57 protein-coding genes, 1 tRNA gene, 1 pseudogene and 1 riboswitch (1 of these 60 running past the window's edge) are annotated in these 55,427 nt (G+C 71.3%); of the genes and pseudogenes, 33 read left to right on the plus strand and 26 right to left on the minus strand.

What is annotated here, in order from left to right:
* The 3 genes from N4P33_RS05060 to N4P33_RS05070 all read left to right on the plus strand — a co-directional run.
* On the plus strand, window positions 1–347 hold a 347-nt coding region (locus N4P33_RS05060; RefSeq protein WP_260825008.1), incomplete at its 5' end, for a WYL domain-containing protein.
* Between the two features lie 397 nt (window positions 348–744).
* On the plus strand, window positions 745–924 hold the full coding sequence (locus N4P33_RS05065; RefSeq protein WP_260825009.1) for a hypothetical protein: 180 nt from the start codon (window positions 745–747) through the stop codon (window positions 922–924).
* Window positions 925–1,021: 97 nt separating this feature from the next.
* Window positions 1,022–2,665 (plus strand): DNA repair helicase XPB, encoded by a 1,644-nt coding sequence (locus N4P33_RS05070; RefSeq protein ID WP_260825010.1) that lies wholly within the window; start codon window positions 1,022–1,024, stop codon window positions 2,663–2,665.
* A gap of 49 nt (window positions 2,666–2,714) precedes the next feature.
* Here the strand turns inward: N4P33_RS05070 and N4P33_RS05075 are convergent, their stop codons facing one another.
* Window positions 2,715–3,044 (minus strand): hypothetical protein, encoded by a 330-nt coding sequence (locus N4P33_RS05075; RefSeq protein WP_260825011.1) that lies wholly within the window; start codon window positions 3,042–3,044, stop codon window positions 2,715–2,717.
* 69 nt (window positions 3,045–3,113) lie between these two features.
* Window positions 3,114–3,314 (minus strand): hypothetical protein, encoded by a 201-nt coding sequence (locus tag N4P33_RS05080; protein ID WP_260825012.1) that lies wholly within the window; start codon window positions 3,312–3,314, stop codon window positions 3,114–3,116.
* A 305-nt stretch (window positions 3,315–3,619) separates the two neighbouring features.
* On the opposite strand from N4P33_RS05080, the gene N4P33_RS05085 reads away from it, so the two are divergent.
* Window positions 3,620–5,653, plus strand: coding sequence for an ATP-binding domain-containing protein (locus N4P33_RS05085; RefSeq protein WP_260825014.1), 2,034 nt, complete (start codon window positions 3,620–3,622; stop codon window positions 5,651–5,653).
* 84 nt (window positions 5,654–5,737) lie between these two features.
* On the opposite strand, the gene N4P33_RS05090 is transcribed toward N4P33_RS05085, so the two are convergent.
* A complete protein-coding gene (locus tag N4P33_RS05090) occupies window positions 5,738–6,427 on the minus strand; it encodes a copper homeostasis protein CutC (RefSeq protein WP_260825015.1) in 690 nt (229 codons plus the stop codon).
* Between the two features lie 68 nt (window positions 6,428–6,495).
* Entirely contained in the window at window positions 6,496–7,176 is a 681-nt protein-coding gene (locus N4P33_RS05095) for a maleylpyruvate isomerase family mycothiol-dependent enzyme (protein ID WP_260825016.1), read from the minus strand.
* An 81-nt stretch (window positions 7,177–7,257) separates the two neighbouring features.
* On the opposite strand from N4P33_RS05095, the gene N4P33_RS05100 reads away from it, so the two are divergent.
* Together N4P33_RS05100 and N4P33_RS05105 are read left to right on the plus strand one after the other, a co-directional pair.
* A complete protein-coding gene (locus N4P33_RS05100; protein WP_260825017.1) occupies window positions 7,258–7,920 on the plus strand; it encodes a hypothetical protein in 663 nt (220 codons plus the stop codon).
* A gap of 34 nt (window positions 7,921–7,954) precedes the next feature.
* A pseudogene (locus tag N4P33_RS05105) lies at window positions 7,955–8,997 on the plus strand (GNAT family N-acetyltransferase).
* Here N4P33_RS05105 and N4P33_RS05110 read toward each other — a convergent pair.
* Window positions 8,979–9,257: a DUF4031 domain-containing protein gene (locus N4P33_RS05110; RefSeq protein ID WP_260825018.1), complete on the minus strand. Its 279-nt coding sequence runs from the start codon at window positions 9,255–9,257 to the stop codon at window positions 8,979–8,981. The pseudogene N4P33_RS05105 and the gene N4P33_RS05110 overlap by 19 nt on opposite strands.
* The gene (locus N4P33_RS05115) at window positions 9,254–9,703 is read right to left on the minus strand and encodes a hypothetical protein (RefSeq protein WP_260825019.1); all 450 of its coding nucleotides are present in this window, start codon (window positions 9,701–9,703) and stop codon (window positions 9,254–9,256) included. Before N4P33_RS05115 ends, N4P33_RS05110 begins: the two co-directional genes overlap by 4 nt.
* Window positions 9,704–9,758: 55 nt before the next feature.
* Here N4P33_RS05115 and N4P33_RS05120 point away from each other — a divergent pair, with 55 nt between their 5' ends.
* Window positions 9,759–10,691, plus strand: coding sequence for a MurR/RpiR family transcriptional regulator (locus N4P33_RS05120; RefSeq protein ID WP_260825021.1), 933 nt, complete (start codon window positions 9,759–9,761; stop codon window positions 10,689–10,691).
* Between the two features lie 146 nt (window positions 10,692–10,837).
* On the plus strand, window positions 10,838–11,773 hold the full coding sequence (gene murQ / locus N4P33_RS05125) for an N-acetylmuramic acid 6-phosphate etherase (RefSeq protein ID WP_260825023.1): 936 nt from the start codon (window positions 10,838–10,840) through the stop codon (window positions 11,771–11,773).
* Window positions 11,774–11,776: 3 nt separating this feature from the next.
* Here the strand turns inward: murQ and N4P33_RS05130 are convergent, their stop codons facing one another.
* Window positions 11,777–12,319 (minus strand): hypothetical protein, encoded by a 543-nt coding sequence (locus N4P33_RS05130; protein ID WP_260825025.1) that lies wholly within the window; start codon window positions 12,317–12,319, stop codon window positions 11,777–11,779.
* Between the two features lie 70 nt (window positions 12,320–12,389).
* Here N4P33_RS05130 and N4P33_RS05135 point away from each other — a divergent pair, with 70 nt between their 5' ends.
* Window positions 12,390–12,962: a hypothetical protein gene (locus N4P33_RS05135; RefSeq protein ID WP_260825026.1), complete on the plus strand. Its 573-nt coding sequence runs from the start codon at window positions 12,390–12,392 to the stop codon at window positions 12,960–12,962.
* Window positions 12,963–13,325: 363 nt separating this feature from the next.
* Here N4P33_RS05135 and N4P33_RS05145 read toward each other — a convergent pair whose 3' ends face one another.
* Together N4P33_RS05145 and N4P33_RS05150 are read right to left on the minus strand one after the other, a co-directional pair.
* Window positions 13,326–14,456, minus strand: a complete 1,131-nt coding sequence (locus N4P33_RS05145) for an NADH:flavin oxidoreductase (protein WP_260825028.1) — start codon at window positions 14,454–14,456, stop codon at window positions 13,326–13,328.
* Between the two features lie 123 nt (window positions 14,457–14,579).
* Complete coding sequence (locus N4P33_RS05150) at window positions 14,580–14,969, minus strand: hypothetical protein (protein ID WP_260825030.1); 390 nt, start codon at window positions 14,967–14,969, stop codon at window positions 14,580–14,582.
* A 113-nt stretch (window positions 14,970–15,082) separates the two neighbouring features.
* Here N4P33_RS05150 and N4P33_RS05155 point away from each other — a divergent pair, with 113 nt between their 5' ends.
* A complete protein-coding gene (locus N4P33_RS05155; protein ID WP_260825031.1) occupies window positions 15,083–15,922 on the plus strand; it encodes a helix-turn-helix transcriptional regulator in 840 nt (279 codons plus the stop codon).
* Window positions 15,906–16,166: a DUF397 domain-containing protein gene (locus N4P33_RS05160; protein ID WP_260825033.1), complete on the plus strand. Its 261-nt coding sequence runs from the start codon at window positions 15,906–15,908 to the stop codon at window positions 16,164–16,166. Before N4P33_RS05155 ends, N4P33_RS05160 begins: the two co-directional genes overlap by 17 nt.
* Before the next feature lie 5 nt (window positions 16,167–16,171).
* Here N4P33_RS05160 and N4P33_RS05165 read toward each other — a convergent pair whose 3' ends face one another.
* On the minus strand, window positions 16,172–17,233 hold the full coding sequence (locus N4P33_RS05165; RefSeq protein ID WP_260825035.1) for a hypothetical protein: 1,062 nt from the start codon (window positions 17,231–17,233) through the stop codon (window positions 16,172–16,174).
* A 248-nt stretch (window positions 17,234–17,481) separates the two neighbouring features.
* Between N4P33_RS05165 and N4P33_RS05170 the strand changes: the two genes are divergently transcribed.
* The 4 genes from N4P33_RS05170 to N4P33_RS05185 all read left to right on the plus strand — a co-directional run bounded on the left by N4P33_RS05170 (window position 17,482) and on the right by N4P33_RS05185 (window position 20,934).
* Window positions 17,482–18,723, plus strand: a complete 1,242-nt coding sequence (locus tag N4P33_RS05170; RefSeq protein ID WP_260825036.1) for a S8 family serine peptidase — start codon at window positions 17,482–17,484, stop codon at window positions 18,721–18,723.
* Window positions 18,724–18,810: 87 nt separating this feature from the next.
* Window positions 18,811–19,158, plus strand: coding sequence for a DUF6191 domain-containing protein (locus N4P33_RS05175; RefSeq protein WP_260825038.1), 348 nt, complete (start codon window positions 18,811–18,813; stop codon window positions 19,156–19,158).
* A gap of 175 nt (window positions 19,159–19,333) precedes the next feature.
* Complete coding sequence (locus N4P33_RS05180; RefSeq protein WP_260825039.1) at window positions 19,334–20,203, plus strand: hypothetical protein; 870 nt, start codon at window positions 19,334–19,336, stop codon at window positions 20,201–20,203.
* A gap of 59 nt (window positions 20,204–20,262) precedes the next feature.
* Entirely contained in the window at window positions 20,263–20,934 is a 672-nt protein-coding gene (locus N4P33_RS05185; protein WP_260825040.1) for a Uma2 family endonuclease, read from the plus strand.
* A 94-nt stretch (window positions 20,935–21,028) separates the two neighbouring features.
* Here the strand turns inward: N4P33_RS05185 and groL are convergent, their stop codons facing one another.
* The 4 genes from groL to thrC form a co-directional block, all read right to left on the minus strand.
* Entirely contained in the window at window positions 21,029–22,651 is a 1,623-nt protein-coding gene (gene groL, locus N4P33_RS05190) for a chaperonin GroEL (protein WP_260825041.1), read from the minus strand.
* Window positions 22,652–22,946: 295 nt separating this feature from the next.
* Window positions 22,947–23,150, minus strand: a complete 204-nt coding sequence (locus N4P33_RS05195; RefSeq protein WP_004986573.1) for a cold-shock protein — start codon at window positions 23,148–23,150, stop codon at window positions 22,947–22,949.
* 440 nt (window positions 23,151–23,590) lie between these two features.
* Window positions 23,591–23,866, minus strand: a complete 276-nt coding sequence (locus tag N4P33_RS05200) for a MoaD/ThiS family protein (protein WP_260825044.1) — start codon at window positions 23,864–23,866, stop codon at window positions 23,591–23,593.
* Window positions 23,863–25,176, minus strand: a complete 1,314-nt coding sequence (thrC, locus tag N4P33_RS05205; RefSeq protein WP_260825045.1) for a threonine synthase — start codon at window positions 25,174–25,176, stop codon at window positions 23,863–23,865. The genes N4P33_RS05200 and thrC overlap by 4 nt, the downstream gene beginning before the upstream one ends.
* 18 nt (window positions 25,177–25,194) lie before the next feature.
* Window positions 25,195–25,342, minus strand: a riboswitch (SAM riboswitch).
* A gap of 168 nt (window positions 25,343–25,510) precedes the next feature.
* Here thrC and N4P33_RS05210 point away from each other — a divergent pair.
* From N4P33_RS05210 to otsB, 3 genes are all read left to right on the plus strand, one after another.
* Complete coding sequence (locus tag N4P33_RS05210) at window positions 25,511–26,455, plus strand: glucosyl-3-phosphoglycerate synthase (RefSeq protein ID WP_260825047.1); 945 nt, start codon at window positions 25,511–25,513, stop codon at window positions 26,453–26,455.
* A 95-nt stretch (window positions 26,456–26,550) separates the two neighbouring features.
* Window positions 26,551–27,945 carry a trehalose-6-phosphate synthase gene (locus tag N4P33_RS05215; RefSeq protein ID WP_260825049.1) on the plus strand — a complete coding sequence of 465 codons (1,395 nt, stop codon included), beginning with the start codon at window positions 26,551–26,553 and terminating at the stop codon, window positions 27,943–27,945.
* Complete coding sequence (gene otsB / locus N4P33_RS05220; protein WP_260825050.1) at window positions 27,942–28,787, plus strand: trehalose-phosphatase; 846 nt, start codon at window positions 27,942–27,944, stop codon at window positions 28,785–28,787. The genes N4P33_RS05215 and otsB overlap by 4 nt, the downstream gene beginning before the upstream one ends.
* 26 nt (window positions 28,788–28,813) lie before the next feature.
* Here otsB and N4P33_RS05225 read toward each other — a convergent pair whose 3' ends face one another.
* Both N4P33_RS05225 and N4P33_RS05230 read right to left on the minus strand, forming a co-directional pair.
* Complete coding sequence (locus N4P33_RS05225) at window positions 28,814–29,059, minus strand: DUF3263 domain-containing protein (RefSeq protein WP_260825051.1); 246 nt, start codon at window positions 29,057–29,059, stop codon at window positions 28,814–28,816.
* 53 nt (window positions 29,060–29,112) lie between these two features.
* Window positions 29,113–30,345 carry an extracellular solute-binding protein gene (locus tag N4P33_RS05230; RefSeq protein WP_399028646.1) on the minus strand — a complete coding sequence of 411 codons (1,233 nt, stop codon included), beginning with the start codon at window positions 30,343–30,345 and terminating at the stop codon, window positions 29,113–29,115.
* Window positions 30,346–30,500: 155 nt separating this feature from the next.
* Between N4P33_RS05230 and N4P33_RS05235 the strand changes: the two genes are divergently transcribed.
* Window positions 30,501–31,433, plus strand: a complete 933-nt coding sequence (locus N4P33_RS05235) for an ROK family protein (RefSeq protein WP_260825054.1) — start codon at window positions 30,501–30,503, stop codon at window positions 31,431–31,433.
* On the opposite strand, the gene N4P33_RS05240 is transcribed toward N4P33_RS05235, so the two are convergent.
* On the minus strand, window positions 31,430–33,058 hold the full coding sequence (locus N4P33_RS05240; protein WP_260825084.1) for a transposase: 1,629 nt from the start codon (window positions 33,056–33,058) through the stop codon (window positions 31,430–31,432). The genes N4P33_RS05235 and N4P33_RS05240 overlap by 4 nt on opposite strands.
* A 203-nt stretch (window positions 33,059–33,261) precedes the next feature.
* Here N4P33_RS05240 and nagA point away from each other — a divergent pair, with 203 nt between their 5' ends.
* Together nagA and N4P33_RS05250 are read left to right on the plus strand one after the other, a co-directional pair.
* Window positions 33,262–34,416, plus strand: a complete 1,155-nt coding sequence (gene nagA, locus N4P33_RS05245) for an N-acetylglucosamine-6-phosphate deacetylase (RefSeq protein ID WP_260825055.1) — start codon at window positions 33,262–33,264, stop codon at window positions 34,414–34,416.
* A gap of 118 nt (window positions 34,417–34,534) precedes the next feature.
* Window positions 34,535–35,464 carry a 1-phosphofructokinase family hexose kinase gene (locus N4P33_RS05250; protein WP_260825086.1) on the plus strand — a complete coding sequence of 310 codons (930 nt, stop codon included), beginning with the start codon at window positions 34,535–34,537 and terminating at the stop codon, window positions 35,462–35,464.
* On the opposite strand, the gene N4P33_RS05255 is transcribed toward N4P33_RS05250, so the two are convergent.
* Together N4P33_RS05255 and cdgB are read right to left on the minus strand one after the other, a co-directional pair.
* Entirely contained in the window at window positions 35,461–36,396 is a 936-nt protein-coding gene (locus tag N4P33_RS05255) for a carbohydrate-binding protein (RefSeq protein ID WP_260825057.1), read from the minus strand. The genes N4P33_RS05250 and N4P33_RS05255 overlap by 4 nt on opposite strands.
* Window positions 36,397–36,515: 119 nt before the next feature.
* Window positions 36,516–38,222, minus strand: coding sequence for a diguanylate cyclase CdgB (gene cdgB, locus N4P33_RS05260; protein ID WP_260825058.1), 1,707 nt, complete (start codon window positions 38,220–38,222; stop codon window positions 36,516–36,518).
* Between the two features lie 341 nt (window positions 38,223–38,563).
* Between cdgB and N4P33_RS05265 the strand changes: the two genes are divergently transcribed.
* Window positions 38,564–39,148 (plus strand): flavin reductase family protein, encoded by a 585-nt coding sequence (locus N4P33_RS05265; protein WP_260825059.1) that lies wholly within the window; start codon window positions 38,564–38,566, stop codon window positions 39,146–39,148.
* Between the two features lie 76 nt (window positions 39,149–39,224).
* On the plus strand, window positions 39,225–39,704 hold the full coding sequence (locus N4P33_RS05270; RefSeq protein ID WP_260825061.1) for a GNAT family N-acetyltransferase: 480 nt from the start codon (window positions 39,225–39,227) through the stop codon (window positions 39,702–39,704).
* A gap of 18 nt (window positions 39,705–39,722) precedes the next feature.
* Here N4P33_RS05270 and arfB read toward each other — a convergent pair whose 3' ends face one another.
* A complete protein-coding gene (gene arfB / locus N4P33_RS05275; protein WP_260825063.1) occupies window positions 39,723–40,160 on the minus strand; it encodes an alternative ribosome rescue aminoacyl-tRNA hydrolase ArfB in 438 nt (145 codons plus the stop codon).
* Between the two features lie 154 nt (window positions 40,161–40,314).
* Between arfB and N4P33_RS05280 the strand changes: the two genes are divergently transcribed.
* Window positions 40,315–40,890: a TerD family protein gene (locus tag N4P33_RS05280; protein ID WP_260825064.1), complete on the plus strand. Its 576-nt coding sequence runs from the start codon at window positions 40,315–40,317 to the stop codon at window positions 40,888–40,890.
* A gap of 79 nt (window positions 40,891–40,969) precedes the next feature.
* On the opposite strand, the gene N4P33_RS05285 is transcribed toward N4P33_RS05280, so the two are convergent.
* Together N4P33_RS05285 and N4P33_RS05290 are read right to left on the minus strand one after the other, a co-directional pair.
* Window positions 40,970–42,364: a M1 family metallopeptidase gene (locus N4P33_RS05285; RefSeq protein WP_260825065.1), complete on the minus strand. Its 1,395-nt coding sequence runs from the start codon at window positions 42,362–42,364 to the stop codon at window positions 40,970–40,972.
* 114 nt (window positions 42,365–42,478) lie between these two features.
* On the minus strand, window positions 42,479–43,069 hold the full coding sequence (locus N4P33_RS05290; protein ID WP_260825067.1) for a heme-binding protein: 591 nt from the start codon (window positions 43,067–43,069) through the stop codon (window positions 42,479–42,481).
* A gap of 237 nt (window positions 43,070–43,306) precedes the next feature.
* On the opposite strand from N4P33_RS05290, the gene N4P33_RS05295 reads away from it, so the two are divergent.
* Genes N4P33_RS05295 through N4P33_RS05305 form a run of 3 tightly spaced genes read left to right on the plus strand, consistent with a single transcriptional unit; the run spans window position 43,307 to window position 45,743 of the window.
* Window positions 43,307–44,512, plus strand: a complete 1,206-nt coding sequence (locus N4P33_RS05295) for a sensor histidine kinase (RefSeq protein WP_260825068.1) — start codon at window positions 43,307–43,309, stop codon at window positions 44,510–44,512.
* Window positions 44,509–45,183, plus strand: coding sequence for a response regulator transcription factor (locus N4P33_RS05300; RefSeq protein ID WP_260825070.1), 675 nt, complete (start codon window positions 44,509–44,511; stop codon window positions 45,181–45,183). The genes N4P33_RS05295 and N4P33_RS05300 overlap by 4 nt, the downstream gene beginning before the upstream one ends.
* Window positions 45,184–45,242: 59 nt before the next feature.
* Window positions 45,243–45,743 carry a hypothetical protein gene (locus N4P33_RS05305; RefSeq protein WP_260825072.1) on the plus strand — a complete coding sequence of 167 codons (501 nt, stop codon included), beginning with the start codon at window positions 45,243–45,245 and terminating at the stop codon, window positions 45,741–45,743.
* 12 nt (window positions 45,744–45,755) lie between these two features.
* Here N4P33_RS05305 and N4P33_RS05310 read toward each other — a convergent pair whose 3' ends face one another.
* Window positions 45,756–46,433: a pentapeptide repeat-containing protein gene (locus N4P33_RS05310; RefSeq protein WP_260825074.1), complete on the minus strand. Its 678-nt coding sequence runs from the start codon at window positions 46,431–46,433 to the stop codon at window positions 45,756–45,758.
* Window positions 46,434–46,651: 218 nt separating this feature from the next.
* On the opposite strand from N4P33_RS05310, the gene N4P33_RS05315 reads away from it, so the two are divergent.
* Both N4P33_RS05315 and N4P33_RS05320 read left to right on the plus strand, forming a co-directional pair.
* Entirely contained in the window at window positions 46,652–47,812 is a 1,161-nt protein-coding gene (locus N4P33_RS05315; RefSeq protein WP_260825075.1) for an FAD-dependent oxidoreductase, read from the plus strand.
* Window positions 47,813–47,875: 63 nt separating this feature from the next.
* Window positions 47,876–48,850, plus strand: coding sequence for a zinc-binding dehydrogenase (locus N4P33_RS05320; protein ID WP_260825076.1), 975 nt, complete (start codon window positions 47,876–47,878; stop codon window positions 48,848–48,850).
* Window positions 48,851–48,898: 48 nt separating this feature from the next.
* Here N4P33_RS05320 and N4P33_RS05325 read toward each other — a convergent pair whose 3' ends face one another.
* On the minus strand, window positions 48,899–50,302 hold the full coding sequence (locus tag N4P33_RS05325; protein ID WP_260825077.1) for an FAD-binding oxidoreductase: 1,404 nt from the start codon (window positions 50,300–50,302) through the stop codon (window positions 48,899–48,901).
* A gap of 67 nt (window positions 50,303–50,369) precedes the next feature.
* On the opposite strand from N4P33_RS05325, the gene N4P33_RS05330 reads away from it, so the two are divergent.
* A complete protein-coding gene (locus N4P33_RS05330; protein WP_399028649.1) occupies window positions 50,370–51,293 on the plus strand; it encodes an aminoglycoside phosphotransferase family protein in 924 nt (307 codons plus the stop codon).
* Between the two features lie 40 nt (window positions 51,294–51,333).
* Here N4P33_RS05330 and N4P33_RS05335 read toward each other — a convergent pair.
* A tRNA-Thr gene (locus N4P33_RS05335) sits at window positions 51,334–51,407 on the minus strand.
* 280 nt (window positions 51,408–51,687) lie between these two features.
* Between N4P33_RS05335 and N4P33_RS05340 the strand changes: the two genes are divergently transcribed.
* The 3 genes from N4P33_RS05340 (at window position 51,688) to N4P33_RS05350 (ending at window position 54,428) form a co-directional block, all read left to right on the plus strand.
* Window positions 51,688–52,776 carry an ABC transporter ATP-binding protein gene (locus N4P33_RS05340; RefSeq protein ID WP_260825079.1) on the plus strand — a complete coding sequence of 363 codons (1,089 nt, stop codon included), beginning with the start codon at window positions 51,688–51,690 and terminating at the stop codon, window positions 52,774–52,776.
* Between the two features lie 192 nt (window positions 52,777–52,968).
* Entirely contained in the window at window positions 52,969–53,424 is a 456-nt protein-coding gene (locus tag N4P33_RS05345; protein ID WP_260825080.1) for a hypothetical protein, read from the plus strand.
* A gap of 272 nt (window positions 53,425–53,696) precedes the next feature.
* Window positions 53,697–54,428, plus strand: coding sequence for a nucleotidyltransferase family protein (locus N4P33_RS05350; RefSeq protein WP_260825082.1), 732 nt, complete (start codon window positions 53,697–53,699; stop codon window positions 54,426–54,428).
* A gap of 84 nt (window positions 54,429–54,512) precedes the next feature.
* Here N4P33_RS05350 and N4P33_RS05355 read toward each other — a convergent pair.
* The coding region annotated (locus tag N4P33_RS05355; protein ID WP_260825083.1) for a DoxX family protein crosses the window boundary (this coding region is incomplete at its 5' end): on the minus strand, window positions 54,513–55,427 show 915 of its 1,458 nt. Its footprint extends 543 nt past the window's final position.

Consider the following 55,427-nt stretch of genomic DNA (forward strand, 5'->3'; position numbering starts at 1 on the left):
TGCCCGACGACACCCTCCTCACGGCCGCCATCCGCGCCATCCGCGCCGGTGACCTGGCCTCCACCGCGCCGCGCAAGCAGGCGCCCGGCGACAGCTCCGGCGGCAGCGGCGACCTGCCGCGCACCGCCGCCGCCGAGACCCTCGCCACCATGCAGGCCGCGGTCCTGACCGGCGAGGCCCTGTGGATCGGGTACGTCAACGCCGAGGGCGCCGCCAGCCAGCGCGTCATCGCCCCGATCCGCGTCGAGGGCGGCTTCGTCACGGCGTACGACCACACCGCCGACGAGGTACGGACGTACCCGCTGCACCGGATCACGGGCGTCGCGGAGCTCGCCGAGGGCGACTGAACCGCCGGGGAAGAACCCCTTCGGGTGTACGGCGGACTTCATGCACGCCACGCCGGGGATGTCCAACGGTCGGGCGAGCCTGCGGGCGTGTCCGCATCGCGGCGCGGGCCCCGGGGCAGCCACCGGGTGTCCCTGAACGGGCCGGAGATCACCGGATCCGTTCGCGTGCAACAGAAAGGAAGTCCCCATGCGACGTGCCGTTCGTCGGGTCGCCGCCGTGATGACCTCGACCATCGCCCTGCTCGGTGTCTTCGCCGCCGAGGCAGCCGCGGTCGGTATCGATCTCGGCGGTGGCGTGACCCTCTGACACGTTCCGCTCGTCAGCTTCTCCGTTCTCGCGGGCCGGTCCCTGTCCCCGGGGCCGGCCCGTTTCCGTCGGCCGCAAGAAAGGTCTTCCGTGCGTTCCAAGCTCGCCCTGTCCGTCTGCACCGCCGCACTCGCCCTCCTCACCGGACTCGCCCCGGCCGCGGCCGCCCTGCCCCTGCCGCTGCCCGCCGCCGGGGAGCCCCTGGTCACCGAGGGCGTCACCGTCGAGGGCCCGCTGGTGAACAACCTCACGCTGCCCGCACTGAAGTAGCCGGTCCGCTCCGGGTCCCGTCGGGCGGGCGATCAGGCAAACTGGACGTTTGGCCGTGTGTGCCCGTGCCGAGCCCGTCGCAGAAAGGCAGCCGCGCGTGAATGGTCCGCTGATCGTCCAGTCCGACAAGACCCTGCTCCTCGAGGTCGACCACGAGCAGGCCGACGACTGCCGTCGCGCCATCGCGCCGTTCGCCGAGCTGGAGCGGGCCCCGGAGCACATCCACACCTACCGGGTGACCCCGCTGGGCCTGTGGAACGCGCGTGCGGCGGGCCATGACGCCGAGCAGGTCGTCGACGCGCTGGTGCAGTACAGCCGCTACCCGGTGCCGCACGCGCTGCTCGTCGACATCGCCGACACGATGGACCGCTACGGCCGCCTCAGCCTGGTCAAGCACCCGGCGCACGGACTCGTCCTCACCAGCACCGACCGCCCGGTCCTGGAGGAGGTGCTGCGCTCCAAGCGCATCGCGCCGCTCGTCGGCGCCCGCATCGACCCGGACACCGTCGCCGTGCACCCCTCGGAGCGCGGGCAGATCAAGCAGGTGCTGCTGAAGCTGGGCTGGCCCGCCGAGGACCTCGCCGGGTACGTGGACGGCGAGGCGCACCCGATCGAGCTGGTCGAGGACGGGTGGGCGCTCAGGCCGTACCAGAAGCAGGCGGTGGAGAACTTCTGGCACGGCGGCAGCGGTGTCGTCGTGCTGCCCTGCGGCGCGGGCAAGACCCTCGTCGGCGCTGGATCGATGGCCCAGGCGAAGTCGACCACGCTGATCCTGGTCACCAACACCGTCTCCGCCCGCCAGTGGAAGCACGAGCTGGTCAAGCGCACCTCGCTCACCGAGGAGGAGATCGGCGAGTACAGCGGGACGAAGAAGGAGATCCGGCCCGTCACCATCGCCACGTACCAGGTGCTGACGACGAAGCGGAAGGGCGTCTATCCGCACCTGGAGCTGTTCGACTCCCGCGACTGGGGCCTGATCCTCTACGACGAGGTGCATCTGCTGCCCGCGCCCGTCTTCAAGTTCACCGCCGACCTCCAGGCCCGCCGCCGCCTCGGCCTCACCGCCACGCTGGTGCGCGAGGACGGCCGCGAGTCCGACGTGTTCTCCCTCATCGGCCCGAAGCGGTTCGACGCGCCGTGGAAGGAGATCGAGGCGCAGGGCTACATCGCGCCCGCCGACTGCGTGGAGGTCCGCGTCAACCTCACCGACTCCGAGCGGCTCGCGTACGCGACCGCCGAGCAGGAGGAGAAGTACCGCTTCTGCGCCACGACGGAGACCAAGCGGAAGGTCACCGAGGCGATCGTGCGGCGTTTCGCCGGGCAGCAGATCCTCGTCATCGGCCAGTACATCGACCAGCTCGACGAACTCGGCGAGCACCTGGGCGCGCCGGTGATCAAGGGCGAGACGTCCAACGCGCAGCGGGAGAAGCTGTTCGACGCGTTCCGGGAGGGCGAGATCAGCGTCCTGGTCGTCTCCAAGGTCGCGAACTTCTCGATCGACCTGCCGGAGGCCACGGTCGCCATCCAGGTGTCGGGCACCTTCGGCTCCCGCCAGGAGGAGGCCCAGCGGCTCGGCCGGGTGCTGCGGCCCAAGGCGGACGGCCACCAGGCGCACTTCTACTCCGTGGTCGCCCGCGACACCATCGACCAGGACTTCGCGGCGCACCGCCAGCGGTTCCTGGCCGAGCAGGGGTACGCGTACCGGATCATGGACGCGGACGAGCTGCTTGCGGAGAGCTGAGCAGCCGCGCGGGCCGGTCGGCCTTCGGCCAGGTCAGCCTTCGGGCAGATCACCCTTCGGGCAGTGTGAACACGAGCGTCAGCACGAACAGCGGCGGCAGCAGCGACACGGCCGCCGCCCACGCCCGCCACACCGACCAGCGGGGCGTCCAGGGCAGCAGCCACGCGGTCAGCCACGCCCCGAAGGTGAGGAAGCTGCCGAAGAAGAGCGTCCCGTAGATCAGCGTCAGCGAGGTCGTCAGCGCCTGCGAGCAGTTGTCCGGGCCGCAGGAGTCGGTCGCCATGGCGGACAGCCCGCCGAAGAGCAGCGCCGCCGGTCCGAGGACCATCAGCAGCGCACTCGCGACGGCCGGCGCCACCCAGGCACGAGAATCCCTCATACGGCCAGTGAAGCCGGGGGCCGGTGCCCGCGCACCGGCGGACGTACTCAAGCGGAGGGGCCGGGATACTCAGTCGTGGGGGTACCGCTTGCGCAGGACGCCCGCCTCCTCGCCGTACTCGCCGAGGATGACGACGTCGAACGCGGCGCCCAGGAACACCTTCACGGCGCGCAGGGCGTCGCCGAGGAGATGACGGTGGTCGCCTTGCAGAGGGGTTGCGCCGGGCGGCAGGCCCGGCGGCGACGTGGGGTGGATGGCTGCTGCACTCATGCCTCCATGGTGACTCCGAGGCCCCTCGCCGGGCATCGGCCCGAGGGACCGATCCTCAGAGCCGTCGCGTACGTCTCGGGGCCTACGGGCGGGGCCCGGCTCCCTCCGCCAGGACGTACACCGCCCCCTAGGGGGCGCCGAGACGACAGACCGCGCGACGCCGATAAATCGTTTGGCTCCCCAGCCGCCCCCGTCCTAAAATCTCCGCTCTTGCCCGCCTCCCCTTCACGGAGCGCCGCCGACCGGACGGCAACCGGTCGGCATCTCGCACGCCCACATCCCGCAGGTCCTCCGGAGGCACCCCCTTGTCCACCGCCGACCCCCTGTCCCGCGAACGCGCGCACCTCGCGGCGTCCCGTTCCGCCCTGCGCGCCATGCGGGAGGACGTCGAGGCCCTCGACATCAGCGACGTCACCGCGAACTGGGTCAACGCCCAGGTGCTCCAGCACCAGATCGAACAGCGCATCAAGGCCCTCGCCGACCTCAGCGACACCCCGCTGTTCTTCGGCCGCCTCGACTACCTGCACGCCCCCGGCGCCGAGCAGGCGGAGGGCGCACAGGGCGAGAGCTTCTACATCGGGCGCCGCCATGTGCACGACGCGGACGGCGACCCCATGGTGATCGACTGGCGTGCGCCGGTGTCGCAGCCGTTCTACCGGGCGTCCAAGAAGAACCCGATGGACATCGCGCTGCGCCGCCGCTTCGGCTACACCGGCGGCGACCTCACCGCGTACGAGGACGAGCACCTGTCGGACCCCGCGGAGGCGGCGAAGACCAGCAAGCTGCTCCAGCAGGAGATCGAGCGCCCGCGTGTGGGCCCGATGCGGGACATCGTGGCGACGATCCAGCCCGAGCAGGACGAGATCGTACGGTCGGGCCTCGCGGGCAGCGTCTGTGTGCAGGGTGGCCCCGGCACCGGAAAGACGGCGGTCGGCCTGCACCGCGTCGCCTACCTCCTCTACGCCCACCGCGAGCGCCTCGCCCGCACCGGCACGCTGGTCGTCGGCCCCAACCGCTCCTTCCTGCACTACATCGAGCAGGTGCTGCCCGCGCTGGGCGAGCTGACGGTCGGGCAGGCCACGGTGGACGACCTGGTGGCCCATGTCGAGGTGCGCGGCACGGACGACGCGAGGGCGGCGACGATCAAGGGCGACGCGCGCATGGCGGAGGTCCTGCGCCGGGCCCTGTACTCCCACGTGACGATGCCCACGGACCCCGTGATCGTGGTCCGCGGCTCCCGCCGCTGGCGCGTCCCGGCGTACGAACTCGAAGAGCTGGTCCAGCAGTTGCTGGACCGCGACATCCGCTACGGCGCCGCCCGCGAGGCCCTGCCGCAGCGCATCGCCCACGCCGTGCTGGTGCAGATGGAACGGTCCGGGGAGGCCCCGGACGACCGCGTGCAGGACGCGGTGGCGCGCAACAGCGCGGTGAAGGCGGCGGTGAAGACGATCTGGCCGGCCGTGGACCCCGCGAAGCTGGTGCTCCGCCTGCTGAGCGACGCGGACTTCCTCGCCGAGCACGCGGAGGGTCTGCTCGACGAGGACGAGCAGAAGGCGATCCTGTGGGCGAAGCCGGCCCGCTCGGTGAAGTCGGCGAAGTGGTCGGCGGCGGACGCGGTCCTGATCGACGAGGCGACCGACCTGATCCAGCGCACCCCGTCCCTCGGCCACGTGGTCCTCGACGAGGCGCAGGACCTCTCCCCCATGCAGTACAGGGCGGTGGGCCGCCGCTGCACCACCGGTTCCGCCACGATCCTCGGCGACCTGGCCCAGGGCACGACCCCCTGGGCGACCCGGAGCTGGCAGGAGGCCCTGACCCACCTGGGCAAGCAGAACGCGGTGATCGAGGAACTGACGGCCGGTTTCCGCGTCCCGACGGACGTCATCACGTACGCCTCCCGCCTCCTCCCGCACATCGCGCCCGGGCTGACCCCGGTGGCGTCGATCCGCGAGAACCCCGGCTTCTTCGAGGTCAGGAAGGTCACGGAGGCGAGCGAAGTGGTCGCCGCCTGCAAGGAGTTGCTGACGAACGAGGGCTCGGTGGGCCTGATCGCGGCGGACACCCGCATCCCCCGCCTGACCGAGGAACTGACCGCAGCGGGCCTCGCCTGGGTCACCCCGGGCGAGGAGACCACGCAGACCACCCGCCTCACCCTGGTCCCGGCCTCGTTGGCGAAGGGCCTGGAGTACGACTACGTGGTCCTGGACGAACCGTCGGCGGTGGTCAACGCAGAACCAGACGAACGCACGGGCCTACGCCGCCTGTACGTTGCCCTGACGAGGGCGGTATCGGGCCTGATCGTCACGCACGCGGCTCCGTTGCCGAATCAACTGGGGTAACTGCAACACCTTTAGGGGCGCGGGGAACTGCGCGACCAGCCACACCGAACCGGCACCCGGCACCGCGCAGAACCCCCCACCCCCTCAGCCGCCCAGAGCCCCCCGCCACCGAGCAACCGCCTCAGCGGAAACAGCCCCGTCCCACCCCTCAGGCCGAGCAGCCCCACCGATGTGAAACCCGTCGACCCCCGCGTCCAACAAAACCGGCACATGATCGAGCCGAAGCCCACCCCCCACCAACAGCTGCTGCTCATACCCCGGCTCCCCCCGCAGCCGAGCCTCCCGCAGCAGCGTCGGCAGCCCGGCATCAACCCCTGCCACAGCCCCGGCCGTCAGATACGTGTCCAACCCCGGCAGCCCGTCCAACTGCTTACGCAGCGCATCCCGATCCGCCGCCCGGTCGATCGCCCGGTGGAACGTCCACGGGCACCCCTCCAGCGCCCCGACCACCCGCTCGACGGCATCAAGGTCCACACCCCCGCCGGCGTCGAGAAAGCCCAGCACGAACTCCGAGGCCCCGGCCGCCCGCATCTCCCCCGCAACGCCCACCAGCCGATCGACATCCCCCGCGGCGAACCCGTCCGCCAACCGCAGCATCACCCGCAGCGAGATGTCGACGGCCCCACGAATCGCCCGCACGGTCCCGGCCGAGGGCGTGAGCCCGTCCGCCGCCATGTCGGTGACCAGCTCGAGGCGGTCCGCACCTCCGGCCTGGGCGGCGACCGCGTCCTCCACGTCGAGGGCGATCACCTCCAGGACTGCACGCTTGCTCATGGGACCCCATTCCTCGGGCATCAAAGACGGCGACAGGTCTAGTCCAATCTAGACTACGCCCCGCCCGCTCAGTCCCCGAAGATGTTCAGCTCCTCCACCTCCACCCCGGCCAGCTCATACCCGGCCCCGTCCACCGGCCGCCCCGCATACAGCCGCACCAGCGTCGGCCCGTCCCCGATGAACCGGGCCGGAGGCCGCTCCCCCGACACATCACCCAGCCGCAGCGGCTCATCGGCGTCGTCGAGATCGGCGTGCAGCGGCAGATGCCCCTTCTCCGCGGTCACCTGGGCCAGCAGCGCCAGCGCGTAGGGCAGCCCCGCGCCCGCGTACGCGCCGGGCTCACCGAACGCCACGCGCACATCACCGGCGTGCACCCACTCCCCCAGCGCGACCCCGTCCAGCAACCCACCGGCCTTGGCGATCACGGGCCCCGCCTCGGTCATCCCGCGCTCCAGCTCGTCGACGACCTGGGCGTTGCTCCACCCGGCCCGTTCGGCGATGTCCCGGTCGTTGGACTCGGGCGAGAAGACCCCGGGCTCGAACCGGCTCTCCACCACCCGGGTGAGCGCGGCCGAGCAGTGCGCCAGCACATCCCGCACCGTCCACCCGGGACACGCCTCCACCGGCAACCCGAAGTCCTCCTCCGCCCTCCCCCGCAACAAGGGGATCAGCACATCCCGCTCGACGGCCAGCAGCCGCCCGGGCAGCTCGGGGTCACGTTCGTTCTGCACATCCGCAGGAGTCGTCATGCCTTCCACGCTAGGGCCTGTCCCAGCGGATCAACCCGAGTTCGGCGCCCCTGATCCGCCCGAGCTCGCGAGAATGACCTCATGGCCGACACCGAAGCCCTGCGCGCCCGTTTCGCCCGAGCCCTCGAAGGCGCCCGCGGCGGAACCCAGGGCCCCGACCCCACGCCCTACGCCGACAACCTGCTCGCCCGCTGGCAGGAACCCCAGCGGCACTACCACACGCTCACTCATCTCACCGCGGTCCTGGATCACATCGATGAGCTGGAGGCGTACGCCGACGACCCCGATGTCGTACGGCTCGCCGCCTGGTTCCACGACGCGGTGTACCAGCCCGAGCGGTCGGAGAACGAGGAGCGGTCGGCGCGGCTCGCCGAGCGGGCGCTCGTCGAGGCCGGGGTGCCCGACGACAAGGTCGCCGAGGTGGCCCGGCTGGTCCGCCTCACCGTCGCGCACGACCCCGCCGACGACGACCGCGACGGCCAGGTGCTGTGCGACGCCGACCTGGCGATCCTCGGCTCGCCGCCGTGGGCGTACGCCCACTACACCGCCGCCGTCCGCGAGGAGTACCACTTCGTGCCGGCCGACGCCTTCCGCGAGGGTCGGGCAGCCGTGCTGCGCCAACTCCTCGACCTGCCCCGCCTGTTCCGCACCCCTTACGGCCAGGAGCGCTGGGAGGCCACCGCCCGCTACAACATCCGCGGCGAGCTGGAAATGCTGTCGCTGCCGGTGCCGCCACCCGCGTAGCGTGCCCGGCATGCGTGCTGTGGGAGCGGAACAGGTGGAGGAAGCCGTCGCGGACTGCGTGGCGGCGCTGGGGGCGGTCGGCGACCGGGACTGGGAGGGGACCACGGCCGGGCGGCTGGAGTGGAGCTGCCGGGAGACGGCGGTGCACATCGCGAGCGATCTCATCGCCTACGCCGGACAGCTCACGGGCCGGGCGCGGGACGCGTACGTGCCCTTCGAGATCGCGCTCGACCCGGGCACCGACAACACCGGCGCCCTCCACGTGATCACCACGACCGGCGCCCTGCTCGCCGCCGCCGTCCGCACCACCCCGCGCGCGGTCCGCGCCTTCCACCCGTACCCGTTCCGGCACGCGAACCGCGAGGGCTTCGCCGCGATGGGCGTCGCCGAGGTGCTGCTGCACACGCACGACATGTGCGAGGGCCTGGGCGTGGCCTACGAGCCGCCTGCCGACCTCGCCTCCTTCGTGCTGACCCGGATCTTCCCGCACGTCCGCCCCGGCCCCACGCCCTGGGAGACCCTCCTGTGGGCGAGGGCCGCGGCGAGCTGCCGGGCCGCGAGCCGGTCACCGGCTGGCGCTGGAGCAACAACCCGGTCCTTCAGACCGAGCGGCTCACCCTCGAAGGCGTCACCCCGGCCACCGCCGCCGATCTGGCCCTGGGCGGCGACGGCGGATTCGCGTGGGTCCCCTCTGGGCCGTTCGAGGGAACGCGCGAGGGTGCGGGGATGGCGTTCAAGCAGTACGAGGAGGGCGTCTTCCGGCCCGAGTGGACCATGTACGTGCTGGTCCGCCGCGAGGACGACCGTGCGGTGGGCGCGATGGGCTTCCACAGTGCGCCGGACGACACCGGCCGCGTGGAGATCGGCTACGACCTGTCCGAGGGCGCCCGGGGACAGGGCTACGCCACGGAGGCGCTGCGCGCGCTGGCGGCGTGGGCGCTGGAGCAGGACGGCGTGACGAAGGTGGCGGCGGTCGTCGAGCGGGGCAACGTGCCCTCGCAGAAGGTCGTCGCTCGGGCCGGGTTCACGCAGGTCGCCGAGGACGACGCGCACCGCACCTACGAACTCCGCGGCTGAACCCCGCCCTTGCGGCGCCGCAGCCCCGCCGCGTGCAGCAGCCGCACCACCTCGCGGCTGCTGACCTCCCGCGCCCCGGCGCGCACCGCGTCGGCGTAGCGCTGGCGGGGGATGTCGTAGTGGTCGCGCTCGAAGGCGCGGCGCGGGACGCCGAGGCGGTCGGCGAAGGCGTGCAGTTCGTCGTAGGAGTGGTCGCTGACGAGGTGGGACCACATGCGGCCGTGCCCCGGCCAGGTGGGCGGGTCGATGTAGACCGTCACGAGTCGGCCGCCCGGCCGGTACCGCCGCCCGCCACGCCCAGCGCGCCCACCGCCGCGACCTTCACGCCCGCCTTGTGGCACACCCAGTGCGGGTCGGGCCCGAGTTCGGGCTCCACGTCCAGGGCGTGCGGGTCGCCGGAGCCGCACACCGGGCACAGCGGCCAGCGGCCGTACCGCTCCAGCAGGGCGTCCTGCACGTCCTGGGCCACCAGTCCGGCGAGGTAGGCGGCACCCTCCGGCCACTGCTCGACCCACCAGCGGCGCTGGGCGACGGACTCCTCGACGAGGGAGACGACGTCCGCCTCGGCGACCTCCCGCGCGACGAGGTCGGCGAGCACCAGGGCGCGGGCCGCGTGCAGCGCCTGTTCCAGGGGGCTGACGGGGGCGGCGTGAGAGGTGTCGCGCGAGGCGTCGCGAGAAGTACCGTGCGGGTCGGAGGGGTTCATGTCCCTATTGTGCGCACTCTTGACCGCCCCGCCGAGCCGAAAATATCTTTCATACGTGACCCATGACGTGAAGGAAATTTTCGCGAGCGAGCGCGGCCCCGGCGGCTCCGCCACCGCCCCGCCCGCACCCGCCGCCCTCGCGGCCAAGGTGCGCACGCTGGCGCCGTCGATGACCCGTTCCATGCAGCGGGTCGCCGAGGCCGTCGCGAGCGACCCGGCCGGCTGCGCGGCCCTCACGGTCACCGGCCTCGCGGAGCTCACCGGCACCAGCGAGGCCACCGTCGTGCGCACCGCCCGCCTGCTCGGCTACCCCGGCTACCGCGACCTGCGCCTGGCCCTGGCCGGGCTCGCCGCCCAGCAGCAGTCGGGCCGCGCGCCCGCCATCACCACGGACATCGCGGTGGACGACCCGATCGCCGACGTGGTGGCGAAGCTGGCGTACGACGAGCAGCAGACCCTCGCGGACACGGCGGCCGGTCTGGACACCGTGCAGCTCGGCGCCGCCGTCACCGCGCTCGCCGGGGCGGGGCGTACGGATGTGTACGGCGTCGGGGCGTCCGGGCTCGTCGCCCAGGACCTCACGCAGAAGCTGCTGCGCATAGGGCTGATAGCCCACGCCCACAGCGATCCGCACCTCGCCGTGACCAACGCGGTCCAGCTGCGCGCGGGGGACGTGGCCATCGCGATCACCCACTCCGGTTCGACCGGGGACGTCATCGAACCGCTCCGGGTCGCCTTCGAGCGCGGGGCGACGACGGTGGCGATCACCGGGCGGCCGGACAGCGCGGTCACGCAGTACGCCGATCATGTGCTGACGACGTCCACGGCGCGGGAGAGCGAGCTGCGGCCGGCGGCGATGTCCTCGCGGACGGGGCAGTTGCTGGTGGTGGACTGTCTGTTCGTGGGGGTGGCGCAGCGGACGTATGAGGCTGCGGCGCCGGCATTGTCCGCGTCGTACGAGGCGTTGGCTCATCGGCATCGTCGGTAGGCCGTGGTCCGACTGTTGTGGTGAGCTGCGGGTTGGTGGGGGCCGGTCGCGCCCACGCGGCGGAGCCGCATATCGATACAGCCCCGCGCCCCTAGGTAGTTGCACCTGCCCTCGTCGAAAAAGAAACCCGGAGAGCCGACCCGCCCATGACCTCTGCACACGACCCTCGTGATGTCCGTACGGAGTTGGAGTCCCTGACCACCGAAGCCTTCCGGCCGGAACTCGCCGACATCGACCGGCTGCCCACCCTCGACATCGCGCGGCTGATGAACGGCGAGGACGCCACCGTGCCCGCCGCCGTGGCCGAAAAGCTCCCCGAGATCGCCGCCGCGATCGACGCCATCGCCGAGCGGATGGCGCGCGGCGGCCGGCTGATCTACGCCGGTGCCGGCACCGCCGGCCGTCTGGGCATCCTGGACGCCTCCGAGTGCCCGCCCACCTTCAACACGGCCCCCACCCAGGTCGTCGGACTCATCGCCGGCGGCCCCGACGCCATGGTCACGTCCGTCGAAGGCGCCGAGGACTCGCGGGAGTTGGCCGAGTCGGATCTGGCCGCGCTGGAGGTGACCGGCGACGACACGGTGGTCGGCATCTCCGCCTCCGGGCGCACCCCGTACGCCATCGGCGCCGTCGCGTACGCCCGCGCGCGGGGTGCGCTGACCGTGGGGCTCGCCTGCAACGCGGGCAGTGCGCTGGCGGCGGCGGCCGAGCACGGCATCGAGGTGGTCGTGGGCCCGGAACTGCTCACCGGCTCCACGCGCCTGAAGGCGGGCACGGCCCAGAAGCTCGTCCTCAACATGCTGTCGACGATCACGATGATCCGCCTGGGCAAGACCTACGGGAACCTGATGGTCGACGTCCGCGCCTCCAACGCCAAGCTCCGCGCCCGCTCCCACCGCATCGTCGCCCTCGCCACGGGCGCGGAGGACGCCGCGATCGAACGGGCCCTCGCCGCCACGGACGGCGAGGTCAAGCCCGCGATCCTCACCCTCCTCGCCGACCTCGACGCCCCGACGGCCACCCGCCTCCTCAAGGAGACGGACGGCCACTTGCGGGCGGCGCTGGAGGCGGCGAAGGGCTGAGCGTCAGCCGCGCAGCGACCTGCCCTGCAGCTCCAGTGCCTCGGAGAGGATCCGCACCGCCTTCGGGCCGACACCGTGCAGGGCCAGCAGCTCGGCCTTCGTGTGCCGGGCCACGTCGTCCAGCGTGGTCAGTCCCGCGCCGAGCAGCGCCTGCGTCGCCGGGCGGCCGATACCGGCGGGCAGGTCACCACCGCCGGGTTCGTCGGCGGCGGCCTCCGCGGCGGCCAGTGACGCCGCGAGCCGCTTCGGGGCCCGGCTGAACCAGGCGGCGCGCACCAGGGCGTTCAGATCCTTGCCGTTGACGTCGGCCAGCGGCACGCGGAAACCGATCGTCCGGCCCGACCGGACGAGGCGTTCACCGGTCGGATGCGCGGCCACGGCGGCCTCGGTCTCGTCCACCGGCAGATTCAGCTGCACCTGGCCGTCCTTCGTCACCGAGACAAAGCCCTTGCCCCGCACGGAGAAGGCGACCATGCCGAAATGCGTGCCCTCCTCGGCCTCCGGGAGGGCCAGGGCGTACGTACGCAAGTGAGCCAGAGTGGTCATCCACGCAGTGTTCCGCATCGGTCGAACCGGGGCGGGATACTGGAGCGAAACCGACCACGGAGACCTCACCATGAACCACGCGCAGCTCACCGCCCTGGGCCGCGCCCTGCGTGTGCTCGGGGAGCACGGGGAGGCGCTGTCCGCCGACACGCCCGACGCCAAGCTGCACGAGGTGAAGGCCGACCTCCGGCGCGCCCTGGAGCTGCTGGACGAGACCGTCACCACCGACGTGCCCCGCACCCGCTGCCCCGAGCACCCCACAGGACCGGTCGACGAGAGCGCCCCCGACCTGTGCCTGCTGTGCGAGACCCGGCGCCGCGCCGCCCGCCGCGCCGAGTACAACGGCCCCGCCCCCCAGTACCAGTCGCCCGAACCGGCCCCCTCCCGCTACGGCGTCCGGGGTGACCGCCCCCAGCCCCAGCAGCGGTGGCTGCCGGAGCTGTGGAACGGCCAGGCGTGGCAGCTGTGCGGCACCCCGCGCCGCGACCGCCGCGAGGCCGAGCTGTACCTCGCGGCCCAGCGCCGCGGCCCCCGCCCCGCCATGGCGTACCGGCTGGTGCACGAGTTCACCGACTACGAGGTGCTGCGCGTGTGGGGCACGCCGGTCAAGGTCGACATCGAGCCGATGGGCGGCGGCCTTTAGCCAAGCTTGGGAACAGCCGGCCGCGCCGTGCTGAGGCACTTCGGCAATGGGTTCTGCAGGGATCCCACCCGCCCCATGCCATGCGCGGGCGGGTGCCACCAGCCATCGTCACAGTTCGGCCTGTCCGGGAACACGGACCGGACCACCTCCCCGACGGGCGGTTCGGCGAACGGTATGCCGCGGAACACCGCCGGCTCCCCCGCGTACCGCCCCCGCACGGAACCGGCGGCGGTCCGTACGACGGGCTCGGGGCGGGCGGGATCGTCGGCCGGGGGGCGGGACGCGGGGGGCGTCACCGGTGCTCCTCACGAGTGCGGGACGGGACGGAGCGAGACGTCAACTGCCTTTCAAAATAGGGGCAATTCAGCTGAGCGTCTGCAGCGACGCCGCGTCGTACGGCGCCAGTTCCTCGAAGCGTCCGCCCAGCACCTTGGCCGCCCATTCCGGGTCCTGGAGCAGCGCCCGCCCGACGGCGACGAGGTCGAACTCGTCCCGCTCCATGCGGTCGAGGAGGTTGTCGATGCTGCCGACAGCCGCGCCCTCTCCCTGGAACGCCTTGATGAAGTCCCCGCCGTCGAGGCCCACCGACCCGACGGTGATCGCCGGCTTGCCGGTCAGCTTCTTCGTCCACCCGGCGAGATTGAGGTCGGAGCCCTCGAACTCCGGGAGCCAGTAGCGGCGCTGAGAGGCGTGGAAGGCGTCGACCCCGGCTGCCGAGATCGGCGCGAGGATGGCCTCCAGCTCCTCCGGCGTCTCGGCGAGGCGGGCGTCGTACGCCTCCTGCTTCCACTGCGAGTAGCGGAAGATGACGGGGAACTCCGGCGACACCGCCGCCCGGACGGCGGCCACGATCTCCTCCGCGAACTTGGCACGGGCGACCGGGTCACCGCCGTAGGCGTCGGTACGGCGGTTGGTACCGGCCCACAGGAACTGGTCGATCAGATAGCCGTGGGCCCCGTGCAGCTCGACCCCGTCGAACCCGATCCGCTCGGCGGCGGCAGCGGCCTCGGCGAAGGCCCCGATGACGTCATCGAGATCCTTCCGGGTCATCGCCTTGCCGCCCTCAGTCCCGTCGATCCGCAGCCCGGAGGGCCCCACGGCCGGGGCCTCGGAGTACGGCGACTGACCTTCCTTCCGCACCATGCCGATGTGCCACAGCTGCGGCACGATCGTCCCGCCGGCCGCGTGCACCGCCTCGGCGACCTTCGCCCACCCCGCGAGCTGCTCCTCCCCGTGGAACCGGGGCACCCGGCTGCTCCCCCCGGCCGACGGATGCCCGACGTACGTCCCCTCGGTGACGATCAGCCCGACCCCGGCGGCGGCACGGCGGGCGTAGTACGACACGACGTCCTCACCCGGGACACCGCCCGGGGAGAACATGCGGGTCATCGGCGCCATGGCGATCCGGTTCGGCACGGTGACGCCGTTGATGGACACCGGCCGGGACAGCACGTCGGCGGCTCGGGAGACGGCGGTGGAGGTGGTGACGGTCACGTGGGAGCTCCTCGGAGGACGGAGGTACCGCTTGGTATGTGCGCATGCATTAAACGCACGCCAAGGACAACCGGGAAAGAGCGGAAGCCATTCCGCCCACGGATTGTGATCCGAACCACGCCCTCACCCCGGGAACCGCACCCCCCGATTGACCTGCCGCACCCGCTCCCGCAACACATCACCAGCCGCCGCCTCCCTCACCTCCTCGACGGGACAGTCCCACTCCCGCCCGCCCCCAACAGGCCGCAACTGCACCCGTCCCCCGACCCGCCCCATGACCTCCCCGATCCGCCCGTCCCGCAGATCGACGGCGTACGCATCCACACGGGGCGAGACCTCAAGCGCGGCGGCGAGCAGAGAAGCGACCCTGACATTGCACCGCCCGAGATCGACGAGGGCATAGGGCTCACCGTGAATCCGCGAGACGGGGTCGACCCGCAGGGAGGGCAGGATGACGCCAACCCCACCAAGCGCCTCCCGCAGCCGCTCCATGGCTTCCTCGACATCAGTCACGCTCGCTCCCCTTCACGCTGAGTATTGCGATTCCACACACAGCGTGTCCGACCCCCTCTACCCTGGCCAGACACGGCATCCCAACAACCCCACCTGTACGACAGGGAGTTGCCATGCCTGGACCAAAGGACCTGGACCCGTCCTCCTCCCCTCGCGCCCTGCTGGGCGCGGAACTCCGCCACGCGAGAGAGAAGGCGGGACTCAGCCAGGAGGAGCTGGGCCAACGGCTGTTCGTGAGCGGGTCGTTCATCGGGCAGCTGGAGGCGGGGACGCGGCGGATGCAGCCGGAGTACGCGAAGATGCTGGATGAGGTGTTGGGGACGGGGGGCTTTTTCGAGCGGAACTGCGGGGCAGCGGCCAAGTCGAAGTACGAGGAGCACTTCGCCGAGGCGATGGAAGCCGAGGCGCAGGCCACAGCGATCAGGCAGTACGCGCCACTCCTGATCCCCGGACTGCTCCAGACCTCCACGTACGCACGCGCCGTGAACCGCGCGTACGACCCCACGACCCCGGAGGAGACCGTCGAGAAGTGGACACAAGGCCGGATGGAGCGGACCCGTCTGCTGGACAACCCAACAAAGCCAATGTTGTGGGTGGTGCTTGACGAGGCGGCGCTGCGTCGTGAGACCGGAGGCAGGGCGGTGATGGCGGAGGCTCTGCACCACGTCGCAGGTATGGCCCGCCGGAACCGGGTCATCGTTCAGGTACTGCCGCTGAGCGCGGGAGCGCACCCAGCGATGCAGGGCGGCCTGAAGCTGATGGAATTCGAGGACGCCCCTCCGCTGGTCTATTACGAGGGAGTCGCCAACGGACGACTGGAGGACGACCCGGCCACGGTCACCCAACAGAGGTTCAGGTTTGAACTCCTCGCGGCCACGGCGTTCTCGCGGGAGCAATCCCTGGCCCTCATCGAGGCGCTGGCGCAGGATTACGCCCATGAGGAACACCCCTGATTACGACCTGACCACGGCCACCTGGCACAAGTCGAGCTACAGCCAGGGCGGCAGCGATTGCCTGGAAGCCGGCCGCTGGCACAAGTCGACGTACAGCGGAGGGGGAGGCGGCAACTGCCTAGAAGCCACTCACCGCCTCCCCGACCTCGTCCCCGTCCGCGACTCCAAGAACCCAACGGGCCCGAAGCTCGTGTTCCGAGCCCCGGCCTGGTCCGCGTTCCTCACCAGCCTGAAGCAGCCGTAGCGCGGCTATCCCGCACAACCGCGGACGGGTGACGGGCTGCCGGAGCAGTTCGTGGGGGTGTTTCCCGAGACGACGGTGTCGGGAAGCGATACAACGCCTCCGGAGTTGTAGATCCCGCCAGGAGCGACCCCCGCCGTGTTGAAGCGCACGAAACTGCGCCGGAGGGTGGCCCGCGCGGTGTCCCCGGTCACGGGCGCGGTCAGGTTGTAGATGCCGCCGCCGGTGCCGGCGACGGCGTTGTTCTCGATACGGCTGCGGTCCACGTCCAGCGTGCCGGCGGTGAGGACTCCGCCGCCGTTGCCGACCGTGACCTGGTTGTCCGTGATGGCGGTGTCCCGCAGAAAGGCCACCCCCGGGGGCGCGAGGGCGATTCCCCCGCCTCCGTTCCGCGCGGTGTTCCCGGTGATAGTGACTCCGTCGAACGTGACGCGGCCCGTGTTGCCGTAGACGGCGGCGCCCGACACGGTGGCGGTGTTGTCGGACAACTGGCTGTCGTGGAAGTCCGCGTGGCCGTCCTGGAAAATGCCGCCGCCGCGCATGGAGGTGTTACCCGTGAATGTGCTGTCGTAGAAGGAGACCGAGCCGCCGAAATTGTCGATGGCTCCGCCCCGCTCGTCGGCCGTGTTACCGGCGAGGGTGACGTGGCGGGCCACGAGACTGCTGTGCGGGCGTACGGAAATGCCGCCCCCGCTGTCCGTACTGTGTCCGTCGCGGAGCGTCAGATGGTCTAGGCGCAATGCGCCTTCGGGGCTGTCGACAAGGAAGATCCGTACGTTCGCGGCGGAGGTGCGGCGAATGACGCTCTCGTTGCCGTGGATGACGATGTCGCTGATCACGGCGGGCAGGGCGTTCGTCGGACTGTCCGGCCTGCTGATCTCGTAGACACAGCCGGGGCTCAGCCGCAGGGTGCCGCCCCCGGCGTCGTTCGCCTCCCGGATGGCCTGCTTGAGGGGTTCCTCGCCACAGGGAACCTGGGTGTCGGACGCCGGCCGGGCGACGGCGGTGGACAGGGCGGTGGCGGCCAGAGCCATGGCCACGACGCCGGGGAGGGAGCGAATTCCAGGCACGGCGACAGCCTTTCGAAAGGGAACGGGCCGAGAATATGACTCGCGAAGGTTTCGGTGAGTCCGCGACTTCTCGGGGCGACCCGAAGGTGTGATTTTCAGCCTTCTCCTGGAGCAGCGGCCATTAGGCATCCGGAGAGCCCGGCTATAGGTGCTCCACGCGCCGAACCCTGAGAAGTGGAGCAGAAGTGAAGCACCGAATGGCATTCCGGTCGCACCTGCGGCGGAGATCCGTTGCCCTGGCGGGTGGCTTGCTCCTGGTCTCCGCTCTGGTGGGCGCCGGTGGTGCGGGATCCGCCAGCGCAACCGACGAGCCCACCGGCTGGGTGGTCGTTCTCAAGGACGGGCGGGAGGACCCGGAAAAGCTCAGCGAGGAGCAGGCCGGCCCGCTCTCCGTTCGCGTGCGGCACATCTACCGTTCGGCGCTCCGGGGCTACTCGGTCACCGCGACAGCACAGCAGGCCGCGCGGATTCGTGCCGATCCGCGGGTGGCGTCGGTGACGCCCGACCGGGTGGTGCACGGCGCGGACGGCGAGAACGCGCGGCAGCGACCACGCCAGCCCGTGGCCTTCGGCGAGGACCTGCACCGCGAATGGCACCTGTTCCGCACGGACGCCGTACGGAAGGCGCCGGGTGGTGGACTGACGGCGCATCGGCCCGCGACGGTGGGCGTCGCCGTACTGGACTCCGGTGTCGACCTGGACAGTCCCGAACTGAACTCCGAGTTCGGCATCAACTGCACGGAAAGCCCGCACCCGGCCGACGTCTACGGTCACGGCACCGCGGTCGCCGGACTCATCGCGGCCCGGAACAACGGCGGTGAGGTGCTGGGTGTCGCCCCCGGCACCAAGATCTGGTCGGTCAAGGTCCTCGGCGAGGACAACAGCGGAACACTCTCGTCGATCATCTGCGGGATCGACTGGGTGACCGCCAATGCGCGGGCGAAGAACATCAGAGTCGCCAACATGAGCCTGCTGGGACCCGTCGCGGAGGAGCCCGAACACCAGGCCATCCGCGCGATGACCAGGGCTGGAGTCGTCACCACGGCCTCCGCGGGCAACGGCCCGTTCGACTTCGGCCCGGCGCAGCCGGCCGGCTTCCCCGAGGTCCTCACGGTCACGGCCAAGGACGTGCACAGCCGCCCGTGGCGCAACTCCGGCTTCGCCGTACGAGAGCGGGAGATCAGGCACACGATCTCTGCACCCGGAGTCGACATCTATGTGAAGACCCTGCCCACCAACGGCTTCGGCTGCGACAACCTCGGCCCCGGCCTGTGCACGACGTCCGGCACCAGTTACTCCGCCCCCATCGCCGCGGGAGTGGTCGCCCTCTGCATCAGCTCCGGCCAATGCACGGGCAGCCCGGCCGAGATCATCCAGACGGTCCGCCGACACGCTCGCGAGCACCACCTCGAAACCGACCGCAGATACGGCGGCAGCCCCGCCCTGGGCGACAAGTACTACGGCCACCTGGTGTGGGCGGGCCGGTACTGACGCGGCGCCCTCACCTCCGCCGCACGGGGGAAGCGGATCCTCCTTCGGCCTGATCACCGCGCCCCGGGGATTCAGCACAGTGATCCCATGGAAATCAGCGCGGCGAGCTGGCTCATGTCCTTCCCGGCGTTCGCGTGTCTGCTGGCCCTGTTCGCCCTGGTGGAGAGCGTGTGGCGGTGGTTCACGGGGCTGGGCCTGATCCCGTGGCTGCGCAGGCGCACGGGCCGGACGTTGTCGAGCATCGCCTTCGACGAATTCACGGCGGTCGTGAACGGAAACAAGACGGTGGAGCTGGAGCAGCGGCGCGTGGAGCTGCTGCTGCGGGACGACGAGAGCGACGGCGCACCGCCCCGCTCCAGCGTCGACCTGACCAAGGGCACGGCGTTCATCGTGATCCCCGAGGCTCAAGTCCCGCGCTCCGAGCGCTTTTTCTGAGGAATGGGTGGTGGGCCTCAACCCACCCTCCCACCCGGCGAGTTGACTTGACGCGTTCGGCTTGCGACGCACAGTGACGAGAGGCTAGCGTGCCCGCATAACGAACAGCCCCCGTCAGGTGCGGGAACACCTGCGGGGGCTTAACCAGCGAGATCGAAGACAGAGGTTCGATCCCATGGCTGACGCCCAGCTTAGTCCTGCCTTCCTGCCCGCGCACGCCTCCCCGCACCCGATGGCCAATCCGGGGTACGGCAAGCGCAGCGCGTCGGACCGATCTCCGCGCACCGCACACGACTTCGCGCACCTCCGGCCGCGGGAAGCAGCCATCGCCGCCTTCATCGACCGCCTTCCCGACGGCGCCGACATCTCCGTGAAGACGCTGGCCAGAACCACTCCGTACGGCCAGTGCGCCCTGCGCACCTCCCTCAACCGGCTGCAAGAAGCAGGGCACTTGCGTCGCGGACGGGAGATGGTGACGTCCGAGTCCGGGAGCACCCACTGGATCACCCGAACGTGGTGGTCCCGTACCGCCCGCGACGACCACTGGTGGGCGGCGTTCACCCGTGGCGACGTACCGGAGCAGCGCAAACCGTCACCCACGCGATCCCGTGCCCACATCCTCCTCGCCGCCCTCAGCCGCGAGACGCCCGCGCTGTCGCTCTCCCGAGCTGACTGCGCGTCCCTCGCTCCGCTGGTGGAGGAGTGGTTCGCGCGCGGCGCCACCGACGATGCCGTGCGCGCTGCCCTGACCGCCGGCCTGCCGACCCCCGTCCACCACCCGGCCGCCCTCCTCCGCCGCCGCCTCACCGACAAGCTCCCGCCGGAGCAGCCCACGGCCCCCCGGCCCGTCCGGCTGCTGGAGTGCTCGGAGTGCCGTACCCCCGGCCCGCCGGAAGCCCTGCCCGGCGGCATCTGCCGCGCGTGCCGGGGCGAACGCGCCCCCGCTCGACCCAACACGCCCCTGGCCGCTCCCGCAGTCCACAGCCGCGCAGCCGAGATCCGCGCTGCGATGTCCATGAAGCGAGAAGAGAGGACACCCGTATGACAGCGCCTACGGTCCGACGGCACCATCCCCGGGCACGATGGAGGGGAGGAGGCGACGCCATGACCGCCAATGCCGCTGACCACCCGCAGATGCCCATCGAGGACTTCGAGGACCTCGCCGCCGCAGCCCCCGAGAACGTGCACCTCGAGTTCGTCGACGGCCGCGTACGCACCAAGGAACCGCTCAGCGTCGAGGACTTCGAGGAACTGGAGCGCAGGGCGCCGGAGACCGTCCGGCTTGAGTACGTCAACGGAAAACTCGAGGTCAAGGCCATGCCGGACGGCAACCACCGTTCCATTTACATGTGGCTGGTGCGCCAGTTCCTGCTCCACCGCCCCGACCTCGACCTCACTCCCGAGTCCGGCCTCAAGGCTGAGGCGTACCGCAAGGGGCGGGCCCGCACCGACGCCGCACTCGCCCCCACGGATCACTTCGTCGGGCACGGCGAATGGTCCGAGACCGACGGCATCCTGCTGGCCCTGGAAATCACCTCTCACGACCGCGATACCAACCAGCGTGACCGCATCGACAAGCCCATCGGTTACGCGGAGGCCGACATCCCCGTGTACCTGCTGGTCGACCGTGACAACTGCACCGTCGTCGTGTACAGCGAACCGAAGGACGGCCGCTACCAGCAGATCGACACCCACCCTTGGGGCGCGACCGTCGAGCTTCCCGCGCCGGTGAACATCACCCTCGACACCGAACCGCTCAAGAAGTACGCCGACTGACCCCACACGCCCAAGGGCGGCACCCCCAGCCGAAGCTGTTGGTGCCGCCCTCGGTAAGGACGTTGATCAACCGGAGCCGAGACCCCGAGGTCGATCAGAAGTCCATGTCACCGCCCGGCATGCCGCCGCCGGCCGGGGCCGCGGCCTTCTCCGGCTTGTCGGCGATGACGGCCTCGGTGGTGAGGAACAGCGCGGCGATGGACGCGGCGTTCTGCAGGGCAGAGCGGGTGACCTTCGCCGGGTCGATGATGCCTTCCTTGACCAGGTCGACGTACTCGCCGGTCGCGGCGTTCAGGCCGTGGCCCGGGGTCAGGTTGCGCACCTTCTCCACCACGACACCGCCCTCGAGGCCGGCGTTCACGGCGATCTGCTTCAGCGGGGCCTCCAGGGCCAGCTTCACCGCCTGCGCACCGGTCGCCTCGTCGCCCTCGAGCTCCAGCTTCTCGAAGACCTGGGAGGCCTGCAGCAGGGCCACGCCACCACCGGCGACGATGCCCTCCTCGACGGCCGCCTTGGCGTTGCGGACGGCGTCCTCGATGCGGTGCTTGCGCTCCTTGAGCTCCACCTCGGTGGCGGCACCGGCCTTGATGACGGCCACGCCGCCGGCGAGCTTCGCCAGGCGCTCCTGCAGCTTCTCGCGGTCGTAGTCGGAGTCGCTGTTCTCGATCTCGGCGCGGATCTGGTTCACGCGGCCCGCGACCTGGTCGGCGGAGCCGGCACCGTCGACGATGGTGGTCTCGTCCTTGGTGATGACCACCTTGCGCGCCTTGCCCAGCAGGTCGAGCGTGGCGTTCTCCAGCTTGAGGCCGACCTCCTCGGAGATGACCTCGCCGCCCGTGAGGATGGCGATGTCGCCGAGCATGGCCTTGCGGCGGTCGCCGAAGCCCGGGGCCTTGACGGCGACGGACTTGAAGGTGCCGCGGATCTTGTTGACGACCAGGGTCGACAGGGCCTCGCCCTCGACGTCCTCGGCGATGATCAGCAGCGGCTTGCCCGACTGCATGACCTTCTCCAGGAGCGGGAGCAGGTCCTTGACGTTGGAGATCTTGGAGTTCGCGATCAGGATGTACGGGTCGTCGAGGACGGCCTCCATACGCTCCATGTCGGTCGCGAAGTACGCCGAGATGTAGCCCTTGTCGAAGCGCATACCCTCGGTGAGCTCCAGCTCCAGACCGAAGGTCTGGGACTCCTCGACGGTGATGACGCCTTCCTTGCCGACCTTGTCCATCGCCTCGGCGATGAGCTCACCGATCTGGGTGTCGGCGGCGGAGATGGACGCGGTGGAGGCGATCTGCTCCTTGGTCTCGACGTCCTTCGCCTGCTCCAGCAGGGCGGCGGAGACGGCCTCGACGGCCTTCTCGATACCGCGCTTCAGCGCCATCGGGTTGGCACCGGCGGCCACGTTGCGCAGACCCTCGCGCACCAGGGCCTGGGCGAGAACGGTCGCGGTGGTCGTACCGTCACCGGCGACGTCGTCCGTCTTCTTGGCGACTTCCTTGACCAGCTCGGCGCCGATCTTCTCGTACGGGTCCTCGAGCTCGATCTCCTTGGCGATGGAGACACCGTCGTTGGTGATCGTGGGGGCGCCCCACTTCTTCTCGAGGACGACGTTGCGGCCCTTGGGGCCGAGGGTCACCTTGACGGCGTCCGCGAGCTGGTTCATGCCGCGCTCGAGGCCGCGCCGCGCCTCCTCGTCGAACGCGATGATCTTGGCCATGTGAAGTGGTCCCTCCAGGACTGGGGGTGATTCCTTCGGACCGCGCCCGCGCCCGCGACGGACGGCTCGCGCGCCGTGTGGTTCCTTGCCCCACCCGGCCCGCGGGCCTCACCGACCCGGTCCTTCGCTGTCACTCTCACCTTCAGAGTGCTAACGCCAATGATTAGCACTCGACCCTGCCGAGTGCAAGGCGCGCCCGCGAAGCGGGCCCGTTGCGGCGCACGGCGAAGGGCCCGTACCCCGGGAGGTACGGGCCCTTCGTCAGCAGTGAATGCTTAGGTTGCTGGTAGCGCGTTCAGGCGGTGACGCGAACCATGTCGGCCTGCGGGCCCTTCTGACCCTGCGAGATCTCGAACTCTACCCGCTGGCCCTCTTCCAGGGTGCGGTACCCGTCCATCTGGATCGCGCTGTAGTGGACGAAAACATCCGCACCACCGTCGACCGCGATGAAGCCGTACCCCTTCTCCGCGTTGAACCACTTGACGGTGCCCTGAGCCATGCCTAACTCCCCTATTACTGGCCCTTGCACAGATCCACACTTCGCGGATCCGGGTCAGACCTCACCCCCCAACGGTTGGGGGCGTGCGCCGGAACGCGTCGACCGCGGCTGAATGTATCTGTCCAACTGCCGTCTGCAACAGGTCAATCGGACGAGAATTCTGGACGCCATCGGTCCGGAATGTGGTGAGAATTCACCAGAATTCAGGGCAAGTCGGACCGGACGAAAGCCGCAAAAGCCGCGAAAAAGGCGCACACTTTGGCCGTATCCATTCGGGCGTACGGCAGGAATTCAGGGTTTCCGATCAGCGGATCAGGAGCGCGTTCCCCAACTCTACCGCGCTCAATCCCATGGAATTGCCCCCTCCGCATCTCTCACGGAGGGGGCAATGGGGTGAACACTCGGTAACCGGCGTTACCGACGGTAATGATCAGGCTCGGTCAGCCGCCGGCGACGGCCGGGATGATGGAGACTCCGGCACCGTCCGGGGTGGCCGTCTGAAGCCCCTGCTCGAAGCGCACGTCGTCGTCGTTGACGTAGACGTTCACGAACCGGCGCAGCTTGCCCTGATCGTCGAGCACACGGGCGGCGATCCCGGTGTGGTTCTTCTCCAGGTCCTCGATGACCTCGGCGAGGGTGGCCCCCTCAGCACTCACCTCGGCCTGGCCGCCGGTGTAGGTACGCAGGATGGTGGGGATGCGGACGGTGACGCTCATGCAAGGCCAGCCTCTCGGAAAGAGTCCAGGTTGGGTCGGATGGTGGCGGTGAGCCCGGTGCCGGCCACCGCGTCGAGGGTCTTGAGGCCGTCGCCGGTGTTGAGGACGACGGTGGACTTGGACGGGTCGAGGATGCCGTTCTCGATCAGCTTCCTGGTCACCCCCACGGTCACCCCGCCCGCCGTCTCCGCGAAGATCCCCTCGGTCCGCGCCAGCAGCTTGATCGCGTCCACGATCTGCTCGTCCGTCACGTCCTCCACCGCACCGCCGGTACGACGCGCGATGTCCAGGACATACGGACCGTCCGCCGGGTTCCCGATCGCCAGCGACTTGGCGATCGTGTCCGGCTTCTGCGGGCGTACGACGTCGTGCCCCGCCTTGTACGCGGCCGACACCGGCGAGCAGCCCTCCGCCTGCGCACCGAAGATCTTGTACGGCTTGTCCTCGACGAGCCCCAGCTTGATCAACTCCTGGAGACCCTTGTCGATCTTCGTGAGCTGCGAGCCGGAGGCGATCGGCACGACGATCTGGTCCGGCAACTGCCAGCCCAGCTGCTCGCAGATCTCGTACGCGAGGGTCTTGGAGCCCTCGGCGTAGTACGGCCGCAGGTTGACGTTGACGAAGCCCCAGCCCTCGCCGGCCGGGTCGCCGATCAGCTCGGAGCAGAAGCGGTTCACGTCGTCGTAGTTGCCCTCGATGCCGACCAGCTCACCGCCGTAGACGGCGGCCATGACGACCTTGCCCTGCTCCAGGTCGTGCGGGATGAACACACAGGAGCGGAACCCGGCGCGGGCCGCGGCGGCGCCCACCGCGCCTGCGAGGTTGCCGGTGGAGGAGCAGGACAGGGTGGTGAAGCCGAAGGCGCGGGCGGCCTCGAGGGCCTGGGCGACCACGCGGTCCTTGAAGGAGTGCGTGGGGTTGCCGGAGTCGTCCTTGATGAACAGCTTGCCGGGCTCGACGCCCAGCTCGCGGGCGAGGTTGTCGGCCTCGACGAGCTTGGTCCAGCCCGGGTTGAGGTTCGGCTTGGTCGCCACGTCCGCGGGGACGGGCAGCAGCGGCGCGTAACGCCAGATGTTCGCGGGGCCCGCCTCGATGCGCTTGCGGAGTTCCTCGGTGTCGTACGCCGAGAAGTCGTAGGCGATCTCCAGCGGGCCGAAACACTCCTCGCACGCGAAGACCGGGCCGAGGGGCACGCGGTGGCCGCACTCGCGACAGCTCAGCGCGGCGGCGGGGCCGAGATCGACGGAGGCCGAAGAAGCCGAAGAAGAAGCGGTGGTGTCGGTGGTGCTTGCAACAGTCTGCACAGCCATGTGAGGCGAGGCCCTTTCTCCTCATCTTCCTCACGACGCATCTCGCCGTGAGACGGATTTGGCACCTTCCCTAGCCGGGAGCCTCGCCACGTCTGTGTGACAAGAACCGACTGGAGGGTTGCCGGGGCTTCATCGGGCCGTATCCCTCTGCCCCTCTGGATGAGCGGTGTTCAGTTGTGGTTTTCGGTTGTGGTCCTGCTCGTCCGCGCGGTGACCCCGGCATGCGATGGTCACGCGCGTTGTTCAAGACTGTAACCGACAGCCAGGACACTTGAGATAGCCGTCCGTACCGCGAGATGGATCACAGACACAGACCAGTGAGGAGCCACCGACCGTGCTGGAAGAAGTCGAGCGCTGGCTGATCGACCGCTCCTGGTCCGTGGCCGACCGCCCCCTGCACCGGATCCTGGCCGCCAAACGGGCCACCGGCCAGTCGGTGAGCGTGGTGCTGCCCGCGCTGAACGAGGAGGAGACGGTCGGCGACATCGTGTCCGTCATCCGCCACGACCTGCTGCTGCAGACGCCGCTGGTGGACGAGATCGTGGTCGTGGACTCCGGCTCGACGGACCGTACGGCTGAGGTGGCGGCCGCGGCGGGGGCGAGAGTGGTGCACCGGGACGAGATCCTGCCCCGGCTGCCCGCCGTGCCCGGCAAGGGCGAGGTGCTGTGGCGTTCGCTGCTGGTCACGCGCGGCGACATCGTGTGCTTCGTCGACGCCGACCTGAGGGACTTCTCCTCCGACTTCGTCTCCGGCATCGTCGGCCCGCTGCTCACCGAGCCGGACGTGCAGCTGGTCAAGGCCATGTACGACCGGCCGCTGGGTGCCGCCGCCGGTGAGGGCGGGCGGGTGACGGAGCTGATGGCGCGGCCGCTGCTGAACATGCACTGGCCGCAGCTGGCCGGCTTCGTGCAGCCGCTGGGCGGCGAGTACGCGGCCCGGCGCTCCCTGCTGGAGCAGCTGCCGTTCCCCGTCGGGTACGGCGTCGAGCTGGGCATGCTGATCGACGCCCTGCACCTGGTGGGTCTGGACGCGCTCGCGCAGGTGGACGTGGGGGTGCGCAAGCACCGGCACCAGGACGGTCAGGCGCTGGGCCGGATGTCCGCCGCGATCTACCGCACCGCCCAGCTGCGGCTGGCCCGCGGCCATCTGATCCGCCCGGCGCTGACACAGTTCGAACGCTCCGGGGAGAACTTCGAGCCGCGTACGTACTCGGTGGACACGGAGGAGCGGCCGCCGATGGCGGAGATCGCGGAGTACCAGGCGCGCAGGGTGGCCTGAGGTCGGTCATGGGCTCGGCATGGGGTCGCTCTTGGGGTTCGTATACGGCCGATGCGTACGTTTGAGCGGTTCGGGGCCGGGCTAGGTTGAGGCTTATGGCTTCGACGTTCGGTGCAGCTCAGGTACTGGTGGCCTCGAATCGGGGGCCCGTTTCGTACGTGGTGGACGACGACGGTTCGTTGCGGGCCAAGCGGGGCGGCGGCGGGCTGGTGTCCGGGCTGTCGGCGATCGGGCCGGACGCGGGGGCGCTGTGGGTGTGCTCGGCGCTGTCCGACGGCGACCGGGAGGCCGTGCGGCGCGGTGTCGGCGAGGACGGCGTGCGGATGCTGGACATCCCGGCCGACGTGCACGCGGACGCGTACAACGGGATCGCGAACTCGGTGCTGTGGTTCGTGCACCACATGCTGTACCAGACGCCGCTGGAGCCGGTGTTCGACGCGGAGTTCCGGCGGCAGTGGGCGTCGTACGAGACGTACAACCGGGCGTTCGCGGAGGCACTGGCCGAGGAGGCGGCCGAGGGCGCGGCGGTCGTGGTGCAGGACTACCACCTGACCCTCGTCCCCGGGATGCTGCGCGAGCTGCGCCCCGACCTGCGGATCGGGCACTTCTCGCACACGCCGTGGGCGCCGCCGGAGTACTTCCGGATGCTGCCGGACGACATCGCGGGCCAGGTGCTGCGCGGCATGCTGGGCGCGGACCGGCTGGGCTTTCTCACCCGGCGCTGGGCGGACGCGTTCACGGCGTGCTGCGAGCGCTTCGTGGGCGGCCTCGGGGACACCCGGATCGGCGTGCACGGCCTCGGCGCCGACGCCGACTTCCTGCGGGCCCGCGCCCACGAGGCGGACGTCGAGGAACGTATGGAGGGCCTGCGACGCGAGATCGGCGAGGGCCGCCGCACGATCGTCCGGGTGGACCGCACCGAGCTGTCCAAGAACATCGTGCGCGGACTGCTGGCCTACCGGCAGCTCCTCGCGGACCACCCCGAGTGGCGCGAGCGCGTCGTGCACGTCGCGTTCGCCTACCCCTCCCGGCAGGATCTCGCCGTGTACCGCGACTACACCGCCGAGGTGCGGCGGCTGGCCGAGGAGATCAACGAGCAGTACGGCACGGAGGGCTGGCGCCCGGTCGTCCTGCACGTCAAGGACGACTTCGCCCGCTCCCTGGCCGCGTACCGCATGGCGGACGTGGCGCTGGTCAACCCCATCCGCGACGGCATGAACCTGGTCGCCAAGGAGATCCCGGTCGTCTCGGACCACGGCTGCGCCCTGGTCCTGTCCCGCGAGGCGGGCGCCCACGAGGAACTGGGCGAGGACGCCCTCACGGTCAACCCGTACGACATCACGGCCACGGCCCAGGCCCTCCACGAGGCCCTGACCATGTCCCCGGCCGAGCGCACGGACCGCACCAAACGCCTCGCCGCCTCCGCGACCGCCCTCCCTCCGGCCCAGTGGTTCCTGGACCAGCTGAACGCGCTGCGGGGGGAGTCGTGAGCCTGCCGGCGCCCGGCACGCGGGCCGGGCGGGAAGGGCTGGAGGCGTTGCTTGCCCTGCCGGGGAAGGCGTTGGTCGGGCTGGACTTCGATGGGACTCTGGCGCCGATCGTGGCCGATCCTGAGCAGGCTCGGGCGCATCCCGGGGCCGTGCCCGCGTTGGCTGCGCTCGCGCCGAAGGTGGCTTCCGTGGCCGTCGTCACCGGGCGGGCGCCCGGGGTGGCGGTGCGGTACGGGGGGTTTGCCGGGGTGAGCGGGCTGGAGCGTCTTGTCGTGCTCGGGCATTACGGGGCCGAGCGGTGGGACGCGCGCACCGGGGAGGTCACCGCGCCCGCGCCGCATCCCGGAGTGGCCGCCGTCCGGGAGGAGCTGCCGGGGCTGCTGGAGCGGGCGGCTGCCGGGCAGGGGACTTGGGTCGAGCACAAGGGGCGGGCGGTGGCCGTGCACACGCGGCGGGCCGCCGATCCGCAGGGCGCCTTCGAGACGCTGCGGGAGCCGCTCAGCGACCTGGCCGGGCGGCACGGGCTGATCGTCGAGCCCGGCCGCATGGTGCTGGAGCTGCGCCCGCCGGGCATGGACAAGGGCGTCGCCCTGCTGGAGTACGCCCGCGAGATCGGCGCCGGGTCCGTCCTCTACGCCGGCGACGACCTGGGCGACCTGTCCGCCTTCGCCGCCGTAGACAAACTCCGCTCCGACGGCGTCCCCGGCCTGCTGGTGTGCAGCGGCAGCGACGAGGTGACCGAGCTGCGGGAGCGGGCGGACGTCGTGGTCGACGGTCCGGAGGGGGTCGTCGGGCTGTTGCGAGGGCTGGCGGAGCGGATCGGCGATCGGCTGATGGGTTGATCGGTTGATCGGCCGAGCCCGCCCGCTCAGCGTTCCGTGCGCCGCTTCTCCCGTATGCGGCGCAGGCGGTTGACCGTCACCGGGTCGTGGGCCAGGGCCCGGGGGTCGTCGAGGAGGGCGTTGAGGAGCTGGTAGTAGCGCACGGGCGACAGGCCCAGCTCCTCACGGATCGCGCGTTCCTTCACGCCGGGGCCGGGGAAGCCACGGCGCTCCAGCGCGAGGATGCTCTGCTCGCGGCTGCCCAGCCCGCGCACCGGCGTTTCCTCGTCCATGCTCCGCACCGTAGCCCCTGCCACTGACAACGGCCCGCGCCCCCGCGCAAGCGCTACTGCGCGCCCTCCGCCCGGGTCGCCGCCGCCTGGAGCCCGGTGAGGACGGCCTGCGGGTCGCCGTTCGGGGTGACCGCCTTGCCGATCTGCTTCTTGACGGCCGCGTTGACCGCCGCCCAGGAGGTGTTGCCGACCGGGTAGTGCTCGGCGGTGACCAGCTCGTCGAGGAACGGCTTGAGGTGCTTGTCCTGCTCCGCCGTCGCCATCGTCCGGGACGCGGAGGTGGTCACGGGCAGCAGGTTGTAGTCGCGGGAGAAGCCCAGCACCTGCTCCTCGCCGTAGACGAAGTCGAGGAAGTCACCGATCTCGTCGCGGTGGCCGTGCTTCTTGAAGGCCATCATCCAGTCGGCGACACCGAGCGTGGCGCGGCTCTCGCCGTCCACTCCCGGCGTCGGCACCATGCCGTACTCCACGCCCTTCTTCTCGGCCATCGCCATCAGGGAGGGGTGGCCGTTGAGCATGCCGACGTCACCGGCGGCGAACGCCTCGAAGGCGTCGGCCCGGTTCAGCTTCCCCGGGGCGACCGGACCGGTCAGGCCCTTGCCGACCAGCTCGTCCTTCAGCCAGGTGAAGGTCCGCACGTTCTCCGGGGAGTCGATGGAGTACGTGCCCACGCTGTCGGTGTAGCCGCCCTTGCCGGCGAGCAGCCACTGCATGGTCTCGGCCTGCGCCTCCTCGGGGCCCAGCGGCAGCGCGTACGGGTACTTCACGCCCTCGGCCTTCAGCGCCCGGGCGCCCGCGGCGAGCTCGTCCCAGGTCTTCGGCGGGGTGATGCCCGCGTCCGCGAAGAGCTCCTTGTTGTAGAAGAGCACGCGCGTGGAGGAGGCGAACGGCATGCCGTACTGCACGCCGTTGACCTGGCCCGCCTCGGCCAGCTGGGAGACGAAGTCGGCCTGGACGGGGATGGAGAGCAGGTCGCCGGCCTGGTAGAGGAGGTCGTCGGCGGCGTAGTCGGCGTACGCGCCGATCTGCGCCATGTCCGGCGGGTCGCCCGCGTCGACCATCTCCTTGACCTTGCGGTCGACGTCGTTCCAGGAGTAGACACTGACGTCGATCTGCACGCCGGGGTGGTCGGCCTCGTACTGCTCGACCAGCTCGGCCCAGTACTTCCTGGAGCTGTTGGCGGCCGACGTCCCGTAGTCGGCGGCGACCAGCCGCAGGGTGACGTCGGAGGAGCCGTCACCGGCGCCGCATCCGCCGAGGACCCCCGTCAGTCCCAGTGCGGACACCACCGCGATCGCCCTTGTCCTGACCCGCCGCTGCACTGCTGTCGCCCCAAACCTGGCGCCCCTGCGCCATCCGAAACTTTTCGATAGTCGGATTATGGTCTACACCACGTGAGTGGACTAGACCTCTCCCGGGTCCGGGGGTCACACTGTTTCCCGTGAAACATGTCATCGCCCTCGACGTGGGCGGCACCGGGATGAAGGCCGCACTGGTCGGGGCGGGCGGCGCGCTGCTGCACCAGGCCCGCCGGGCCACCGGGCGCGAACGCGGCCCGGACGCGGTCGTCGCGGACATCCTCGACTTCGCCGCCGACCTGCGCGCCCACGGCATCGACCACTACGGCGAGCCCGCCTCCGCCGCCGGCGTCGCCGTGCCCGGCATCGTCGACGACACCGGGGGGATCGCGGTCTTCGCCGCCAACCTCGGCTGGCGCGACGTGCCGCTGCGCGCGCTGCTCGCCGAACGGCTCGGCGGCGTACCCGTCGCCCTCGGCCACGACGTGCGGGCCGGCGGGCTCGCCGAGGGCCGGGTCGGCGCCGGGCAGGGCGCGGACCGGTATCTGTTCGTGCCGCTGGGCACCGGCATCGCCGGCGCCATCGGCATCGACGGCCGGGTCGAGGCGGGCGCACACGGGTTCGCGGGCGAGATCGGCCACATCGTCGTACGGCCCGGCGGGGTCGACTGCCCCTGCGGGCAGCGCGGCTGCCTGGAGCGGTACGCCTCCGCCTCGGCCGTGAGCGAGGCATGGGCAGCGGCCTGCGGGGACCCGGACGCGGACGCGGCCGACTGCGCCAAGGCCGTCGAGTCCGGCGACGCACGGGCCCTCCAGGTGTGGCAGGAGGCGGTCGACGCGCTCGCCGACGGGCTGGTCACCGCGCTCACCCTGCTGGACCCGCGCACCCTGATCGTCGGTGGCGGGCTCGCCGAAGCAGGAGAAACCTTGTTCACACCGCTGCGGGAGGCCGTCCGGCAGCGGGTCACCTTCCAGAAGCTGCCGTCCCTGGTCCCCGCGGCACTCGGGGACACCGCCGGATGCCTGGGCGCGGGACTCCTCGCCTGGGATCTCCTCGCATCCACCGACCGTTCCTAATCAGTGAGCAGGAGTGAATCTTGGATCCAAACCTGCGCAGCTGGCGCATCCCGAACGGTGTTGGATGCCCTGGTCGCCCGCGTACGCGCCGCGTCCGGTGGCACGCATCTGGTGCGTGGACCGGGGATGCGGGGGCGGGGTCCCTCACGCCCCAGGGCCACCGGCCCGGCCTGGACGATCCGATGCCCGTACCCATCGCTCTGGTGGATACGGGGCGGTGCCGTCCGTCGCCGGATCGGGTGCCCTTGGGCGCGTCGTCCGATCGCGATGCTCGCCGCATCGTGACGGGTCGTCTTGCGTGTTGTCGAGGTGAGGGGCTGCTGCCAGTGCTGAGCGCCCCACTTCGAGGTGTAGGCCGGGTCCACTGCAATGACCGTGATGCCCATCTGGTCGGCCATCGAGGTCAGCCGGACACGCAGCATGCCGGTGGGCATGCCGGAGATGACCTGCCGGAACCGTTTGCGGCGGCCGTGCTTCTCCCTGGTCTTCTCCGCCGCGAAATCCAGATCCTCGACCGCGATCGCCTTGACACCGCACGTTCTGGCCCAGTGCAGCAGCCGGGTCAGGGCATGCCTCACCTGGGCGTCGCGGTGGTCGGCGGTGCCAAACAGGTCGTAGTAGAGGCGGCGCGGTGCTCCGATGGGGTTGCCGCAGGTGTCGAGGCGCCAGGCGGCGAGGTGGTCGGCGTTCATGTCGACGCCGATCACGCCGTCGGCGAGGGCGGCTTCGATGGGGATGACCGGGGTGGGCGGGGTCTGCCAGGAGGCGGTCAGGTACCAGCGGTCCCGCTGCACGTCGAAATGGATGCGGTAGGCGACGGCACGGTTGGCCGCCACACGGTCGGCCCACTCCTGCCCGCGATGCGCGAACGCTACCCGGCCGGTGAGGACGTACCGGCCGTGCACCGTGTTAGCCAGACCGGCGAGCGGGGCGGGGAGCTTGACCGACACCTCGCCGTCCGGGCTGACGCGGATGGTTTCGTTGCCGAACCTCTTGCCCGATTCGCCGTCGGCCTGGAGGAACCAGCGCTCGGCTTCCCACCGCCGGCGCCATGCAGTCTCGGTGAGCTGCGCGGCTTCGAGATGGTGACGGCTGCGGGCGAGGGACTTGCCGCCCCGCACCACGTGCACGACCCCGCTCGCACGGTCGGTCCGCTCGCGGGCCAACCGGTCTTCCAGGACGTGCAGGCGTCGCGTCTTGGCGAACCACTCCCGCCGGGACCGGTAGCCGCCCGGCGCCCGCTTGTCGCCCTTCGCGCCGATCGGAAGCGACAGCCGGTGCCTGATCGTGTCGATAGCGGCCTCGAGGGACTGGATGTGGGCGAGTTGGCAGCGGCGGGCCAGCGCCCACTGGTCATGCGACGCCTTCGTGATCGACCCGGCCCACCGCGCCGACGACACCGGCGTCAGATCCCGTTTCCGGGCCGCCCACGCCTCGGCGTCGTGCTCGAGACCGTCCGCGCACCGGGCCTTGAGGTCCTTCGACGCGAGCGAGCCGAGATGAGCACCCACCAGGGTGAGGACCTTCTCGTCCTCGGGCGTGAGGTGTTTGAGCCGGGTCCGCACCGCCATACCGGTGGGGCCGGGCACGACGAAGGGTGCCGCAAGCCTGCGCAGACCACCCACCCCGCACCCCTCGGCCGTGACGGACACGTACACCCCACTCAACGACCACCCGCACACAAGGTCACGCATTCGACCGGCGGACGCCCGTTCCCACCCGAGCGACGTGCCCTCCGGCTCACCCCCGAACTCGCTCATTCACGCCAGAGCGCACCCACACACAGTCAAAGGTCAGCAGTTCCCGACCCCTCGGAGGTAACCACCTGATGGCCCCCACCAAGGTTCTCACCGGTGCCCGGGTGGTCCTGCCCACCGGGACCGTGGACGACGGCCGCGTGATCGTCGAGGGCACGCGGATCGCGGACACGGCCCCCGACGCCCCGGGGAGCGTCGAGACGATCGACGTGTCCGGTCACTGGCTCGTGCCCGGCTTCGTCGACCTCCACAACCACGGGGGCGGCGGGGCGTCCTTCGCCGGCGGCACCGCCGAGGAGGTGCTCCAGGGCGTGCACACCCACCGCCTGCACGGCACCACCACCGTCGTCGCCTCCGCCGTCACCGGTGACCTGGACTTCCTCGCCCGGCACGCCGGGATGCTCGCGGAGCTGGCCCAGCAGGGCGACATCGCCGGCATCCACTTCGAGGGGCCGTTCATCTCGCCGTGCCGCAAGGGCGCGCACGACGAGGAACTGCTGCGCGACCCGGACCCGGCCGAGGTCCGCAAGCTGATCGACGCGGCGCACGGACACGCGCGGATGATGACGCTGGCGACCGAACTGCCGGGCGGCCTGGACTCCGTACGGCTGCTCGTCGAGCACGGGGTGATCGCGGCCGTGGGGCACACGGACGCGACGTACGAGCAGACCGTGGCGGCGATCGACGCGGGCGCGACGGTCGCCACGCACCTGTTCAACGCCATGCCGGTGCTCGGTCACCGGGCGCCCGGCCCGATCGCGGCGCTGCTGGAGGACGAGCGGGTCACGGTCGAGCTGATCAACGACGGCACGCACCTGCACCCGGCCGCGCTCCAGTTGGCGTTCCATCACGCGGGCCCGCGGCGGGTCGCGTTCATCACGGACGCGATGGACGCCGCCGGTTTCGGCGACGGCCGCTACATGCTGGGCCCGATGGAGGTCGAGGTCGCCGAGGGTGTGGCCCGGCTGGTGGAGGGCGGCTCCATCGCGGGCTCCACGCTCACCCTGGACCGTGCCTTCCAGCGGGCGGTGACGGTGGACGGGCTGCCCGTCGAGGACGTCGTCCAGGCGATCTCCGCCACCCCGGCCCGCCTGCTCGGCCTGGACGACCGCATCGGCTCCCTGGAGCCCGGCAAGGACGCCGACCTGGTGCTGCTGGACGCGGACTTCGCCCTGAAGGGCGTGATGCGCCGGGGCGAATGGGTGGTCGCTCCCCAACTGGGCTGATCTCTCCCGTGGTCGGGGGGACGGTGGCCGGTCCGAGGGGTGGGCCGGTCGTCGTCTCTTTGGCATGATCGTGTCTCCGGGGCCATGGCAGGCGCAGCAACAGGGGGAGGTCGTCCCGGTGATCCTCACGGTCACGCTGAACACGGCGCTCGACATCACCTATCGCGTGCCGTCGCTTCGGCCGCACGACTCCCACCGGGTCTCCGAGGTGACGGAGCGTCCGGGCGGCAAGGGCGTCAATGTGGCGCGGGTGCTGGCGGCACTCGGGCACGAGGTGACGGTGACGGGTTTCGTGGGCGGTACGACGGGAGAGATCCTGCGCGACCACCTGATGCGGGTGCCGGCCCTGACGGACGCGCTGATCCCGATCTCCGGCACGACGCGCCGCACGATAGCCGTGGTCGACGAGACCTCGGGCGGCACGACCCAGCTGAACGAACCGGGTCCGACGATCACGGTCGCCGAGTGGTCCGCCTTCCAGGAGGCGTACGAGGACCTGCTGCGTGACGCCGACGCGGTCGCCCTGTGCGGCAGCCTGCCGCCGGGTGTCCCGGTGGGTGCGTACGCGGGCCTGATCCGCACGGCGAGGGCGGCGGGCGTCCCGACCCTGCTGGACACCAGCGGAGCGGCCCTGCGCCGGGGCGTCGCGGGCCGCCCTGACATCCTGAAGCCCAACGCCGAGGAACTGGCCGAACTCACCGGCTCCCACGAGCCGTTGCGCGCGACGCAGGACGCCCGCAGGAGGGGGGCGGGCACGGTGGTCGCGTCCCTGGGCCCCGAGGGCCTCCTCGCGGTGACCCCGGACGGCCACTGGCGCGCAACGCCTCCCGCCCACCTCCACGGCAACCCGACGGGCGCCGGCGACTCGGCGGTCGCAGGCATCCTGTCGGGCCTGGTCGAGAACCTCCCCTGGCCGACCCGTCTGGCCCGAGCGGTCGCCCTGTCGGCGGCGACGGTCGTGTCACCGGTGGCGGGAGAGTTCGACCGCGGGGTGTACGAGGAACTGCTGGACCAGGTGGCGGTGAGGTCCGAGGCGAGCGCGGCTTAGGAGCCGTCCTCCTCCGTCAACCAGAACTGGTCGAGGTTCGCGTTGCACTGGTTGCCCTGGTTGCAGACGAGCTCAATGGTGTTCGTGCCCTTGGTCAGGTTCACGTTGGCCCACGTGGTCTGCCAGCCCTTTTCCCAGTCGCCTTCGGGTTGCTTGCCGAAGTTCTCCATGTTCAGCGGCCGGGTCTGCGCCTCGCCATTGACCACCACGGTCGCGTTGGCGTCCACGCCGGGGATGCCGTAGCGGACGTAGAAGCGGTAGGTGTCGGCCTTCTCGATGCCGCTGACGGTCCAGACGACCTTGGCGCCCACCTTGTTGAAGCCCGCGACGTAGACACCACCGTCGGACTTCGCGCCCTTGATGTCCGAGGCCGTGACGGGGCCGCCCTCCAGGCGGAGGGCCTTCGCCTCGATCTCGGGGAGGTCGGCCTCGGTCTTGCCGCTCTCGCTCGCCGAAGGGCTCGGCTCGCTGGTCTGGCCCTGGGTCGGGGAGGCGTCCGCCTGGTTGCCGTCGCCCTTGTCCTCGTCGCCGCCGATCATGGCGACGCCGATGCCGATGACGACCGCGGCGACCACCGCGATCGCGCCGATCAGGAGGCCCTTGGTGTTGGGCCCACGCCCTCGGCCGCCGCCGCCGTGGGACGGCTGCGGGGAGTGGGTCGTGGCGGCGCCGCCACCCGGCAGCGTCTCCGGGGCGGCGTAGTGCGGGTTGGGCTGACCGTACGTGCCCTGCTGCTGCGGTATCTGCGCGGCGGGACCGCCGCCCTGCTGGCCGTACTGACGTGTACCGACCGCCCGCACGCGGTTGACCGAGTTCGGGTAGCCGTAGCCACCGGACGGCGGCTGGGCCCCGTTGGCCTGGCCGTCGGCGTAGAGGTAGCCGAACGGGTCGTCGTCCTCGGGCGTGCTCGCGCCGTTGTTGCCGGGCGTCATCCCTTGGTGCTCCTAGCTGCGGATCGGGTGCGATTGCGGGGTGGTGAGATGGGCGAGCCTACCCGCTTCCCCGCCCCCAAACGGGTGACTCAGACCGCATCAACCCGCTGACCTGCGGTTCATCCCGCACGCCGATGCTGTTTGGGACGAGATCGTTTCTCGACGTACATCCGTTCGTCAGCGGACTTCAGGACTTCGTCGGCCGTCATGCCGCAGTGCGCCCAGCCGATGCCGAAGCTGGCGCCCACCCGCACGGCCCGCCCCTCGGCCCGGATGGGCTGGATGATCTCGTTGCGCAGCCGTACGGCGAGGTCCTGGGCGTCGGCCCGGCCGAGACCGTCGGCGAGGATCACGAACTCGTCGCCGCCCAGCCGGGCCACCGTGTCGCCGTCCCGGACGCCGTTGCTGAGCCGGCGGGCGACCTCGATGAGCACCGCGTCACCCGCGTTGTGGCCGAACCGGTCGTTGATCGACTTGAAGCCGTCGAGGTCGCAGAAGAGCACCGCGAGCCCCTTGGTGCCGTCGTCGCGGTCCCCGGCGGGGGCGACGGTGTGCACATGATGGTCGTAGCCGTCGTACTCGTCCGCGCCGGGCGGGAAGTCGAAGTCGTGCCCCCGGTCGAACGCGGGCGGGCCGTAGGCGGCGTCCAGCGAGGGTTCCAGCGCGTCGAAGGACTCGTAGGGGTCCAGGGCGGCGGAGCCGATCGCGGCGGGCAGCGTCGGCTGCGGGCGCTGGCGGCACAGGCGGGCGGAGAGCCGGGCGCGCAGCTCGGCGGAGTTCGGCAGGCCGGTGAGGGAGTCGTGGGAGGCGCGGTGGGCGAGCTGGAGCTCGCGGCGCTTGCGTTCCTCGATGTCCTCGACGTGGGTGAGCAGGAAGCGGGGCCCGTCGGCGGCGTCGGCGACGACCGAGTTCCGCAGGGACACCCAGACGTAGGTGCCGTCGCGGCGGCCGAGGCGCAGCTCGGCGCGCCCGCCCTCGGCGGACGTACGGAGCAGGGTGCCTATGTCCTCGGGGTGGACGAGGTCGGAGAAGGAGTAGCGGCGCATCGCGGAGGCGGGGCGGCCGAGGAGGCGGCACAGCGCGTCGTTGGTGCGCAGGATCCGGCCGTGCTGATCGCCACCCATCTCGGCGATGGCCATGCCGGACGGGGCGTACTCGAAGGCCTGGCGGAAGCTCTCCTCGCTGGCCCTGAGCGCCTGCTGCTCGCGCTCCAGACGGACCAGGGCGCGCTGCATGTTCGCACGTAGACGCGCGTTGCTGATCGCGATGGCGGCCTGGAAGGCATACATCTGCAGGGCCTCGCGGCCCCAGGCGCCGGGCCGGCGGCCGTTGCGCGGGCGGTCCACGGAGAGCACGCCGACCAGCTCACCGGAGGCGCCGGCACCCTGCGGGCCGGGCGCGTACATCGGGGCGAAGAGACGGTCGGAGGGGTGCCACTCGTCCTCGAAGCGGGGCGCGGGACCGTCGGTGTACCACTGGGGGACGTCGTCGTCGTCGAGGACCCAGCCCTCGGTGTGCGGTATGAAGATCAGGTCGCCCCAGCGTTCGCCCATGGACAGGCGGCGCTCCCAGGACTCGCGCGAGCCGACCCGGCCGGTGATGAGCGCCTCGGCCGCCGGGTTGCCGGAGAAGGCGGCGACCACGAGATCGCCGTCGGGACGTACGAGATTCACGCAGGCCAGCTCGTACCCGAGGGCGTTCACGACGCCGTCGGCGACGGACTGCAACGTGTCCGCCAGGCTGCGGGCCGTGTTCATGTCGGCCATGACCTGGTGCAGTTGTCGCAGGGACGCAAGGCGGACGTAGGGCTCCGACTCGGTCTCCATGCTCGCCCTCCCCCCGAGACCTCGTGGCGAATCAAGGGTGCTCATCGGCGTATCGTCCTGGCAGCTTCCCCGCCACTGAATCACAGCGCGCTGCCCACTCGGTACACAGGGTCAACAATTCCTGCCCCTTGTGACTCAAGTCACAGCTAAACGTGAACAATTGCGGGGTCTTTCCGCGGTTTCCCCGGGGGTTTACCGAGGGCGGAATTTGTGACGCTTGTGCGGGTCCGGTGCCGGGCCCGCGGGGTGGGGCGCCCCTTCCGCTCGGCCGCTGGTCCTAGGTCTCCGCTCGGGCCGGGGTCCGATGCGGGGGCCATGGAGCGGAGACTAGCGTTTCCGGCGTGCCCGACACTCCCTCCACGCAGTCCACGATCACCGCTCCGCCCGCCGCCCGGCATGCTGAGGGGGTGAGCAACGACGCGTTCCGTGCCGCCATGTCCCGGCTGGCCTCCGGTGTGGTCCTGGTGACCGCGAAGGAGCCGCCGCTGGACCCGGACGACCCGCGGGCACCGGCCGGCGAGGACGTCGGCATGACGGCGACCGCGTTCATGTCGGTGTCGCTGGACCCGCCGCTGGTGCTGGTCAGCCTGCGTGAGGGCTCCCGCATGGACGAACTGCTCGACGAACAGCCGCTGTGGGCGGTCTCCGTCCTCTCCGAGAGCCAGCGGCACATCGCGGGCCGCTTCGCGATGAAGGGCCGCATCAGCGACCGTCTGCTCTTCGAGGACATCTCCTACGTCCGGGGCCAGTACAGCGGGGCGCCTCTGGTCGGCGGTGCGCTGGCCACCCTGGAGTGCCGCACCGAGCAGCGGGTGACCGCCGGGGACCACACCCTCGTGATCGGCCGGGTGCTGGCGGCCGACGTACCGAGCGCGGAGGGCGGACCGCTGACGTATTTCCGGGGCCGTTACCGGCAGTTGGGCTGAACACGGCGCGGGCTTCGCCTTTCCTTTCGCGAAATCCCTTTTCCCGAACGGGTTTTACGCGCTTACGCTGCCCGGCGTGACGACGACAACGACGGTGCCGACGCCCCGCCTCGAAGAGATCACCCCGAAGAACCTGGACGCCGCGCTCGGGATACGCGTCCGGCCCGAGCAGGAATTCGCGGTGGCCCCGGTGGTGAAGTCCCTCGCGGAGGCGTACGTCCACCCGGACGCCGCCTGGCCCCGCCTGATCATGGACGGCGACCGCGCGGTCGGGTTCCTGATGGCCTTCTTCGACATCGACTGGTACGACGACGGCCGCAGCATCCGCTCGGGCCTGTGGCGGCTGAACATCGCGGCCGGGGAGCAGGGCAAGGGCTACGGCCGTTTCGCCGTGGAATCGGTCGCCGCGGAACTCCGCCGCCGCGGCACCAAGGAGTTCTACGTCACCTGGCATCCCGGGGAGCACGGGCCCGAGGGCTTCTACCTGGGACTCGGCTTCCGGCCGAACGGGGAGGACGCGGAGGGGGAGACGGTGGGGGTGCTGGAGCTGAGCTGAAGGGCTCGGCTCACGGCGTCAGCTCCAGTCGCGCGCGGAGCGGCCCCGCTTGGTCTCCGCGCGCTGCTTCTTCTCCCGCAGCCGGCGTTCATTGATGCCGCGCGGGATGCGGGTCGGCTTGCGGGGCTTGGGCGGGGGCGCGGTGGCCTCGGCGAGCAGCGCCGCGAGGCGCACGGCGGCGGTCTCGCGATTGCGCCACTGGGAGCGGTGCTCGGAGGCCCGGACGGTGAGGACCCCGCCGGTCAGCCGGCCGGCCAGCCGCTCCAGGGCGCGCTGCTTCCACACCTCGGGCAGGGCCTCGGTGCGGGCGAGGTCGAAACGGAGCTCGACCTGCGAGTCGCTGGTGTTCACATGCTGTCCCCCGGGTCCGGACGACCGCGAGAAACGCCACATGAGCTCCGCCTCGGGCAGGGCTACGGAACCGCGGATGACATAGGGACCGGACATGCCGTCCATGGTCCCGCCCCTGACCGGTCCACGTCACCCGAATATCCGAGGTAAAGAAAGTAAAGGAGCGGGAACCTCGCGTACGTCTCTCCGCGTTCAACGAGGTAGCTGTAGCTTCTAGCCGTACGTAGCCGTACGCAAACGAGGGAAGGGACTCCCAACAATGGCTGTAAGCCTGTCCAAGGGTGGCAACGTCTCGCTCACCAAGGAGGCACCGGGCCTGACGGCCGTCACCGTGGGCCTCGGCTGGGACGTCCGCACCACCACCGGCACGGACTTCGACCTCGACGCGTCGGCGATCGCGGTCAACCCGCAGGGGAAGGTCTACTCGGACGCCCACTTCGTCTTCTTCAACAACAAGCAGACCCCGGACAACACCATCGTCCACACCGGTGACAACCGCACGGGTGAGGGCGCCGGCGATGACGAGGCGATCAACGTCAACCTCGCCGCCCTCCCGGCCGACGTCGAGAAGGTCGTCTTCCCGGTCTCGATCTACGACGCCGAGAACCGCAACCAGAACTTCGGCCAGGTGCGCAACGCCTACATCCGCATCATCAACCAGGCCGGCGGCACCGAGATCGCCCGCTACGACCTCTCCGAGGACGCGGCGACCGAGACCGCCATGGTCTTCGGCGAGCTCTACCGCAACGGCGCCGAGTGGAAGTTCCGCGCCGTCGGCCAGGGCTACGCCTCGGGCCTGGTCGGCATCGCCCAGGACTTCGGCGTGAACGTCTGACCTACCCGGCACGCAGCACGCCCGACTGGAGCCCCGCGCCTTGTGTGGCCGGGGCTCCGGTGCGTCCGCGACGCGATGGTCAGCGGTGCGATGGCTTTCCGTCGCCGTACAGCCAGTCCGACCAGACGGCGGTGAAGTCCTCGTCCGGGGCCTGCTCCTCCACGTACGCGGTGAAGTCGGCGGTGTCGGCGTTGCCATGACGGTGGGTGGTGGCCCAGCCTCGGAGCAGACCGAAGAAGGCGGGGTCGTCGGCCAGCGTCTGGCGGACCTTGTGGAGGACCATCGCGCCGCGCCAGTAGACGGGGGTCGCGGAGATGTGTGCCGCGTCGGGCGGGTCGGCGGGCGGGAAGGACCACAGGGCCTCGTTCGTCGCCGCGTCGGGGAAGTACCCGCCCGCGTACAGGGCGTCGAAGGTCTGCTCGGCGGTCTCGCCGCCGTGATCCTCCCGCCACAGCCACTCCGCGTACGTGGCGAAGCCCTCGTTCAGCCACATGTCCCGCCAGGACTTCGGGGTGACGGAGTTGCCGTACCACTGGTGCGCGAGCTCATGGACGAGGAGACCGGTGTCAGGGGCGCCGGGGAAGACGGGGCGGGTCTGGGTCTCCAGGGCGTACCCGGAGTCCTCCGGCCGCTCGACGATCACACCCACCGACGAGAACGGATACCGCCCGAACCTCCGCTTCGCCCAGTCCAGCACGCGGGGCAACTCGGCCAGGGTGCCCCGGCTCGCCTCCCGCTGCTCCGGGTCGACGGCCGTGAGCACGGGCAGCCCGTCGGCGGTCTCGGTGCGGGCGACGTCGTACCGGCCGATCGCGAGGGTGGCGAGATAGCTCGCCATCGGCTCCGCACTGCGCCAGCTCCAGGTCGTACGGCCACCCTTGGTGTCCTTCCTCACCGGCTCCCCGTTGGACACCGCCCCCAGCCCCTTCGGCACGGTCACCGAGACGGCGTACGTCGCCTTGTCGGAGGGGTGGTGATTGCCGGGGAACCAGGTCATGGACCCGACCGGTTGCCCCAGTGCCAGTGCCCCGTCCGCCGTACGCAGCCAGCCCTCCTCCGATCCGTCCGGGTCGGTGAGGGTGAGGGGGGTGCCGGAGTAGCGCACGGCCAGCCGAAAGGCCCGGTCCCGCTCCAGCTCGTCACGGGGCCGGACCGTCAGCTCCTGCCCGGCCCGGTTCCACCGCGCCTCCGCCCCGCCGACGGTGACGCGCTCGACGTCCATGCCGTCGAGATCGAGGTTCAGCGCGGAGAGATCCTGCGTGGCACGAGCGGTGAGGGTCGCCGTGCCGGAGAGCCGCCGGGTACGGGGCTCGTAGGCCAGGTCGAGGTCGTAGTGCGTGACGTCGTACCCACCGTTGCCGGCTTTGGGGAAGTACGGGTCGCGTACGCCTGCCGCACCCGGCGTGCCGTCCACACCACCACCGCACCCGGCGAGCAGGACAAGTACGGCGGTCAGGGACACGTGAGGGCGCACTCCGTGATCCTAAGAGCCGACGGCAGGACAACGCGCCCCAAAGGGGCGCGGGGAACTGCGCGCCCAGCCCCCACGCACCCGCAGCCTTGAACCCGTCCTTACTCCACGGCTCAGCTAGCGCCGCGCCACCGCATCCGCCCCGGCCTTCGCGAACTTCTCATCCAGCGCTCCCGACGGCGCCCCCGCCACCCCGACCCCGGCGATCGGCGCGTCCCCGGCGGTCACCGGCACCCCACCGCCCAGGAACAACGTCCCCGGAATGTCCTTCAGGTTCGGCGCCTGCTCCAGCCGCTTCGCCAGCTCGGACGTCGGCGCGTTCCAGGACACCGCCGTGTACGCCTTACGCTCCGCGGACTCGTACGACTGCGGCCCCGCACCGTCACCGCGCAGGGTGACGACGGTGTTGCCGTTGCGGTCGACCACGGCGACCGTCACCCGCTGGTTCTCCTTCTCGGCGGCGTCGAACGCGGCCTGCGCGGCACGCGTGGCGGCGTCGATGGTGAGGTGGGTGGAGGTGGTGGTGGCCCGCTCCGGCACGGAGGCGGCAGCGGCGGACTTCGCGGGGGCGTCCTGCCCGGACGCGTTCGCGGACACCGCGCCGAAACCGCCGAGCGCGACGGCGGCGAGCACGGCGCCGCCGGTGGCGATGCGGGCGCGGCGGGAGAACTTCCTGTGGGCCTTGTGGGCGGGCTTCTCGGCGCTCATGCGGGGCTCCTCGAGTGATCGGCGGGCGGCCCGGTGCCGTCCCGTTCGTTCCGCTCCACCCTCCGCCCGGAACCCGCCCCACTCCGTCAGCGTCCCGGCTGCACCCGCGCCGCCCGGCGGACGACACGAGGGTCGTCCGATCGGTTGACCCTCTCGACCCGCCCCACGGCGACAATGGAGGTGTTTGCCCAGTTCAGCGCCCGACGCAGGGCCCCGCCCGGAAGGAGGCGCACCCGTATGCGAGAGCGGTCGTACGAGCCGGACGCGGTCGACACCCGGTGGCTCGGCGTCGTGATGCACGCGGCGTTCTTCCTGCTGCTCGGCGGGGCGCTCGCCCGTTTCCTGCTGCGCCACCCCGGTGAGCCCCGCACCCCGTGGATCATCGCGCTGTGCGTCGTCCTCGCGGCGCTGCATCTGCTGGGCCCGGGGACGGCCGGCGCCGGTCCGCGGCCCACCCCGCGGCGTGCGGCCTGGCTCGCGCTGGTCGTCGTGGTGTGGATGGTGCTGGTCGTGCTGGCGCCCAGCTTCGCCTGGTGCGCGGTGCCTCTCTTCTACACCGGTCTGCGGACGCTGCCCGCCCGGGCCGCCCTCGTCCTGGTGGCGGTGCTGACGGCGTTCGTCGTGGCGGCGCAGGTGCAGCTCGCCGGGCGTTTCGACCCGAACCTGGCGCTGGCGCCGCCCGCCGTCGCCGCACTCGCGACGGCCGTGTTTCTGCAGATGGAACGGCACACAGCCCGCCAGCGCGTCCTGATCGACGACCTGATCCGCACCCGCCGGGAACTCGCCGCCTCCGAGCGCCGTGAGGGCACTCTCGCGGAGCGTCAGCGGCTGTCCATGGAGATCCACGACAGCCTCGCCCAGGGCCTGTCGAGCCAGCGGATGCTGTTGCAGGCGGCGGACCGGGTGTGGGACACCGAGCCGGACAAGGCCCGCGCCCATGTGCGCACCGCCGCCTCGGTCGCCGAGCACAATCTCGCCGAGGCCCGGCGCTTCGTGCACGACCTGGCGCCCGCCGATCTCGCCCGCGGGGGCGGCCTGGAGGACGCGCTGCGGGCGCTGGCCGAGCGGGAGTCCGGCGCGGATCTGACCGTACGGGTCCATGTGGACGGCGAGGAACGCCTGCCCCGGCTGCCGGACCGCGTCCAGTCCGCGCTGCTGCGTATCGCCCAGGGCGCCCTGGCCAACGTCCGTGAGCACGCCGGCGCGAGCAGCGCCGCCCTCACGCTCACCGTCCTGGACGACGAGGTCGTCCTGGACATCGCCGACGACGGTCACGGCTTCGACCCCGCCGCCCTGCCCGACACCCCGGCCGGCACACGCGGTCACGGGCTGCCCGCCATGCGGGCGCGGCTGCGCGCGCTCGGTGGCACCCTGACCGTCGAGTCCACGCCCGGCGAGGGCACCGTCCTGTCCGCGGCCGTCCCCCTGGAGGCGCACCGATGACTCCCGACCGTACGGCCCCCGACCACCGCACGACCCCGGTACGCATCCTCGTCTGCGACGACCACGTCGTCGTACGCGCCGGGCTGCTCGCCCTCCTCGACAGCGCGCCCGGCATCGAGGTGGTCGGCGAGGCCGGCACCGGCGAGGAGGCGCTCGCGCTCGCCGCGAAACTCGCGCCGGACGTCGTGCTGATGGATCTCCAGCTGGGCGAGGGCATCGACGGCGTGGAGACCACCCGCCGCCTCACCTCGGCCGAATCAGGGCCCTCGGGCACCTCCCCGCACGTCCTGGTGCTGACCACCTACGACACCGATGCCGACATCACCCGCGCCATCGAGGCGGGCGCCACCGGCTATCTCCTCAAGGCCGAGCGGCCCGACGAGCTCTTCGCCGCCATCCACGCCGCCGCCGAGGGCCGTACCGCCCTGTCCGCGCCGGTCGCCGGACGTGTCATGGCCAGCCTGCGCCGCCCGCAGCCGACCCTGACGGACCGCGAGCGCGACATCCTGGCCCAGCTCGCCCGTGGCCTCGGCAACCGGGACATCGCCCGTGCCCTGTTCATCAGCGAGGCCACGGTGAAGACCCACCTGCGTCGCATCTACGACAAGCTCGGTGTGGACACCCGGGCGGGCGCGGTGGCGGTCGCGAAGGAGCGCCGTCTGCTGCCGTGACGCGGACCCTCTCACCACTGCGACGCGGACCGTCTCACCGCCGTGACACCATCACCTCCGTGCTCGACATCGGCTACGCCCTCTCCAACCGTTTCCCCGACCCCCCGCAGACCGACTACCGCCGCGCGGACGTCCACGCCCTGCGCCACGATCTGTTCTGCGGTGACGTCTACCTCGCCGACACGAAATCGGACCGGGAGATCTCCACAGCCTGGGGATGGGTGCCGGTGCTCGACTTCGCGTGGGCGCTGTGCGACATCGTCGAGCGCGTCGACCGCGACCCGGCGGGCTCCCGCGCCTCCCGCCCCCAGCACGCGGAGCTGGACTTCACCGAGTCGACCGACCGCCTGCTGTTCGAGCGCCGCTTCGGCTGGGTGGACATCGAGGCGGAGTGGCTGCCCGCCGCCGAGCCCCCGCTGACCTTCTCTCACGCCGAACTCCGCCGCGAGGCCCGGGACTTCCTGCACGACCTCATCGCGGACCTGGTCGACCTGCACGACGACCTCGGCGAGAACCCGGCGATCTGGACCCTCCAGGCCCGCTATCCCCGCGTCAAATAACTGCCCTCACCTTTATCCCTCCACTCTGATCCCCAGCTCCCCCGCCAGCACCGGTGCCAGATCCAGCAGTTGCCCTGTGCTGATCACGGCCCCCGCCAGCCGGTCCACACCCCGGGCGATCTCCAGCACCGCCGCCCCGCGCAGATCGACGTCCGCCAGCGTGGCCCCGGTGAGGTCCACGCCCTTCATCGTGCAGTCCACGAACTCCACGCGCTCCAGCCGGGCCCCGCCGAAGTCCGGCTCGACCAGCACGCAGCCCTCGAAGACGACGTCTCTGAGCCGGGCCCCGCGCAGATTCAGGAAGTCGATCTTCCCGCCCCGGATCAGCACCCGCTCCAGCACCGCCCCGTGCAGCTGCGTCCCGCCGAGCCGCGCGTCGGTCAGCTCGACGTCACGCAGGGTCGCCTCCGCGAGATTGGTCCCCACGCCGCGCACACCGGTGAGCACGGAGTCCAGCACGCGCACCCGGGACAGCCCGGTCTCGTCCAGCGCGCACCCCGTCAGCGCACAGTCCATGAACCGGGCACCGCCCCCGTCCTGCCCGGCGAGATCCGCCTCCCGGAACTCCAGCCCGTCATAGTCCCCGTCCGGCTCCAGCTCACCCCCCTCGAACCGCTCCAGCGCGGGCAGCCGCGCCTCGGGGCGCCGCGCCCCCTTCACTCCCGTACCGCCCGCCGCTCTCCTCGCCATGCCCCCATCCTGCACCCCACCACTGACAACGGCCCTGACCTGCGCAAACCCCGCCGATGTCACATTCCGGGGTGGTCGAGTGGTCCTAGCGGGAGGAGAACGCACGAGACACGAGCCGGCCCGGCCCGACCCGACCCGACCCGACACGACCCGACCCGACCCGACGCGACACGTCACGTCACGTCATCAGGCGACCCGAGCAAGGGAGACCACCAGCCATGCACCGCATCACCGTCATCGGTGGCGGCTTCGCCGGACTGACCGCGGCCATCACCGCCGCCGAGGCGGGCGCCAAGGTCACCATCCACGAGGCCCATCACACCCTCGGCGGCCGGGCCCGCACCGCCGACGGCCCCTACCGGACCAACGAGGGACCGCACGCCCTCTACAACGGCGGCCCGCACTGGGCCTGGCTGCGACAGCGCGACCTCATCGGCCCGCTCGCCCCGATCCCGCCCCTGGAGGCGGCCCGGCTGCGGCTGCGCCACCGGGGCGTGCTGCGCCGCACCCCGCCCTTCGCGATGCTGAAGCTGCTGCGCCGCAGCGGCGCCGACGCCCCCGTCGACAGCGACTTCCTCACCTGGGCCACCGGTGTCGCCGGCGAGGAGGCCGCACGCGCCGCCGCCCACTACTCCGCGGTCGCCCTCTTCCACCACGACCCGGGCTCCCTGTCCGCCGCCTTCGTGCAGGAACGCCTGCGCCGGGCCACCAAGCTGCCGCCCGAGGCGCACTACCCGCGCGGCGGCTGGGGGTCGCTCATCGACCGCATGGCCGCCCGCGCCTGGAACCTTGGCGTCCGTATGGAGACGCTGTCCCGGGTCGACACCCTCCCGACCGACACCCCGGTGGTCGTCGCCACCTCCCTGGACTCCGCTCGCCGGCTCCTCGGCGACCCCTCCCTGACCTGGCCGAGCGGCCGTACCGTCCTCGTCGACCTCGCCGTACGCACCCGTCGCGGGGACGCGTTCGCCGTGTCCGACCTGGACGCGCCGGGCTGGCTGGAGCGCTTCACCGCCCAGGACCGCACCCTCGCCCCGGCCGGCGAGCAGCTGATCCAGGGCCAGATCCCCATCGGCCCGAAGGAGACGAAGGCCGACGGCGTCCGGCGTGCCGAGGAGCTGCTGGACCTGGGCTTCGGGGGCTGGCGCGAGCGGGTCACCTGGCGGCAGGAGGCGGTGGCGAACGGCCGTACCGGAGCCGTCGACCCGCCCGGCACCAGCTGGCGCGACCGGCCCGCCGTCGACCGCGGCGACGGTGTCTATCTCGCCGGTGACCAGGTCGCCGCGCCCGGTGTGCTGTCCGAGGTGTCCTTCAACAGCGCCCTCACCGCGGTCTCCCTCGCCCTCGGCCGGCGGGAGCTTGACCTCAAGCATGCTTGAGGTTGAACAGTGGGGTCGTCACGGCGACACACGCCACAGCAGCGACCCGCTGGGGGGACCACCATGCACGCCATCCGTCTGCACGCCTTCGGTCCGGCCGAGAACCTCACCTACGAAGAGGTCGAGGACCCGACGCCGGGCCCCGGACAGGTCCGTATCGCCGTACGAGCCGCCGGTGTCCACCTCCTGGACACCGCACTCCGGGAGGGACAGCGGGGCCCCGCCCCCGCACCGGCCACCCTGCCGACCATCCCAGGCCGCGAGGTCGCCGGCACCGTCGACGCGCTCGGCGACGGCACGCCCGGGCACTGGCTCGGCAAGCGCGTCGTCGCCCACCTCGGCTTCGCCCCCGGCGGCTACGCGGAACTCGCCGTCACCGACGCCGACCGCCTGCACGAGATCCCCGAGCGCCTCGACTTCGCCCAGGCCGTCGCCATGATCGGCACGGGGCGTACGGCCATGGGCATCGTGCAGTTCGCGGAACCCGGCCCCGGTGACGTGGTCCTCGTGCCCGCCGCGGCCGGCGGCATCGGCACGCTCCTCGTCCAGTACGCCAAGAACGCCGGTGCCACCGTCATCGGCCTCGCCGGCGGTCCGGAGAAGACCGCCCGCGTCACCGCCAACGGCGCCGACCTCGCCGTCGACTACCGCGCGCCCGGCTGGGAGGACCGACTCGCCGCCCACGAAGGCAAGGTGACGATCGTGTACGACGGTGTCGGCGGCGACGTCGCCCGCACCGCCGTGGGACTGCTCGCACCCGGCGGCAAGCACGTCGTCTTCGGCTGGTCCGCCGAGGGCATCGACGCGGACAGCCCCTACCTGGTCGACGGCGTCTCCGTGAACGTCCTCGGCCCGGAGATGCTGCGCAGGGCAGGCGGCCCCAACCCCGTCCGCACCCTCGAACTCCGCGCCCTCGACCAGGCCGCCGCCGGCCACCTCACCCCGGCCGTCCACCGCTTCCCCCTCACCGACGCGGCGAAGGCACACCGGGCACTGGAGAACAGGGGGACGACGGGGAAGGTCGTACTGGAGCCGTAGTCACCCGGCACCCTGGAGCCGTAGTCACCCGGCACTCCGGGCGGGGCCCTACCTCCCCGCCACCTTGTCCGCCACCCGTGCCAGTCGTGACGACCCCGTCGCGTACGTCGACTGCTCACGCCGGTCCGCCGCGCGGTACGCCGCGTACAGGCCCCGTACGCCCAGCCAGCGCAGCGGCTCCGGTTCCCAGCGGCGGACCTTGTGGCCCACCCACGGCAGATCCGTCAGCTCCGTACGGCCGCCCTGCCCCGAGTCCATGGCCACCAGGTCGCACAGCGTCCGCGCCGCCAGATTCGCCGTCGCCACGCCCGAGCCGACGTACCCGCCCGCCCAGCCGAGCCCCGACGACCGGTCCAGCGTCACCGAGGCGCACCAGTCACGCGGCACGCCCAGCACCCCCGACCAGGCGTGCTCGATCCGCACCCCGGCCAGCGACGGGAAGAACCCGACCAGCAGCGCCCGCAGCGCCTCCACCGTCGCCGCCTGCGTCGTACCGTCGTTGTCCGTGCGCGAGCCGAAGCGGTACGGCACACCCCGGCCGCCCAGCGCGATCCGCCCGTCCGGCGTGCGCTGCGCGTACATGTACGCGTGCGCCATGTCGCCCAGCGTCTCCCGGCCCGCCCAGCCGATCGTCTCCCACTGCTCCTCGCTCAGCGGCTCGGTCACCACCATCGAGGAGTTCATCGGCAACCACGTCCGACGCTGCCCCTTCAGCCCCGCCGTGAACCCCTCCGTGCAGCGCAGCACGTACGACGCCCGCACCGTCCCGTACGGCGTCACCGCGTGCTTGTCGCGGATCTCCGTCACCGGCGTCGACTCGTGGATCGTCACGCCCAGCGCCTCCACCGCCGCCGCCAGGCCCTTCACCAGCCGCACCGGATGCAGCCGGGCCCCGTGCGGCGTCCACGACGACCCGACCGCGTCCGCGACCCGCACCCGCTCAGCGGTCTCCCGCGCCCCGTACAGCTCGCGGTCCTTCTCCCCGAAGCTCAGCTCATGCTCGTGGAACGCCTTCAGCCGCGCCAACTGCGCGGGCGTACGGGCCACTTCGAGCACCCCGCCCCGGTGGATCCCGGCGTCGATCCCCTCCGCCTCCGCGACCCGGATCACCTCGTCGACGGTCGCGTTCATCGCCCGCTGCAGCCGCACCGCCGCCTCGTGCCCGTGCAGCCGCGCGTACCGGTCCCGGCCCGCGATCCCGTTGTACAGCCAGCCGCCGTTGCGCCCGGAGGCGCCGTAGCCGCAGAACTTACGCTCCAGCACGATGATCCGGAGGAACGGGATCGCCTTCTTCAGGTAGTACGCCGTCCACAACCCGGTGTACCCGCCGCCCACGATCGCCACATCCGCGACCGCGTCCCCCTCGAGCGGCGCCCGCACCGCCGGAAGCCCGTCGTCCGCGAACCAGAAGGACACGCCGCCGTTCACAACACCGCTGGTCATGCTGCTCATGGCCCCGGACGTTAGCCCTTCCCCGCACCCGCTGTCTCCTACGGAATCCGCAGCCCGCGTTATTCACCTGCCCCGCCCGCCGTACCCGGCTAGCGTGCCCGGGGTGATCGACATTCCCGAGGAACTCGCCCGCGCCCAGGAGAAGTTCAACGGAGAGGAAGGCCGCGCCTTCATCGCCGCACTCCCCGACCTGACCGCCGCGTTCCTGGACCGCTGGACGCTGCGCGTCACCGGCACCCCCATGCACGGCGTCAGCGCACTCGTCCTCCCCGTGGTCCGCGCCGACGACACCCCGGCGGTGCTCAAGCTCCAGCTCCGCGACGAGGAGAGCGAAGGCGAACCGATCGCCCTGCGCCTGTGGAGCGGCGACGGGGCGGTCCGCCTCCTGGACCACGACCCGGCCACCGGCACCATGCTCCTGGAACGCCTCGACGCCTCCCGTATGCTCGCGCACGAGCCGGACATCCACGCGTCGGTCCGGCAGATCGCCCTCCTGCTCAGCCACCTGAACCAGACCCCCGCCCCGCCCGGGATGCGCCGCCTCGGCGACATCGCGCAGGCCATGCTCGACAAGACCCCCTGGGCCCTGACCCGCATCCCCGACCCGGAGACCCGACGCATCACCGCCGACTGCGCGGCGGCCCTGCGCGAGGTCGCCGGCGAACCCGGCGACCGTCTCCTCCACTGGGACCTGCACGACGAGAACGTCCTCGCCGCCGACCGCGCCCCCTGGCTCGCCATCGACCCCAAGCCCCTCGCCGGCGACCCCGGCTACGAACTCTGGCCCGCCCTCGCCAACCGCTTCGACCCCGCCGACATCCACTGGCGCTTCGACGCGATGACCGAGGTCATGAACCTGGACCGCCCCCGGGCCCGCGCCTGGACCTACGCCCGCCTCCTGGAGAACATCCTGTGGAACATCGAGGACGGCGACCCGGTGGAGGAACAGCACCTGGAGATCGCACGGCGACTGCGCGCCGGCACGGCATGAAAAAATCCCAGGTCAGTCGGACTGACCCGGGATCCACCAGAGCCCCCTGTCGGATTCGAACCGACGACCTTCGCTTTACAAGAGCGGCGCTCTGACCAGCTGAGCTAAGGAGGCGAGGAGCGGCTCCACTGTACACAGAGCCGATCGCCCCCAGCCACGTACTTACGGCCCCGCCCTCACGGGTTCGAAAGTTTCCGCGAAATTCACAGCCCCGGAGGTACTGACAGACCAGGTGAACGCCAGGTACCGTCCAGTGCCAGTTCACCCTCGTGGACTACACCACACGGAACCACAACGGAATAAGCGCCGCCCACAGCGGAACACCCGTCGTGGCACCACCTTCCTACTCGGATCGTCCGGCACGTTCCTGCCGGTAGAAGGGGGCCCATTCACCATGGCCACAGTTACGTTCGACAAGGCGACCCGGATCTACCCGGGTTCCGACAAGCCCGCCGTCGACGCACTCGACATCTCGATCGAGGACGGGGAGTTCCTCGTTCTGGTCGGCCCGTCCGGCTGCGGCAAGTCCACCTCGCTCCGCATGCTGGCGGGGCTCGAGGACGTGAACGCCGGCGCCATCCGCATCGGTGACCGTGACGTCACGCACCTGCCGCCGAAGGACCGGGACATCGCCATGGTGTTCCAGAACTACGCCCTGTACCCGCACATGACCGTCGCCGACAACATGGGCTTCGCCCTGAAGATCGCCGGCGTGAACAAGGCGGAGATCCGGCAGAAGGTCGAGGAGGCCGCGAAGATCCTCGACCTGACGGAGTACCTGGACCGCAAGCCGAAGGCGCTCTCCGGTGGTCAGCGCCAGCGTGTGGCGATGGGCCGCGCGATCGTGCGTGAGCCGCAGGTGTTCCTCATGGACGAGCCGCTGTCCAACCTGGACGCCAAGCTGCGTGTGTCGACGCGTACGCAGATCGCCAGCCTGCAGCGCCGTCTGGGCATCACCACCGTCTACGTCACCCACGACCAGGTCGAGGCCATGACGATGGGCGACCGTGTGGCGGTCCTCAAGGACGGTCTGCTCCAGCAGATCGACACCCCGCGCAACATGTACGACAAGCCGGCGAACCTGTTCGTGGCCGGCTTCATCGGTTCCCCGGCGATGAACCTGGTCGAGGTGCCGGTCACCGACGGCGGTGTGAAGTTCGGCAACTCGGTGGTGCCGGTGGACCGTGACGCGCTGGCCGCGACCACGGACAAGACGGTCACCGTGGGTGTGCGTCCCGAGCACTTCGACGTGGCGGGCGCCGAGTCGGACCAGGGTCTCGCGGTCACCGTGAACGTCGTCGAGGAACTGGGCGCCGACGCCTACGTGTACGGCACGGCGAAGGTCGGCACGGAGTCGAAGGACCTCGTGGTCCGCGTCAACGGCCGTGACGTCCCGGAGAAGGGCAGCCTGCTGCACGTCGTGCCGCGCTCGGGCGAGACCCACGTGTTCTCGACCTCCACCGGTGCGCGTCTGTCCGACTGACGCTCCCCCGACGCTCGACGAGGGCCCCGCGGCATCTGCCTCGGGGCCCTTCGCGTTGTCGACAAATACCCCGGCACACCGGACGTTTCGAGCAGTGTGCGTCAACGCCGTACCCAGAAATCCGCCCCCTTACATCCCCCGAATCGGTGACAGAATGTCGCCAAATCATCACCGGACGCTACCCTCACTCGCGTGAAGCACTCCACTACCCCTCAGACGCGACGCGGCCGGGGCCCCGCCCGCCGGGTCGGCCGCACCCTCGCCCTCGTCCTGCCCGTCGTCCTGGTGCTCTCCGGGACCCTCGCGGTCGCGCGAGTCAACTGGTCGGGCGGCTCCACCAGCCCGGTGCTCACCGCCGCGGACACCGCCGCGTCCGGCGCCTCCTCGCGTGCCGCCGCTCGCACGCCGCAGGAGGTGCTCCGCGACAAGCTGCTGGTCGAACTGCAGGAGAAGGACCCGGGCGTGGCGCTCACCCACCTCCAGCAGGCCGTGAACGACCGCCCGTCGCTGGCGAAGCACTGCGCCTCCATCGCCCGCGCCCTCGGCAAGGCCGCGGTCCGGGTGTACGGCCCGACGAAGGCCCAGTCCTACGCCCGCCCGGTCTGCGACACCGCCTTCGCCTCGGGAGTCCTCGCCGCCCACCACTGAGCCCTTCACCGACGGCGCCGCTTGAGCGCCCTCCACGCGCGGCGCCCTCGTGAGCGCGTCCACCAGCGGCGCCGCCCTGCGCACCGCCCCGGAGCGGCGCCACCGTGAGCGCCACCACCGGCGCCCGCCCTTGTGCGCCCCTCTGAGCGGCGCCGTTACAAGCGCCTCCCAGCGGTGCCTCTCAGCGGTGCCGCCCTCATGGGCGCCGCCCCCTCGCCGACCGTGCCCGCCCGCCGCCGGGCGGGCGGCAGGGGGCCGCGTACAGTTCGGGCATGACCGATCCGAGTGCCGCGTTGCGCCCCACTCAAGCCGTCGTCCTGGCCGGGGGCCAGGGCTCCCGTCTGCGCCCGTACACCGACGACCGGCCCAAACCGATGGTCGAGATCCCCGGTACGGGGACGCCGATCATCGGCCATCAGCTGTCCTGGCTCGCCGAGGAGGGCGTCACGGACGTGGTGGTCTCCTGCGGCCACCTCGCCGAGGTGCTGCAGAAGTGGCTGGAGAGCGCCGAACTTCCCCTCTCCGTCACCACCGTCGTCGAGACGGAACCCCTCGGCCGTGGCGGCGGCCTGAAGTACGCCGCCGCCCACCTCCCGCGCCCGGACCGCCCCTGGTACGCCACCAACGGCGATATCTGGACCCGCTTCTCGCTGCGCGACATGGCGGATTTCCACACCGAGCGGGACGCCGTCGCCACCCTCGCGCTGGCCCGCCCACGCCTGCCGTGGGGTGCGGTGAAGACCGACGGCTTCGGCCACATCACCGACTTCATCGAGGCCCCGCCGTCGACGTTCGAGATCAACGCGGGTGTCTACGTGTTCTCCCCCGCCTTCGCCGGTCTGCTCCCGGAGCGCGGTGACCACGAGCGCACCACGTTCCCGCATCTGGCCCGTGAGCGCCGACTGGCCGGTTTCCCGATCCCGCAGGGCTCCTACTGGCGCGCCATCGACACGGCGAAGGACCTGACCGAGGCGGCGAAGGAGCTGGCGTCCCAGGGCCGCTGACGCGCCGCGCACACACCAGTGGGGTCCCGCACGGAGCAACTCGTGCGGGGCCCCACAGTCGTACGGCCCTCAGGCCCGGGCGGTCTAGCCCAGCAGGCCGCCCACGAGCCCCGGCCGGTCGTCGGACGAGCCGCCGCCGCCCCCGCTCGGGGTGCCGCTGCCGCCGCCCGTACCGCCGCCGGAGGTGGGTCCGGAGCTGGTGCTCGGGGCCTGTCCCGCCGGGGAGGACTGCTGCGGCGGGGCCTCGCCGCTGCTGCCCTGGGTCTGGCTGGGGGCGCCGGTGGTGGCCCCGGTGTCCCGGGGCGCGTCGGGGGTGCCGGCGTCCGCGGAGGGGCTGGCCGCGCCGGACGTGGCGCCCTGGGAGGGCGAGGTGGAGGCGGACGGGGTGCGCTTCTTGCGCTCGCCGGGTTCCTTCGGCAGCGGGGAGCCGGGCAGTTCGTTGCGCGGCGACTCGCCGGGCCCGGGGACGACCACACGGTCGGTGTCGCGGACCGCGCCGCCGAGGATCGAGCCGACGAGCAGGGTCAGCCCGCACACCACGACGGTGACGAGCGCGCCGCGCCGCAGCACGTACCGGCGCAGGTGCCAGATGTCCGCGCGCGGGCCGAGGCGCCGCCAGGCGCGGCCGGCCAGGCGGCCGTCGACGGAGTAGACGGGCGCACCGGCGATGACCAGCGGGGACCAGGCGGCGAGGTAGAGGATGTCGGTGGTGTCGTAGATGGGGGTGCTCTTGAAGCTGACGGCGATCAGCAGCCCGGCCGAAAGGAGCGCGCCGATGGCGGCGGCGAGGCGCTGCCAGCAGCCGAGGATGGTCAGGACCCCGACGACGACCTGGAGGAAGGCGATGCCGAGCCCGGTGCCGATGGGGTGCTGGAGGGCGAACTGCCGCAGGGGCTCGGCGATGTCCCAGGGGTGGAGGCTGTTCAGCCAGGTCACCAGGGAGCCGCGCTTGCCGCCGTCGAGGTAGGCGGGGTCGCAGAGCTTGCCCATGCCCGCGTA

The organism is Streptomyces sp. 15-116A (assembly GCF_025290915.1).
In the GTDB taxonomy this organism is placed as follows: Bacteria; Actinomycetota; Actinomycetes; order Streptomycetales; family Streptomycetaceae; genus Streptomyces.

Bases quoted from the DNA above. Each gene is read 5' to 3' on its own strand.
- N4P33_RS05075 (WP_260825011.1), bottom strand. From the start codon at position 3,044: ATGAGGGATTCTCGTGCCTGGGTGGCGCCGGCCGTCGCGAGTGCGCTG.
- N4P33_RS05080 (WP_260825012.1), bottom strand. From the start codon at position 3,314: ATGAGTGCAGCAGCCATCCACCCCACGTCGCCGCCGGGCCTGCCGCCC.
- N4P33_RS05090 (WP_260825015.1), bottom strand. From the start codon at position 6,427: ATGAGCAAGCGTGCAGTCCTGGAGGTGATCGCCCTCGACGTGGAGGAC.
- N4P33_RS05095 (WP_260825016.1), bottom strand. From the start codon at position 7,176: ATGACGACTCCTGCGGATGTGCAGAACGAACGTGACCCCGAGCTGCCC.
- N4P33_RS05100 (WP_260825017.1), top strand. From the start codon at position 7,258: ATGGCCGACACCGAAGCCCTGCGCGCCCGTTTCGCCCGAGCCCTCGAA.
- N4P33_RS05115 (WP_260825019.1), bottom strand. From the start codon at position 9,703: ATGAACCCCTCCGACCCGCACGGTACTTCTCGCGACGCCTCGCGCGAC.
- murQ (WP_260825023.1), top strand. From the start codon at position 10,838: ATGACCTCTGCACACGACCCTCGTGATGTCCGTACGGAGTTGGAGTCC.
- N4P33_RS05130 (WP_260825025.1), bottom strand. From the start codon at position 12,319: ATGACCACTCTGGCTCACTTGCGTACGTACGCCCTGGCCCTCCCGGAG.
- N4P33_RS05135 (WP_260825026.1), top strand. From the start codon at position 12,390: ATGAACCACGCGCAGCTCACCGCCCTGGGCCGCGCCCTGCGTGTGCTC.
- N4P33_RS05155 (WP_260825031.1), top strand. From the start codon at position 15,083: ATGCCTGGACCAAAGGACCTGGACCCGTCCTCCTCCCCTCGCGCCCTG.
- N4P33_RS05160 (WP_260825033.1), top strand. From the start codon at position 15,906: ATGAGGAACACCCCTGATTACGACCTGACCACGGCCACCTGGCACAAG.
- N4P33_RS05175 (WP_260825038.1), top strand. From the start codon at position 18,811: ATGGAAATCAGCGCGGCGAGCTGGCTCATGTCCTTCCCGGCGTTCGCG.
- N4P33_RS05180 (WP_260825039.1), top strand. From the start codon at position 19,334: ATGGCTGACGCCCAGCTTAGTCCTGCCTTCCTGCCCGCGCACGCCTCC.
- N4P33_RS05185 (WP_260825040.1), top strand. From the start codon at position 20,263: ATGACCGCCAATGCCGCTGACCACCCGCAGATGCCCATCGAGGACTTC.
- groL (WP_260825041.1), bottom strand. From the start codon at position 22,651: ATGGCCAAGATCATCGCGTTCGACGAGGAGGCGCGGCGCGGCCTCGAG.
- N4P33_RS05195 (WP_004986573.1), bottom strand. From the start codon at position 23,150: ATGGCTCAGGGCACCGTCAAGTGGTTCAACGCGGAGAAGGGGTACGGC.
- N4P33_RS05200 (WP_260825044.1), bottom strand. From the start codon at position 23,866: ATGAGCGTCACCGTCCGCATCCCCACCATCCTGCGTACCTACACCGGC.
- thrC (WP_260825045.1), bottom strand. From the start codon at position 25,176: ATGGCTGTGCAGACTGTTGCAAGCACCACCGACACCACCGCTTCTTCT.
- N4P33_RS05215 (WP_260825049.1), top strand. From the start codon at position 26,551: ATGGCTTCGACGTTCGGTGCAGCTCAGGTACTGGTGGCCTCGAATCGG.
- N4P33_RS05225 (WP_260825051.1), bottom strand. From the start codon at position 29,059: ATGGACGAGGAAACGCCGGTGCGCGGGCTGGGCAGCCGCGAGCAGAGC.
- nagA (WP_260825055.1), top strand. From the start codon at position 33,262: ATGGCCCCCACCAAGGTTCTCACCGGTGCCCGGGTGGTCCTGCCCACC.
- N4P33_RS05255 (WP_260825057.1), bottom strand. From the start codon at position 36,396: ATGACGCCCGGCAACAACGGCGCGAGCACGCCCGAGGACGACGACCCG.
- cdgB (WP_260825058.1), bottom strand. From the start codon at position 38,222: ATGGAGACCGAGTCGGAGCCCTACGTCCGCCTTGCGTCCCTGCGACAA.
- arfB (WP_260825063.1), bottom strand. From the start codon at position 40,160: ATGGACGGCATGTCCGGTCCCTATGTCATCCGCGGTTCCGTAGCCCTG.
- N4P33_RS05280 (WP_260825064.1), top strand. From the start codon at position 40,315: ATGGCTGTAAGCCTGTCCAAGGGTGGCAACGTCTCGCTCACCAAGGAG.
- N4P33_RS05290 (WP_260825067.1), bottom strand. From the start codon at position 43,069: ATGAGCGCCGAGAAGCCCGCCCACAAGGCCCACAGGAAGTTCTCCCGC.
- N4P33_RS05295 (WP_260825068.1), top strand. From the start codon at position 43,307: ATGCGAGAGCGGTCGTACGAGCCGGACGCGGTCGACACCCGGTGGCTC.
- N4P33_RS05300 (WP_260825070.1), top strand. From the start codon at position 44,509: ATGACTCCCGACCGTACGGCCCCCGACCACCGCACGACCCCGGTACGC.
- N4P33_RS05310 (WP_260825074.1), bottom strand. From the start codon at position 46,433: ATGGCGAGGAGAGCGGCGGGCGGTACGGGAGTGAAGGGGGCGCGGCGC.
- N4P33_RS05315 (WP_260825075.1), top strand. From the start codon at position 46,652: ATGCACCGCATCACCGTCATCGGTGGCGGCTTCGCCGGACTGACCGCG.
- N4P33_RS05320 (WP_260825076.1), top strand. From the start codon at position 47,876: ATGCACGCCATCCGTCTGCACGCCTTCGGTCCGGCCGAGAACCTCACC.
- N4P33_RS05325 (WP_260825077.1), bottom strand. From the start codon at position 50,302: ATGAGCAGCATGACCAGCGGTGTTGTGAACGGCGGCGTGTCCTTCTGG.
- N4P33_RS05340 (WP_260825079.1), top strand. From the start codon at position 51,688: ATGGCCACAGTTACGTTCGACAAGGCGACCCGGATCTACCCGGGTTCC.
- N4P33_RS05350 (WP_260825082.1), top strand. From the start codon at position 53,697: ATGACCGATCCGAGTGCCGCGTTGCGCCCCACTCAAGCCGTCGTCCTG.